Below are 57,671 nucleotides of genomic sequence, written 5' to 3'. Positions count from 1 at the left end.
GTAGTAAGTGCTGTGAAAAATGAATTAAAGCATACTAAGCTATTTTATGGTGGGGGAATTACATCAGCCAAGCAGGCAGAGGAAATGGCCCAGTTCGCAGATACGGTTGTAGTTGGAAATATTATTTATGATGATTTAAAAGTGGCACTTGCGACTGTTAAGGCTGTTAAAAATACGTTATAATTTTAGAACAAATGTTTGTAAGGCGGTGCGAAATGGAACAGTTAACAAAAAATTTACTAGCAGGGATGAATCCTGAACAAGAAAGAGCGGTCAAAACCACTGAGGGACCACTACTGATCATGGCTGGTGCTGGATCAGGAAAAACCCGAGTATTAACACATCGTATTGCTTACTTAATCATAGAAAAGGAAGTATATCCATCCAAAGTTTTAGCCATTACATTTACTAATAAAGCTGCTCGTGAAATGCGAGAGCGTATTGACGGTATTCTAGGCAATGGAACTGGTGATAGTATGTGGGTATCAACTTTCCACTCCATGTGTGTAAGAATTTTACGTCGCAATATCGATCAACTAGGCATATCTCGTAATTTTTCCATTCTAGATTCTACGGATCAACTTTCGGTGATTAAAAATGTAATGAAGGATGAGAATATCGATCCGAAGCGGTTTGAGCCACGAGCGATTTTAAATGCTATTAGTGCAGCCAAAAACGAGTGCATTACAGCAGATGATTACGCGAGTCAAATGAATGATAAAAACCCTTATGAACAAACCGTTGCACGTGTTTATAAAGGCTATGAAAAAAGATTACGTCGCAACCAATCCCTCGATTTTGATGATTTAATTATGACAACCATTACGTTGTTCAAGCGCGTACCAGAAGTGCTGGAATACTATCAAAATAAATTTCAATATATTCATGTAGATGAATATCAGGATACTAACAAATCCCAATACTTACTTGTGCAATTATTAGCTGAAAAATTTAAAAATATTTGTGTTGTAGGGGATTCTGATCAATCAATATATCGCTGGCGTGGAGCAGATATTGGTAATATCCTCTCCTTTGAAAAGGATTATCCGAATGCTAAGGTGATTATGCTTGAACAAAATTATCGTTCAACTAAACGCATCCTACAAGCAGCAAATGACGTCATTCAAAATAATACAACACGTTATCCAAAAGAACTGCGCACAGAAAATGCAGAGGGTGAAAAAATTGCGCTATACAAAGCTTATAATGAGCAGGAAGAAGCACAATTTGTTGTACAAACCATCCAACAGTTGATGGAAAAGGAAAATCGTACATTTGATGATTTTGCCATATTATATCGTACGAATGCTCAGTCTCGTGTGATGGAGGAAGTACTAGTTAAATCCAATATGGTTTATCAAATTGTTGGCGGAACAAAGTTCTATGATCGAAAAGAAATTAAAGACTTACTTGCTTATTTGCGCCTAATTGCTAATAATGACGATGATTTATCACTTGCACGTATTATTAATGAACCAAAGCGTAGTATTGGTGCCACATCTTTTGAGAAAATGGCCCGCTATGCTATCGAGCAGGATCGCTCCATTTTTGATGCTATGAATGATCTCATTTTCATGGGTCTGTCTGGGAAAGCGGCAAACTCAGCAGAACAATTTTATGCAATGATTAAAGGTTTTACAGAAATGCAAGAATATTTATCGGTCACTGAACTAGTTGAGCAAGTCATTGATAAATCTGGCTACCGCACAATGCTACAAAATGAAAAGACGATAGAAGCTGAAAGTCGTTTAGAGAATATTGAAGAATTTTTATCTGTCACAAAATCATTTGAAGAGCGCAGTGATGATAAAAGTCTTATAGCATTTTTAACGGATTTGGCATTAATAGCTGATATCGATGCTCTTGATAAAGAGGATGCATCCAAGGGAAATATTATTTTAATGACGATGCATGCTGCTAAGGGCTTGGAATTTCCTATTGTTTTTATTATCGGTATGGAGGAAAACATCTTCCCGCATTCACGCTCTCTTGATGATCAAGATGAAATGGAAGAAGAACGTCGCCTTATGTATGTTGGTGTGACGCGTGCAGAGGAACGACTATATTTAACATGTGCACAAAGCCGAACGATTTTTGGTCGTTCAAGCTTTAATAATGCTTCAAGATTTTTAGGTGAGATTTCTGAAGATATTACCGAGTCTATTTCTAAAGCTGGTGCTAAAACGAATGTACCGTTTGCTACTAGCAATCGTTCAACAGGTGGTTATCAAAAACGTACACTTGGGTCCGTTCAACAAACTCAGCCTGCCACAGCTCGCTTACAATCAACAGGCGGAGATCAGTATGGCTGGAAGGCTGGAGATAAAGCCGTCCATAAAAAGTGGGGCACAGGTATGGTTGTAAGTGTAAAAGGCGAAGGTGATAGTACTGAGCTTGATATTGCTTTTCCACAACCAATTGGTATTAAGCGATTACTGGCACAATTTGCACCGATTGAAAAAGCGTAAGCGGAGGAACGTAAATGAACGAAATAGAACAGCGAATAGCGGAGTTAAATAAATTATTACATGAATATGGTTATGCCTATTATGTACTAGATAAACCGGTCGTTGCTGACAGTGTTTATGATCAATTATTGCATGAATTGATTGCCTTAGAAGAGGCCAATCCATCACTTGTTTTTCCCGATTCACCTACTCAGCGTGTTGGAGGAACAGTTGTAGAAGGCTTTAAAAAGGTGACACATGATTACCCGATGCTAAGTCTATCAAACGCTTTTAACGAAGCAGATTTACAAGAATTTGATCGTAAGGTTCGACAGGCTATTGGGGATCATTTCTCTTATGTATGTGAGCTGAAAATAGATGGTCTTGCCATTTCGTTAAAATATGAAAATGGCGTGTTTGTCCAAGGAGCAACAAGAGGAGATGGTGTTGTAGGGGAAGAAATTACAGCCAATTTAAAGACCATTCATGCCATACCTCTCCGTTTAAAAGAACCGATTACAATAGAAGTACGCGGTGAAGCGTACATGCCAAAAAAATCATTTGAAAAATTAAATGCCCAACGTGCTGACAATGGTGAAGAACTATTTGCTAATCCACGTAATGCTGCTGCAGGCTCTTTACGGCAGTTAGACCCTAAAATTGCAGCAAGTCGCCAACTATCGACTTTCATCTATGCCATTGGTGGTGATGGTGAGGTTTATGGTATCGACGGACATGCAGAAATGCTTGATTATTTAGAGGATCTAGGTTTCCCTTCCAATAAAGAGCGTCAGCGTTGCTCTACAATCGAAGAAGTAATGGCCTTTATTGAGCATTGGACAGAACACCGACCACATTTAGCCTATGAAATTGATGGGATCGTTATAAAAGTCGACCGCTATGCTCAACAGGATGAGCTAGGCTATACGGCAAAAAGTCCACGCTGGGCTATTGCTTATAAATTCCCAGCAGAGGAAGTTGTCACGACACTACTAGATATTGATTTAACAGTAGGGCGTACAGGGGTTGTCACACCAACAGCTATTTTAACGCCAGTTCAAGTTGCAGGGACAACAGTGCAACGAGCTTCATTACACAATGAAGACCTTATTCGAGAGAAAGATATACGCCTCGGGGATACGGTCATTATTCGAAAAGCTGGTGATATTATTCCACAAGTGGTCGGTGTGCTAATCGAGCAGCGTCCTGAAAACTCTGTACCGTTTGAGATGCCCCAAAATTGTCCGGTATGTGATAGTGAATTGATTCGTATTGAGGGTGAAGTTGCTTTACGCTGTGTAAATCCTGCATGCTTTGCTCAAATTGCAGAAAGCATTAAATATTTTGTATCTCGTAATGCTATGAATATTGATGGTCTTGGAGATAAAGTAGTTGAGCAGTTATTACGTGCAGACTTAATACATGATGTTTCTGATTTATATCATTTAACAATAGAGCAATTGGTTGAACTAGAACGGATGGGTGAAAAATCTGCCACCAATTTAGTCAATGCGATTCAAGCTTCGAAGGAAAATTCCATGGAGCGTTTATTGATTGGTCTAGGAATTCGTCATGTTGGTGAAAAGGCTGCAAAAATCGTATCAGAGCAATTTGGTTCCATGGAAGCGGTCATGGCAGCAACAGAGGAACAACTTGTGGCTATTTATGAGATTGGTGATAAAATGGCATCTTCATTAGTTGAATATTTTTCAAATGATGACGCACGTGCAGTCATTGAACGTCTTGCTGAGGTAGGCGTGAATATGACCTTTAAAGGAAAAAAAGTAGAAGTAGTGGTAGGCGATAATCCTTTTGCAGGAAAAACAATTGTTTTAACTGGTAAACTTGAGCAATTGACACGTAACGAAGCAAAGGCGAAAATAGAAGAGTTAGGTGGGACTGTCACAGGCAGTGTCAGCAAAAAAACGGACCTTGTTATCGCAGGCGAGGATGCAGGCTCTAAGCTAGCAAAGGCTGAGCAATTAGGTATTGAAGTTTGGAATGAAGAAAACTTAATTGAACAACTTAACCTTATCTAATAAAAACACTGATGACATACCCTCAAGAAAGGTATGAATTACGCTAATGAATATTATCAGTGATTCGTCGAACCAAATTGATTATGAGTAAAGGAGCACTAAATAAAATGAAGTCTTTTCGACTCATTCCAGCACTTGTAGCAGCTGCAATGTTAGTCGGCTGTGTACCTTCTAATGAAGGGGGAACAGAGCTTACGCAGGAAACACAACAAGATGAAAAAACTGAAACAACTATTATCCCCAGCATACAAATTGATGAATCTTATTATAAGACACTTATTCCTTATAAAGAGAGTGCCAGTAGAGGTCTAGTTGTATCTAATATTTATACGAAATATGATATGAAGGAAGTAGAAGCAGGTTTAATGCGTCTCTCTCACCATGAGTTTGACACTGAAAACTATTACTTTCAAGAGGGTCAATATTTAGCTGAAAGTACAGTCAGCTCTTGGCTGGCTCGAAGCTCTCAGACAGAAGATGGATTAAATCCACCGATAACTGATACAATGACACCCGAAGAGCGAGCAAAAAAGGCACCTATTTACTTATCTCATATTGTTGAGCAAAATTACTTAACAAAAACTAAAGATAATAAAGTAAAATTAGGTGGAATTTCAATAGGACTTGCGCTTAATTCTATTTATTATTATCAAAAAGAACAGTATGGCGAATATTACGAGGAACCAATATCAGAGTCTGAGCTTGTTGAACAAGGCAAAAAAATGGCTGCTGAGATCGTTTCACGTTTACGTACAGGTGATGAGCTAAAGGATATTCCAATTGTAGTTGGCTTGTTTAAGCAACAAGCCCGCAATCAGATTATTCCCGGCGCCTATTTCAGCTATGGTGTAGCAAAAGCTGGACAGAACAACATTGCTGATTGGGAAGGGATAGATGAAAATTATGTATTATTCCCAACAGATGATTCGCAGGATGTTTATCGAGACGTGAGTAAAAACTTCAAAATCTTTAAGCAAGATGTTGATAAATATTTCTCAAATTATACAAGTGTTATTGGTACAGGTTTCTATCGCAATAAAGAAATCCAAAAACTGACGATCGAAATTCCTATTCAATTTTTCGGTAAAGCAGAAATCATTGGATTTACACAATATTTGACAGGTATTCTAATCAATCGATTTAATAATATTCATGTTGAGGTGAGTATTACTTCTGTCAATGGTCCGGAGGCATTAATCAATAAAAAGGCCAATGATACGGATCCTTATGTACATGTCTATGAATAATATAGTCAGCCTTTGTGCTGACTATTTTTTTATGTAGATAGAGATACTTAAAGGAAAACAACTGGTATAGATTAACAACACTTCGTTATAGTAGTGAAAGTTTCTATATTTTTGGTGAAAGTTGTGATTTTTAATAGGAAAAATGTTATGATTATTGGCATGGTTAAAACTTTATCCAACCCTATTGTTATCAATAAAAACAATAAATGGAGCAAGTATTCGGAGGTGTAAAAAATGGCTAAATTAACAAAAGAAGAAGTAAAGCACGTGGCAAATTTAGCACGTCTTGCAATTACTGAAGAGGAAGCTGAGAAGTTTGCTGAACAGCTTGGTAAAATTACTGACTTTGCAGAGCAATTAAACGAACTAGATACAGCGAATGTTGAACCTACAACGCATGTTTTACCATTAGTCAATGTAATGCGAGAAGATGTTGCAGTAAAAGGTCTAGACCGTGAAGTAATGATGTTAAACGTAAAAGAACAAGAAGATGGTCAAGTAAAAGTACCAGCTATCATGTAATACTAAAACATAGGAGGATTCCTCATGACGTTATTTGAACGTTCAGCTAAGGAGTTACAAGCGGAAATTAAAGCAGGTAACTTATCTATCGCTGACTTAACGAAAGAAGCATACGAGCGCATTGCAAAGCTTGATGGCGATGTACAAGCATTCCTTGCTTCAAACGAAGAAAAAGCAACTGTACAAGCTGCTGAAATGGATAAGGTACCATTTGAAGAGCGTGGACCGCTATTTGGTCTTCCGATCGGTGTGAAAGACAATATCGTAACAGAAGGCTTAGAAACAACTTGTGCCTCAAAAATTTTGGAAGGCTTTATGCCAATTTATGATGCAACTGTTGTCAACAAGCTACGTGAAGCTGGTATGATTACAGTCGGAAAACTAAACATGGACGAGTTTGCAATGGGTTCATCTAATGAAAACTCATACTACAAAACAACAAAAAATCCATGGAATTTAAATCATGTGCCAGGAGGATCTTCAGGTGCATCTGCAGCTTCAGTAGCAGCAGGAGAAGTTCCATTCTCTCTTGGTTCCGATACAGGTGGTTCAATCCGTCAACCAGCAGCTTACTGTGGAGTTGTAGGGATGAAACCTACATATGGTCGTGTGTCTCGTTTTGGTCTAGTGGCATTCGCCTCTTCTTTAGATCAAATTGGACCAATTACACGCAATGTTGAAGATAATGCGTTATTACTTGAGGCTATTGCGGGCTTAGATCCAAATGATTCTACTTCGGCTGACGTAGAGGTGCCAAACTATGCTGCAGCTCTTACTGGTGATATTAAAGGCTTACGTATCGCTGTACCAAAGGAATTCCTTGGTGAGGGTGTTGGCGAAGCAGCACGTCAATCAGTGCTTGAGGCATTAGAGGTATTAAAAGGCTTAGGTGCGACTGTAGAAGAAGTATCACTTCCTCATTCGAAATATGCGCTTGCAGCGTACTACATCCTTTCTTCATCTGAAGCGTCTTCTAACTTATCTCGTTTCGATGGTATCCGTTATGGTTTCCGTGCAGACAACGTGACAAATTTAATGGACCTTTATAAAGAAACACGTGCACAAGGTTTTGGGGATGAAGTAAAACGTCGTATCATGCTTGGAACTTATTCATTAAGCGCAGGTACGTATGATGCGTATTACAAAAAAGCACAACAAGCACGTACACTGATCAAAGCAGACTATGACAAAGTATTTGAAGACTTCGATGTCATCATTGGACCTACATCACCAACACCAGCTTTCAAAATTGGTGAAAATGTGGATGATCCGATGACAATGTATGCAAATGATATTTTAACAATTCCGATGAACCTAGCGGGTGTACCTGCTATTTCCATTCCATGTGGTTTGGACAACGGACTACCACTTGGTTTACAAATAATTGGTAAATACTTCGATGAAGCTACTATTTACCGTGTAGCTCATGCTTTTGAACAAGCAACGGAGTTCCATAAACAAGTTCCTCAAATGTGGGAGGGAAAATAACATGAACTTTGAAACAGTCATTGGTTTAGAAGTACACGTTGAGTTAAAAACAAACTCAAAAATCTTCTCACCAGCACCTGCTCACTTTGGTGCTGAACCAAATACAAATACAACAGTAATCGATTTAGGCTATCCTGGTGTCCTACCAGTTCTTAATAAAAATGTGGTAGATTTCGCTATGCGTGCAGCTCTTGCATTAAATATGGAAATCGAACAAGAAACAAAATTTGACCGTAAAAACTACTTCTACCCTGATAATCCGAAAGCTTATCAAATTTCACAATTTGATAAGCCAATCGGTAAAAACGGCTGGATTGATATTGAAGTAGATGGCTATACAAAGCGTATCGGTATTACTCGTCTTCATATGGAAGAAGATGCGGGTAAACTTTCACATGCTGGAGATCACTCACTAGTGGACTTTAACCGTCAAGGTACTCCGCTTGTTGAAATCGTATCTGAGCCAGATATTCGTACGCCAAATGAAGCGTATGCTTACTTAGAAAAATTAAAATCAATTATCCAATATACAGATGTGTCTGACTGTAAAATGGAAGAAGGATCACTTCGTTGTGATGCCAACATCTCTATTCGTCCTTATGGTCAAGAAGAGTTTGGTACAAAAACAGAGCTTAAAAACCTGAACTCCTTCAACTATGTTCGTCGTGGTTTAGAGCATGAGGAATTACGTCAAGCAGATGTATTATTATCAGGTGGGGTTATTGACCAAGAAACTCGTCGTTTCGATGAAAAAACGGGTAAAACTATTCTAATGCGTGTGAAGGAAGGAACAGATGATTACCGTTACTTCCCAGAGCCAGACTTAGTTCGTCTTTCTATTGATGACGCATGGCTAGAGCGAGTAAAATCAGAAATTCCTGAGCTTCCAGATGCTCGTAAAAAACGTTATGTTGAAGAGCTAGGATTAACACCGTATGATGCAGGAGTTCTTGTTATTTCTAAGGAAATTTCTGACTTCTTCGAGTCCATGATCGTCAACGGTGCAGATGCAAAACTTTCTGCTAACTGGTTGATGGGGGATGTTTCTGCTTATTTAAACGCAGAACAAAAAGACTTAAAGGATACGGCATTAACACCTGAAAACCTTGCTGAAATGGTGAAATTAATCACAAATGGTACTATTTCTTCTAAGATCGGTAAAAAAGTGTTTGCTGAATTAGTTGAAAATGGCGGTTCTGCACAAGAAATTGTAAAAGCTAAAGGCTTAGTTCAAATTTCTGATGAAGGTGCTTTACTAGCCATTGTTACAGAAGTTTTAGATAACAATGCACAGTCTATCGAAGATTTCAAAAATGGTAAGGATCGTGCTATTGGCTTCTTAGTTGGTCAAATTATGAAAGCTACTAAAGGTCAAGCGAATCCACCAATGGTCAATAAATTATTGCAACAAGAAATTGCCAAACGATAATTAATCGTTGTAACATAGTAGCCGAGAGAGCTTAATCGCTTTCTTGGCTATTATTTTTCATAAATGTAACAAAATTGAAATTTGTAACACTTAATAGTTGTTTAAAAGGAGTATTCATAGCAAAATATAGAATAGATAATTATAAGGGGGACGAGAACCAATGAAAACAGAACAACAATATTTTAATGAAGCTATTTCGATTCAACAATATATGGACAATATGACGACTCTTAAAGAAGAGAGCTTCCGCATTTATGACGACTTTGCAGTGCCAACAAACGATGGCTTTATTGAATTATTAAAAGACAAGCAACCAAAAATTTTAACGATTACGGAAGATTGGTGCGGAGATGCTATGTTAAACAATCCAATCGTTCGTCGTGTTGCTGAAGCAGCTGGATTGGACATGCGTACAGTGTTCCGTGATGCTGATACAGATCTAATTGATCGTTATTTAACAAATGGAGGCCGTGCTATTCCAATTTACTTGCTATTAGATAGCACTGGTGAGGTGATTGGAAAATGGGGTCCACGTGCACCTGAATTACAAGAGCTTGTTGTAACGAAGCGCGCAAGCTTACCAGATAAAGAAGATCCAACATTTGAAGAGGCTCAAAAGGCCCTTTATGCGGAGATTCGTGAGGAAAATATAACGAACCAAGTATATTGGACGTATGTCTATGAAGACTTTAAAAAACAGGTGACAAACGCGTTACAAAAGTAACAAACGTAATGCAACATTTTAGCGAGTAAATCGTTGAATGAAATAGAATCTTATGAAGCAGGAAGGTATGTTATGAAACGAGCAAGAATCATTTATAATCCTACATCTGGACGCGAAGCGTTTAAGAAGCATCTACCAGAGGTGTTGGAAAAATTAGAAGTAGCAGGCTATGAAACATCCTGTCACGCAACAACCGGTGAAGGCGATGCAACACTTGCAGCAAAAGATGCAGTAGACCGTGGCTTTGATATAATCATCGCAGTTGGTGGAGATGGCACTTTAAATGAAGTTGTTTCAGGTGTAAGTCCATTTGAAAACCGTCCAAAAGTTGGTCTAATTCCAATGGGCACTACAAATGATTTTGCCCGTGCCGTGCATATCCCGCGAAATATTGATGAAGCGGTAGACATTATTATACAAGGCGATACATTGCCAGTGGATGTCGGTCTATTAAATGGCGAACGCTATTTCATCAACATTGCTGCTGGCGGACGGATTACGGAGCTAACATATGAAGTACCAAGTAAAATGAAAACAATGCTTGGGCAGTTAGCCTACTATTTAAAAGCAGTGGAAATGATTCCATCCATCAAAGCCTCCCATATGCGTATAGAATATGATGGGGAAGTGTTTGACGGGGATGCCATGATGTTCTTATGTGGTTTAACCAACTCTGTAGGAGGCTTTGAAAAACTTGCACCAGATGCAAGTATCAATGATGGATTCTTTACATTATTAGTGTTAAAGAAGGTTAGCCTACCTGAGTTTATTCAACTAGCGGCTATGGCATTAAGAGGCGAACATTTAAATGATGACCGTGTCATTTACAAAAAAGCGAGTGTTGTCAAAGTCACTACTGAAAACGAAGTACATCTTAATCTAGATGGTGAATATGGCGGAGACGCTCCAGCTACCTTTGAAAATTTAAAGCGTCATATCGAAATTTTTGTCCCTCTTGCTGATATTCGCGAAGAGGACCGTATATAATATATGAAAAGCTCATCTTCGTTTTAGCGAGGATGAGCTTTTTTGTATAAAGGAATCAGCATACTCTTGAAGAACACCAAAACGACTAAAAAGATAATAGACTAAAGCAAATAGCCCGCAGCGAAAAATTAAATATGTAGTAAGTCCAACCTTTAGAATTAGGGATTGTGAATGAATTAAGAAAAATGTTTGGCAAATGTGCGTATATTACATGAACAAATTTTGAAACCTTATTAATAGGCTGAAATTTCGGTCCATTATAAAGGTTTTTTTCGTTGTAATAGTGGAAAATGGGGTATGGATAAAGGAAAGGAAGTGTTGCTTTTGTATAAGTCACAGGAGAAGAAGCTTATTTGGCTAAGCTTTGGTGTTGCAATCATTATGCTACTTTCCATTCTTGGAAGAATATTTGGGAGCTAGGGGGCAATGAGATGATAAACGAATCAGCAGTCTATTGGAGTCGTGCATTAACTGAGTTAACTTTATCGTTCCACATCATTTATGCAACGATAGGAGTTGGTGTCCCGTTAATGATTATGATTGCTCAATGGACTGGGTATAAAAAGAATGATGAGCATTATATTTTAATGGCAAGACGTTGGGCACGTGGCTTCGTCATTACGGTTGCAGTGGGTGTTGTGACTGGAACTGCAATTGGCTTACAACTATCATTATTATGGCCCAACTTTATGCAACTAGCTGGTCAAACCATTGCATTACCACTTTTTTTGGAAACGTTTGCATTTTTCTTTGAAGCTATATTTTTGGGCATTTATTTATATACTTGGGACCGCTTCGATAGTCAGAAAAAGCATATGCTATTGTTAATTCCAGTTGCAGTAGGTGCATCGATGTCGGCTGTATTTATTACAATCGTGAATGCCTTTATGAATGCCCCGAGAGGTTTCGATATTGTCGACGGGAACCTTGTTAATATTCAACCCTTCTTAGCGATGTTTAACCCTGCTATGCCTACAAAGGTGGCGCATGTACTAGTAACAGCGTATATGACATCTGCATTTGTTCTAGCCGCTATAGCAGGATACCGAATGCTTAAAGGATCGAAACATGTATACCATAAAAAAGCATTACTGTTACTGATGAAAATTGGTTTAATTTTCTCCATTGCAGCAGCTGTGATTGGAGATTTCTCAGGAAAATACTTAGCGGAATATCAACCAGAAAAATTAGCTGCAGCGGAATGGCATTTTGAAACGGAAGGAAAGGCTTCTCTTGTTTTATTTGGCGTGCTAGATGGAGAAGAAGTGAAATATGCCATCAAAATTCCGTATGCTTTAAGCATTCTTGCACATTTTAATCCTAATGCAGAGGTAATTGGATTAGATCAATTCGAGGAAGAGGATCTACCACCACTCTATATTCATTATCTTTTTGATATTATGGTCTCCATAGGTATGTTTATGGTGCTAGTTTCATTACTGTATGTTGTAGGGAAAGCACGGGGCTGGCAGTTTATTCATTCACGCTGGTATCGATGGATCATTGTGGCGGGGGGGCCACTTTCTATCATTGCTATTGAAGCGGGCTGGTGGCTTGCTGAGGTTGGACGTCAACCATGGATTCTTTATGGCTTGATGCGAACTCCAGAAGGGGCCACAACGAGTGATCATGTGGATTTAATGCTGTTGTTGTTTGCAGGTGTATATGCAGTTTTAGCGGTAGGAAGCATTGTCGTCTTGGTGCGAATGTTTAAAAAGAATCCCATTGAGCGTGAGATTGAAGATCGCCACTCTGAAAAAGGCGGTGACATCCTATGACATTAGAGATTCTTGGTATTTCAGTATTGTGGATTTTCCTATTTGGCTATGTCATTGTCGCATCGATTGATTTCGGTGCAGGTTTCTTTAACGCCTATAGCCTACTGATTGGGAAGAATCATATTTTAACGAATATTATTAAACGATATTTATCGCCTGTTTGGGAAGTAACCAATGTCTTTTTGGTATTCTTCTTTGTAGGGATCGTAGGATTTTTCCCGCAAACTGCTTTTTACTATGGAACCATTTTACTTATACCAGTCAGCATTTCCCTTGTACTATTAGCCATTCGGGGTTCCTATTATGCCTTTGAATCGTATGGTACAAGAGGACATATTGGTTACACGCTGACCTATGGTGTAGCAGGTTTATTAATTCCTGCATCGTTGTCTGTTGTCTTTGCTATTGCTGGTGGAGGGTATGTGGATCTCGTTAACGGGCAGCCTGTTTTAAACTATTGGACTTTATATACGAGTCCATTTGCTTGGAGCATTGTGGTACTGAGTATTGCCGCTGTACTTTACATTTCCGCAGTATTCTTAACTTGGTATGCTCATAAAGCGAATGACATTGAAGCTACGAAGCTAATGAGAAAATATGCACTTTTATGGGCAGCTCCTTTGATGATCAGCGCATTAGGCATTATGTATGAGATGAAGTCCATTAATCCTGAAAGTTATAGTCACATGGTGAATTTATGGTGGATGTTTGCAATATCAGCCATATTATTTATAATTACAGTGTTCCTCATTGCAATGCGTAAAAAATATGGGCTTGCAGTTGCACTTCTGATTGCACAATTTGCGGTAGCATTTTTCGCTTATGGTATTGCGCAATACCCATATTTACTGTATCCATATTTAACGATTTATGATGGCTTCACAAGTACACAAATGGCAATTGCTTTAATCATTGCCTTTATTTTAGGACTGTGTCTCCTACTTCCATCACTTTATTTATTGATGAAATTATTCTTATTCAATAAAAACTATGTGACCGGAAAAGAAGACAATCACGCATAGGAGGAAATTAGTATATGCAAAGTTTTTTAATTTTTTATGCGCCTTTTATTGTCGTCATTCTTGGAATCTTGTGTGCATTTTGGTGGGCACCAAGGGATTATCATATAACAAAAGAGCAAGGAAAGAGTCGCGAATAGCGGCTCTTTTTTCAAGTTAGTTAGAAGAACCGCATAACGGGCAGGTCTTGTTCTTTTTTCATTCGCCAACACATGCTACAATAAGGAGATTGAAATGGAGGATGTACGAATGTCAGCACCCGTGAAAAAGAATGAACGACTTTCAGTTTATATAGAAGACTTAACACATGATGGCAATGGTGTCGCTAAGGTGGATGGCTATCCATTATTTATACAAGGCGCACTTCCGAACGAAACAGCCGAAATCCATGTGATGAAAACTTTAAAAAATTATGGCTTTGCAAAAGTTGTAGATATTATTAAGCCATCACCCGATCGAGTAAAAGCTCCATGCGATTACTTTACACAATGCGGTGGCTGTCAATTACAGCATTTATCCTATGAGGGCCAGCTCAAATGGAAAGAAAATATGGTGCGCAATGTGATGCAACGCATTGGTAAAATTGATGCACCTGTTCTGCCTGTAAAAGGAATGAAAGAGCCTTGGCATTATCGAAATAAGGCGCAAATTCCTTTCTCTGAAAATGAAGCAGGACAAGCTATTGCTGGTTTCTATAAAACAAAGACGCATAGCATTGTGGATATGGAGCGTTGCTTGATCCAAACAGGAGAAGCAGATGCAATTTTAGCAGGCTTGAAAAAAGAATTAGTAGCGATAGGCATGCGCCCATACAATGAACTTTCCCACGAGGGCATGTTGCGCCATGTTGTCATTCGTAAAGCACGGGCAACAGGTGAGGTCATGGTTGTCCTCGTGACGAAAAAGAAAAAATTACAACAAAAAGAAGCAGCCATTGCAGTAATTCAAAAGCTTGTTCCGAACGTCACTTCAATTATGCAAAATGTGAATCATGAGAAAACGAATGTGATTTTTGGTGATGACACACTGAACCTTTGGGGCAAGGACGTCATTATTGATACAATTGGCGACGTACGCTTTGAAATTTCCGCTCGCTCCTTCTATCAGGTCAACCCAGAGCAAACTGAAGTACTTTATAAACAAGCACTTGATTATGCTAACTTGCAAGGGGATGAACGAGTGATTGATGCTTATTGTGGAATTGGAACAATCTCCTTGTTCCTTGCACAAAAGGCAAAGGCAGTCATGGGGGTTGAAATTGTCCCACAAGCGATAGAAGATGCCAAACGTAACGCGGTCCTAAATGGTTTTACAAATACTTATTTTGAGGCCGGCCCAGCTGAGGAAGTTATACCAAGATGGTATAAGGAAGGAAAGGAAGCAGACGTACTGGTAGTTGATCCACCACGTAAAGGCTGTGATGAAGCACTTTTAAAAACCATTTTAGAGCAACGACCAAAACGAGTGGTCTATGTCTCCTGCAACCCAGCCACACTAGCACGCGACCTTCGTATTTTGGAGGATGGCGGCTACCAAACACAAAAGATTCAACCAGTAGATATGTTCCCGCATTCCACGCATTGTGAAGCGGTTGCGTGGCTAGAGTTGGTATAATAGAAAAGCAGTTGATATAGAAAAACTCTATACCATCTGCTTTTTATAATGTTTCATACAGTTGTTTTTGAGTTAAAGTGAGTTATACAGATAGTGAGAGGATTTGGAATTACATGATAGATAATTTTTGGCGTGATTTGCCGCGTCCATTTTTTGTACTGGCTCCGATGGAAGATGTCACAGATGTTGTTTTCCGTCAAGTAGTCAGTAAAGCCGGAAGACCGGACGTATTTTTCACAGAGTTTACAAATTCGGATAGCTATTGTCATCCAGAGGGACAGAAAAGTGTGCGTGGGCGTTTGATTTTTACGGAAGATGAGCAGCCGATGGTGGCACATATTTGGGGGGATAATCCTGAGTATTTCCGTCAAATGAGTATTGGCATGGCAGAGCTAGGTTTTAAAGGTATCGATATTAATATGGGCTGTCCTGTGCCAAATGTGGCATCGAGAGGGAAAGGTAGTGGCCTTATTCTACGTCCAGATGTGGCGGCAGAATTGATTCAAGCTGCAAAGGCGAGTGGACTGCCTGTCAGTGTGAAAACACGACTTGGCTATAAGGATGTAGAGGAATGGGAGGAATGGTTAACGCATATTTTCAAACAAGATATTGCGAACCTGTCGATTCATTTACGAACAAGAAAGGAAATGAGCCAAGTTGATGCACATTGGGAGCTCATTCCAGAAATCAAAAAATTACGCGATCGTATCGCACCTAATACGCTACTTACGATCAATGGAGACATCCCTGACCGACAAACGGGGCTAGAGCTTGCCGAAAAATATGGGATTGATGGCGTAATGATTGGACGAGGTATTTTTAAAAATCCCTTTGCTTTTGAAAAAGAACCAAAGGAGCATAGCAGTAAAGAGTATCTCGACCTTTTAAGACTTCAGCTGAATCTTCAAGATCAATATGAGGAAGTACTCCCACGCTCCATCACAGGGCTTCATCGCTTTTTCAAAATATATGTCAAGGGATTCCGAGGTGCCGGTGAGTTAAGAAGCCAATTGATGAACACGAAATCAACAGATGAAGTGCGTGCATTGCTTGATCGCTTTGAAGCAAATCATATTGAGTAACAAAGAATCCTACTTCATTAGGGTGAGGTAAGCAGTATCCTGTCACTAAACAGAAACTTGCCTTTTTGGAATGTGCATATTACAATAAAAAGTAAGTTAATAGCAGGTTTGAGTAACTGAGAGACCATTGAAAACATATGTGCCTAGCGTACATATGCTTTTGATGGTCTTTTTTTATCGTTAAAATGATGAGGGAGGAAATAAATTATGAGTACAGCTTCTGCGTTACAACGACAACAAACAATAGAGGAACTTCAAGATAGGGAGTACGATTTATTAGTAATTGGTGGCGGTATTACAGGTTGTGGTATTGCACTGGATGCTATTGCTCGCGGTCTTTCTGTAGCATTAGTGGAAATGCAGGATTTTGCAGCAGGAACTTCTAGCCGTTCCACAAAATTGGTACATGGCGGTTTACGATATTTAAAGCAATTTGAAATAAAAGAGGTAGCAGAGTTAGGGAAGGAACGTGCCATTGTTTATGAAAATGGTCCACATGTGACAACACCTGTTTGGATGTTATTACCTTTTCATAAGGGAGGGACATTTGGAAAATACTCTACAAATCTCGGCTTGCGTGTCTATGATTTTTTAGCGGGCGTCAAACGTGCAGAACGCCGTTATATGTTAAGTACAGGTCAAACCATTGAGAAGGAGCCATTAGTGAAAACAAAGGGATTACTTGGCGGTGGTATGTATGTAGAGTATCGTACTGATGATGCTCGTTTAACCATTGAAGTAGCAAAGGCAGCCATTGATAGAGGGGCAACATTATTGAATTATATAAAAGCCGAAAACTTTTTATATAATGAACAGCAAAAAATAAGTGGTATTGTTGCGACGGATTTATTAACAAATCATGCAATCGAAATTCGTGCAAAGGCTGTCGTTAATGCTGCTGGTCCATGGGTGGACGATGTGCGCACAATTGAAGGGAAGCAAGCAGGGAAGCATTTAATTTTATCGAAAGGTGTGCATATTGTTTTTGATGAATCCAAATTCCCATTAAAACAAGCTGTTTATTTTGATACACCCGATGGTCGCATGGTATTTGCAATCCCTCGACAAGGAAAAACATATGTAGGGACAACAGATACATTTTATGAGGGTGATGCTCGCAATATGGATATTTATCAAGAGGATCGCGATTATATAATGAACGCTATTCGTTATATGTTCCCAAATGTGAAGGTGACCGATGCGGATATTGAATCAAGTTGGGCAGGCGTTCGTCCATTGATTCATGAAGACGGAAAAAATCCATCTGAAATTTCTCGTAAGGATGAAGTGTGGATTTCGCCATCGGGGCTTGTAACAATTGCAGGTGGAAAATTAACCGGCTATCGTAAAATGGCTGAAACGGTATTAAATACGATTGCACAAGAGCTAGAGCAACAGTTTGGTATTAAATCTTCTCCATGTACAACAAAAAATATTCCGATTTCTGGTGGCTATATTGGCGGCTCAAGTAAATTTTATGCCTTCTTATATGACCATACAAGAGTAGGCAAGAAAATAGGCTTATCTGAGGAAGAGGCCAAATTTTTAACACAGCATTATGGTAGCAATGTAGAAATTGTTTTTAATTATGTAAAGGAAGGACACCCTATTTTACCATCATGGCTATATGCGCAATTGATGTATGGTATTCATCATGAAATGGTCGTTCATCCAAATGATTTTATGGTTCGCCGGACAGGGTATATGTTCTTTCAAATGGCAATTGTTCAACAATATGAAGAGGCAATTCTGGATGAAATGGCTAAGCAACTCAACTGGACAGCACAGCAACGGACACAATATGAAGAAGATGTAAAGAAAGAAATAAAACGAGCGACAACTGCGCTATAATGATGTAGTTACTCTCAACATAATATAAGGGTGAGCGTTCACATTGTATTATAAGGGAAGGAGAGAATGGAATGCATTTTGATAATCAACAGGTGATTCCTGCTGCGCGTACCGTCAAGCAATTTGACGAGATAATAGCAAGTCCATTCGATTATATCGTGCTATTGGAGGTACACATTAGCTTATTGATGTCTTTAAAGCGTGAGGCACATCGACATGGGAAGAAATTAATTATTCATGCGGATTTAATTCATGGTTTAAAAACAGATAATTTTGCAGCGGACTTTTTATGTAATGATATTCGTCCAGCTGGCATTATTTCAACGCGTTCCAATATGCTAATGAAAGCCAAAGCGCGTGGAATTATGGCTATTCAACGTGTGTTTTTAATTGATACGATTGCTCTTGAAAAAAGTTATTCGATGATTGAAACAGCGCAGCCTGATTATATTGAGCTATTACCTGGCATTATTCCGTCGATGATTCAGGAAATCCATGAACGTACTCAAATCCCTGTTATTACAGGTGGCTTAGTACGTACAGTGGACAATATTGAAGAAGCATTAGCTGGTGGTGCTATCGCTGTTACAACATCTAATAGGCAATTATGGGAAAATTTCAAAAAATAGTTGACTCTGTATGTTTTTTTCTCTAAAATGGACATAAGTTCATACGCACGTGGTTAGGAAAAGGAACCCACATTTGTTCATCTACATGTATTAATGTAGTTTGATTGGATGTGGGTTCCTTTTTGTTTTCTATGGGCTATTATCACAAAGGGGGATTAAACTATGTCTACGTTTACAGCTGAGCTGGTCGGCACAATGATTCTTATTTTATTTGGTGGCGGCGTAGTAGCAGGTGCCGTGCTAAACAAATCAAAAGGCTTTGGTGGTGGATGGATCGTCATTACCTTTGCATGGGGGCTTGGGGTTGCAATGGCAGCTTATGCAGTAGGTGGAATCAGTGGTGCTCACCTAAATCCAGCATTAACAATTGCCCTTGCCACGATTGGAAACTTTCCTTGGGCAGATGTGCCAGCCTATATTGCTGCACAAATGATTGGTGCATTTTTAGGGGCTACACTTGTTTACTTTATGTATTTACCACATTGGCAGGCAACAGCAGATGCCGATGTAAAATTAGCGCCATTTTCCACAATGCCAGCTATTAAGCATCCTTTATCAAATCTATTATCAGAAATGATAGGAACATTTATTTTAGTTTTAGGAATTTTAGCTTTAGGTACAAATACTATTACAGATGGTTTAAATCCATTTTTAGTTGGTATGTTAATTATTGTAATTGGGATGGCTTTAGGGGGTCCAACAGGTTATGCCATAAACCCAGCTCGTGATTTAGGTCCACGTATTGCGCATTTTATTTTACCGATTGCAGGCAAAGGAGATTCTGGCTGGAGCTATGCATGGGTACCAGTTGTAGGTCCAATTATTGGAGGTACATTTGGTGCATTGTTTTTCCAACAAATATTTGAAGGGAAAAATAGTATTGCGTTTTGGATTGTTGCAGTAATTGTGATTGCTATTTTCATAGGAGCACAATTAACGGTTAAGAATGTTCAAGTAGAAGACTAAATTATTTGGAGGGATTTCTATGTCAGAAAAAAAATATATTTTAGCGTTAGACCAAGGAACTACAAGCTCAAGAGCTATTCTTTTTGATGAAACGGGTAAAATCGTACACACAGCACAACAAGAATTCCAACAACATTTTCCACATGCAGGCTGGGTAGAGCATCATGCAGAGGAAATTTGGTCATCTATTCTATCTTGTATTGCAACAGTGTTATCAGAAAAAGGTGTGAGTTCAAATCAAATTGCAGGGATTGGGATTACCAATCAACGTGAAACAACCGTAGTATGGGATAAACATACTGGCAAGCCTGTATATAACGCAATTGTTTGGCAATCACGTCAAACGAATGATATTTGTGAGCAATTAAAGGAAAGCGGTTACAATGATTTATTCCGTGATAAAACAGGTTTATTAATAGATGCTTACTTCTCAGGTACAAAAGTGAAGTGGATCTTAGATCATGTTGAGGGAGCTCGTGAAAAAGCGGAGGCTGGAGAGTTGCTATTCGGCACAATTGATACTTGGCTAATTTGGAAGCTATCCGGTGGAAAAGTACATGTAACAGACTATTCAAATGCCTCTCGTACATTGATGTATAATATCCATGATTTAAAGTGGGATGAAGAACTATTAGAAATTTTAACAGTTCCCGCCTCTATGCTACCAGAAGTACGTCCTTCTTCTGAGGTTTATGGCTATACAGAGGAGGCATTATTCTTTGGCTCTGCTGTCCCAATTGCGGGAGCTGCAGGCGACCAACAAGCAGCCCTATTTGGTCAGGCATGCTTTGAGGAAGGTATGGTTAAAAACACATATGGCACAGGTTGCTTTATGTTAATGAATACTGGTGAGAAGGCAGTGAAGTCAGATAATGGCTTATTGACCACATTAGCTTGGGGCTTAGATGGCAAAGTAACATATGCTTTAGAGGGCAGTATATTTGTAGCAGGTTCTGCGATTCAATGGTTACGTGACGGTTTACGTATGTTCCGTAATGCAAGTGAATCAGAGCAATATGCAACACGTGTAGAGTCAACTGATGGTGTTTATGTTGTCCCAGCATTTGTTGGCTTAGGAACACCGTACTGGGATTCTGATGTGCGCGGAGCTATCTTTGGCTTAACACGAGGAACTGCGAAGGAGCATTTTATACGTGCTACGCTAGAATCATTAGCGTATCAAACAAAGGATGTATTAGCAGCGATGGAGGCAGATGCTAATATTCCGCTAGCCAAATTACGTGTAGATGGCGGAGCTGTGGCCAATGATTTCTTAATGCAATTCCAGGCAGATTTATTGGATGTTCCTGTTGATCGTCCAATTATTAATGAAACAACCGCTTTAGGCGCAGCGTATTTAGCTGGCTTAGCAGTTGGCTATTGGCATTCGACAGAGGAAATCGGCAAATATTGGAATTTAGATCGTCAATTTACACCTAATATGAATAATGACCATCGTGATAAAATTTATGGAGGATGGAAAAAGGCTGTTGCTGCAGCGCAAGTATTTAAGTAAGCAAATCATTTGAGAGCCTGGGACATAACTAGCTTCAATTAATAGAGAAATCCGAATTCGAATGCATTCAAATTTGGATTTCTCTATTTTTTATGTTGTCTCCAGATAGCTCTTAACTAATGTCCAATGAGTCCTCAATTTTTCAATTATTTGAGCGAGGTCTTCCAATGCTAATTCCTTTTCATTTCCTTTGGCATGAATTCTTTTTCAAACAGCCTATCGTATAGCTGGTTTGACTTTTCAATCAGTCTGTTTTGCCATTTGCATTAACTATTGGTGCTCTAGCTACAGATACTGGTGGCGGGGTTCTTGTTTTTATGCACGGCTTTTTATTTACAAGCCCTACCATTATTCATACTTCTGATAAGTATTTCTTTTTATTTATATTTTTATTTGAGAAAGGTGAAGAAAACGTCCAATTCTTTATAGAGCTGTGTATTTTTGTGGTTAGGAATAGAGGATTTAGAGAGATGTCAGAGAATTGTATATAAGTACCATTATATGTAATGACATGCTTATAGGAGTTGTATGAAAATGGTTGTGACAACGAGACCGTTAAAAATTAAGTATAAAAAGTTAGCTAATCCTTTTCAGGAGTTTATGCAGATCAGTCCTAACAATAATGCCCTTACGAAGGAAGTAGTCTTTCTACGTTATATTGGTATACCTGATTCTGTAGATCTTTATAAAGAAGATATTTTAAAAATGGATGAGTATTTCACAAAGCAAAGCGTATTTTATTTACGACTACATAGGCTTGAGGTCATCAATAATAAGAAAGATGCAGATAGACTGTCAGAGCTTTGGGAGAATTGGCAGGTCGCTGCTGATAGTATGCAATTACTGTATGAGACATCTTTATGCGGTAAATTAGCGAATGATCAACTTGAATGGACAAAAAAGCTTAGCTTTAAAAACATTCTCCATCTTTTTAAAGAACAACAGCCGCATGCGAATGACACTTTACTAAAAAACTTTGCAGTTAAATTTTTATATTGGATGGATTATTATTTACCACAAATTTTTTCTAAGGAAAATCAAGCATCCTCTAAAATTGTTTTTATAGGTGACATTACGCAGCATGAATCATTATTCTTATATTTCTTATCGACACTTGGCTGCGATATATGCTATATGAATCCTAAAGGGGATATCACTAATTTGTATCCTATCATAGCAGCATCATCTAATTTGCAGAGTTGTCCTGATTGCTATGAAAAAGAATTCATAATCCCTAAAATGCTTTCGATGAAAAGCATACCACCACAACAACCGACGATTCTTCCAACCCCTAGTTCTAGCATGGTTACTTCAGAAGAGTGTAGTTATGAACAGTTGGCTTCTTTAGCGACGTCTGTTGTCATGATAAAGACATTTGCCGAGGATGGTAAGTTGTTATGTTTTGGCTCTGGAGTTGTTCTCCATCGCGATGGCTATATTTTGACGAACTTGCATGTAGTAGGTGGTGGGAAATATTATTCTGTGCTATATGAAAATGATTCAAATGAATATACTACGCATCAATTTGTGAAATATCATGATATACATGATTTGGCTATTTTGAAAGTGGACAGAACAGGCCAACCTTTACCTGTTAAAATGGATGGTCATTTAGTCAGAGGACAAAAGATTGTAGCGATTGGCAGTCCTCTCGGTTTATTTAATTCGGTCTCTGATGGAATTGTTGCGGGATTTAGAGATATACAAAAAATGTCTATGGTTCAATTTACAGCTGCTATTTCAAACGGAAGTTCCGGTGGTGCTTTACTGGATATGCAAGGGAGGTTGGTCGGTTTAATTACAGCTGGTTTTAATGATGGTCAGAATCTTAATTTGGCTGTACCGGCTCATGTCATCTATCAATTTGCTCAAAACTTTATTGAGTTACCTAGTTAGTTTCCACTATTCAACCATTGCTTTTTTATGCGTAATCTTATAGAATGTAGAACGGTATAAATGAACGAAATAAATCACCTTTAATACGGTCCAGAGAGGCTGAAAAGGGCTACATGATATTTTTAGGCTTATAATATCTTTGCTTTGGCATGCCCTTTTGTCTTCTCTGACTAAAGGGCTTTTATTTTTGTTCAAATACACCTCTTTTAAAGGAAGTCCCGTGAGGCTTCAAAAGAGAATGGACAAAACAACCATAATCCATTCACTCGAACGCTAAAAGAGAGAGACAACAAAAATCTGGAGGTTAGAAAGAATGGATTATCGAAAAAAAACCGTGGTCGCTTCAGTGGCCGGGTTAACGCTAGAAGGAATGGACATTATGTTTATTTCTTTTGCGATGACAATGATTATTGCAGAATTTAACATTGATCTGGCAACAGGTGGATTAATTTCATCTATCACGAATATTGGTATGCTTTTAGGTGGGATTATTTTTGGTGTGCTTGCAGATAAGTATGGTCGGGTAAAAGTGTTCACATATACCATCATATTGTTTGCAATCGGTACTGCCCTAACAGGAGTAGCAACAAGTATTGAACAAGTTTATGTATATAGATTTATCGCTGGACTAGGCGCTGGTGGGGAGTACGGTATCGGAATGGCGCTTGTCGCCGAGGCTTGGCCAAAGAATAAACAAGGAAGAGCCTCTTCATATGTGAGTGTAGGTGCACAATATGGGGTCATCTTAGCAGCTTTATTAAGCGCCATTATTTTACCGACACTAGGATGGAGAGCACTATTCTTTGTTGGCGTATTACCAGTAATCTTTGCCTTTATCGTACGAAAAAATCTTCATGAATCACCAGAATGGCTGGCGTCACAAAACAACCAAAGTAACAAAGAGAAAAAAGGGAAATTGGCACAGTTATTTGCAACACCTCGTGTCACTATGACGACCTTAACCTTAATATTAATGGCAACTGTTCAAATTGCAGGTTATAATGGCCTGATGATCTGGCTACCATCCATGCTCCAAAAATCGCAAGGCTTATCTGTTTCAAGCTCAGCATTGTGGACAATTAGTACTGCAGTCGGCATGATTATCGGCATGCTTACTTTCGGAAGATTTATGGATCGTTTTGGGGCGAAACGTGCATTTGGTATCTTTTTATTGGCTTCTGCATGTGCCGTATTTCTATACTCCTTTGCGACAGGAGCTGTAGCTATATTAATGGGTGGTGCAATTGTAGGATTCTTCTCTAATGGGATGTTTGCTGGCTACGGTGCATTAATTAGTAGCTTCTATCCAGTGCAAATTCGTAGTACAGCAACAAATACAATTTTTAACTTTGGTCGAGCAATAGGAGGATTTTCACCAATCTTTGTCGGCTATATTTTACAAAGCTATGATATGACAGTCGTTATGATTTACTTAGCAGCGTTATATGGCATTTCCTTTATGGTCATGCTAACGCTAAAAGGCTCGACTGAGGACTTGCAAAAAGCTTAATCCTATCCATTACAAAAGAACGAATTCCACTTCTTCAAAAGGAGAGGGATTCGTTCTTTTCTTGTTAGTTTTTAATTATAATAAACCTTTTGAACGTTTCTCAGCAATTTCCACGAGGCGTTTTGTAATTTCTCCTCCAACGGAACCATTAGCGCGAGAAGATGCTTCTGGCCCAAGCTGAACGCCAAACTCTTGTGCAATTTCATATTTCATTTGATTCACGGCTTCTTGTACACCAGGTACTAGAAGTTTATTTGAGCTACGATTATTATTAGCCATTATTCTCACCTCCTTGCATATAGAATGGTTGCCTACAAACTTTTCATACATTTTAAAAGAAGGAAACGCACACGCTAATTGCTAACAGCAACAACTTGTGGAAATCAAGCTAAAATGAGCAAACTGTCTGTTATAATAAAGCCTGGCTCTTTGCTAAAGAAGGTTGATTAAAAGGAGGAATTTATCAATGACGAATAATGATATTCTCATTCGTTTACGCTACGCGTTAGATATAAAAAATGTAGATATGGTGGAAATATTTAAGCTAGGTGGCATGGTTTATACGAAGGAAGAAATATTAAACATGCTTCTTAAGGTTAATGATGAGGAAGAAGCACCAGAAGAATACATCAAATGTAATAACAAAATGGTAGAAGCTTTTTTGAATGGATTCATTACTTTTAAAAGAGGTCCTCAAAAGCCAAAGGAAGGACAGCCAGAAGGTCCATTACCTGTCTCGGGGAAAGAAAGCCCAAATAATATGCTTTTAAAGAAAGTGAAAATTGCCTTAGCTTTAACAACGGAGGACATGCTTGAAATATTATATGATGGTGGTATTAAAGTAACAAAAGGTGAATTAGGTGCGATCTTAAGAAACCCAAGTCATCGCAATTATAAAGAATGTGGCGATTCATTTGTTCGTAATTTCTTAAGAGGCTTAACATATAAATATAGAGAATAATGTACTAATATAGCGAGAATCAATCATAAAGTACCATTTTTTTCTTTTAAACTAGTTGACAATTTGTGACGGAATTGTGTACAATCAAATTATCACAAAATGTTCACAAAAAAGATGAAAAATGTTCACAAACAAAGGGGTGCTTGTATGATTTATTTTGACATCTTATTAGTAGCTATTGCATGTGTTACAATGCCTTTTATTGTTGCGGTTATGCTAGATATTTTTTATGCAGAACGAAAAAAAGTTCGTTTTTCATTAAAACGTACTTCATTATGGTATGTGGCTATGTTTGCTCTATCCTTTATACCATCTGTATTACTGATTACACAAAACGTATAAATTATTCAAACACTTAGGGGTAAGTGGAAAAATATGCAGCTGTGACATGAATCCATGTTGTAGCTGTATTTATTTTGTCCAATAAATTCGAATAACTAGTAATGAAGTAGTATAAAATATGTATATTTTAAATTGGTAGCATTGACTACTTTTTCCCATTGTGTTAATTTTGGGAGGGGAAAGATAGGCAAATTTACTAAAAAGTAAAGATGCAAAGCTACAGGTCTAAGGGAATAAGTACTTAGATGGCTAGGTTGCAAAAGAGTGCTAGTTGTATCCTTTAAATTCTAGTTTTAGTTCTTTTTATGCCTATTTCTTTCGGAATAGGCTTTTTATTTGCAAAAAAACGTATAAGGAGGAAAAAAGTCATGAATTTATGGAAAAACATCTCATTAAAAAACAAACTTTTATTGACGGTTTCCATTGTTGTGTTATTGCTTATAGCCGTCATCACTACTCAAAGTATTAAAGAATTAAACAATCGAATGACTGTTGATTTGGAACAAGAATTAAAAAGTGTTGGTTTGTTAACAGCGATGAATTTAGATAGTAATGAAGTGAAGGATTTATTGTCTGAAAAAGGAGAAACGAACGCCAAATTTACGAAGGTACAAAAGCAACTCGATATGATTCAAGAACAACAAGGTATTATGAGTTGGAGTTATATTTGGGATGTACAGGATGAGGGTGGGGTCAATCCGATTGGCTATACATCTAATTTGAATGAGGTCTATGAAGCAGGAGAAATTTTTACCGATTTAGCGAATGAGCATGTAGAAACAGCAAAATTAGCTATTCAAAATAATAGTACGGAAGTAACAGATATATTCGAGGATCCTTTTGGTTCCTGGAGAACAGTTTTCAGCCCCATTCACGATGATAATGGGCAATTGATAGCGCTATTAGGAATTGATTACTCTGCGGACTATATCAATACCATTATTAAAGCAAGTGTTATTAAGCAAATTGTCATTGCAATTATCGGAATTTTAATTTTATTAATATTAGTTTACATAATTATAGATCGTTTATTAAAGCCACTTCAAAAGGTGGTAAATGTAGCAAACCAAGTAGCAAATGGGGAGCTAATAAATGTTGATTTAGATATTACTAAAGATGAAATCGGCAATTTATCAGCATCTATTCAAACAATGGTTGCCAATTTACAACATATTATTTTAAACATCAGAAATACTTCGAATCACGTATCTTCAGCAGCGACTCAATTAACGGTCAATGCTGGTGAGACTTATAACAGCTCTACTAATATTGCCAATGATGTAAAGCAAATTACCCAAAATGCAGAAGCTTCTATGACAATGACAGAGGAAACAGCTGCTGCTATGGAGGAGACTGCAACTGGTATCCAACAAATTGCTGACTCGGCTAATACAGCGGCAGAATCTTCTATTTCGGCATCACAAGCATCTGAACGAGGCAATCAAGTTGTGCATCAAGTTATTGCACAAATGGAATTAATCAATGATTCAGTTGAGCAAATTGGCACTACGATTAACGGCTTACATGTTAATACTAAAAAAATTAGTGACATTGTCAGCTTAATTACGGCTATTGCGGACCAAACAAATCTTTTAGCATTGAACGCAGCCATTGAAGCGGCACGAGCAGGGGAACATGGGAAGGGCTTCGCTGTTGTAGCTGATGAGGTGAGAAGACTAGCTGAGCAATCCTCACAGTCAGCAACTGAAATATATAATTTAATTAGTTCGATTCAGTCAGATTCCAATGCCTCTCTTACTGTTATGGAAAAAGGAAAAGAAGATGTAAAAGTAGGTATGACATTTACTAATGAGGTGGGAGAAATCTTTAAGGAAATTCTTTCTTCCTCAGAAGAAGTGGCAAATCAAATACGTGAAATTTCGGCAGCCTCTCAGCAAATCTCTGCCTCCTCGGAGGAAGTGGCTGCATCTGTTAATAACATTAAACAATCTGCAGAATTATCGGCTGATTTTTCTTCTAATGTTTCTAAATCTACACAAGAGCAGTTAACGACAATGCTGGAAGTGAAAGATGCTTCCTCAGCTCTTGGGCAAACAGCAGAAGAGCTTCAAGCACTTGTGACAAAATTCAAATTGGAGAGTGATCAAGATGAACATTGATTTTACAGGCAAAAATGTTTTAATTACTGGCTCTAGTAAAGGGATTGGCAAAGCCATTGCATTAGGCTTTGCCCAACATGGGGCTAATATTTTAATCAATTATATTGGGGATGAGCATGAGGCAGAGGCAGTTCGTATGGAGGCTGAAAAGTTTGGTGTTAAAGCAATGACCTTCCATGCAGATGTTTCTAAATCTCAGGAAGTGCAAGACATGTTTCAATATATGGACAAGCATTTAGGAGAAATAGATATTCTTGTGAATAATGCTGGGTTTGCACAGGCATCCAGCATTACTGATTTGACGGATGAGCAATGGGACAAAATGATTAAGGTTCATTTATATGGATGTTTCTATAATTGCCGTGAAGCTGCTAAAAGAATGAAAGAACGTGATACAGGGAAAATCGTTAATATTTCTTCTGATATAGGGAGCTTAGGCTGTGAAGAATTTACGCATTATTCTGCCGCTAAAGGTGCTATTAATGCTTTTACAAAAGCTTTAGCTAGAGAATTAGCACCATCTATACTTGTTAATGCAGTAGCTCCAAGTGGTACGTTTACGGACATTTTAAAAGAGTTTGGGGACAACTATGTGGAGGAAGAATCGGCAAAATACCCATTAAAACGTTTAGCACAGCCAGAAGAAATCGCCAAAAGTGTGCTATTTCTAGCCTCTCAGCATGCTAATTTCTATACAGGTCAAATATTAACACCTAATGGTGGCGTTGTAATGAACGGATAATGGAAACTAAGGAGTACGAGCATGCTAAATATAATCATCTTTAGCTTATACTTACTATTTATTTATTATATTGGCTATAAAGGGTACAAGCGTGTCAACACAGCAGAGGATTTAATTGTTGCTGGATGGAGTATGCCTCTTTCTGTTGTCACAGGAAGTTTAGTCGCGGCTTTATTAGCTGCTCCATTCTTTTTTGCAGCAGTTGGCTCAGGCTATACGAGTGGTGGCTTTGAAGGTTCAGCAACAATGGGTGGCTTAGGAACTTGTATGATTCTTGGTGCACTCATTTGGACAAAGCCACTACGTCGTTTAAAGGGCTGGACATTAGCAGATTACTATGGCTTGCGCTATGGTAGTAAAAAGCTAGGCGCCTATACAGGTGTTGTAATGGCCATTGCCTTTGGTGTATTTAATGCAGCAGCATTAACAGTCGGTGGTACATATATTATTCAGCAGCTATTACAAATTGACTTCATTCCTGCAGCACTTCTATTTGTATCGTTAACAGCTATCTATTCGGTTATAGGTGGTTTATGGGCAGTCGCTTATACAGAAATTGTACAGGGTGCACTTGCTGTAGCAGGAATTCTAGGAATTACTATCTTTATTTTATTTTACTATCCAGATGTGACCTTTAATCCTGAGTGGTGGAATATTCATACATTGTTTGAGAAAGCGGGAGCCGAGTTTTGGACGCTATATCTTGTCTTAGCACTTGGAGACATTCCAGCAGTTGATCTTGGTCAAAGAGTAGCAGCGGCGAAAAGTCCAAGAGTAGCTCAGCGCAGTATGATCATTGCGGGGACTATAGTTATAGCAATCAGTTGGATTCCAGGAATGTTGGGTGAAGCTTTCAAATCTATTTATCCTAATAGTACTAACCCAGAAACATTAATGCTTACCTTTGCACAAGGTTATTTCCCACCGCTTTTGGCAGCCATTTTTTTAACGGCCATGGCAGCTATGGGGATGTCCACGGTAGCTGCATGCTATGTAGCGACTTCGGGGATTGTCACAAAGAACATTTATTTAGATTTTATTAATCGTAACCCTGATCCTAAAAAGCTGCTAAGATTTTCACGTGCTGTCATTCTATCAAGTGCTTTACTAGGGCTAGTGTTAGCGATTAGCTTTCAAAAGGTTATTGATTTAGCGTATTTAGCATGGGATGTTATTTTTGTAACGATATTCTGGCCAATCGTTTTAGGACCATTTTGGAAACGTGTGAGTACACCTGCTGTATGGGCAAGTATATCCGTTGGCCTAATCTATTACATTGTGACTTCATTGACATTTGTGCCTAGTTTGACCATCCAATCAGAAGGATTCCTTGGTCTATTAAATGAATTATGGCAGGCACCGGTATTTTCCGGCGTTGTTATTACGGGGGTTACTATTGTAGTCGTAAGTCTACTAGTGCCACCATCACAGCATGTACTTGAGATGCACAAAATAGAAAAAGATAAAACGCTAGACGACGTAAGCAGTAAAGAGGAATTAGTCGGTCGCTAATAGAGAACATGAGATCCTTGTACATTCATCGATCTCATGTTTTTTATGTTGGAGAAATAAGTATGAAAAGATAGATTCATGAATAGATTGCTAGTACATTAAACTATTTTTCTAGCGATTATCTTCATAAAGGCGGGATATGAATGAAAATTATTTTCTTCATTTTGTTAGGGATCATCTATCTTTTTCTAGCAAATGCGATTGAATTAGCCATTATTAAGCAGCTCTTTTTTTTAATTGGTTTAGCTTTAGTGAGTATAGGAATTATTCGTTATATAAAAGAGCGTTATGTGGAATCACAAAAGTATGCGCAATTGAAGGAAGCTAGTGAGGAGGAGATGAAGGCGATCCCACACACTCAATGCTTATTATCAGAGGACGCTTTAAAGGGGTTATTGCTAAATGAACATACAAATATGCTCATCTTCGCTCAAAGAGAAGAATTAGAGGAAGAACTTAAAATAATAGAAATTCCGTTTAGTAAAATCTATGAGGTAGCTATGATGGAGGATGAAATGTTCGTCCTCCGAACTAAAAATTACTTAATGAGCGGATCGTTGCTAGGCGAAGAGGAAGATTTTGCAGAAGAAGAGGAAGAAGATGATACTGATACTGTTTCACAACTATCATTAAAGTTTGTAGTCGATCATTTATCAGAGCCTATTTTAGAGTATATATTTATGGATCAGGGGGAACATCCTATAGCGAGAGATGAGGAAGAATATGAAGAAGCAATGGAATTATGTGAGAAATGGTTTCAAAAGATAAGTGTTATTATTAAGCGCCATGAGCTGGAAAGAGTGCCAATTAGACATTGGCAATAATGAAAAGATAAAAAGCTATCTCAAATCTAGAAAAAATGGAGATAGCTTTTAACATCGTTGTTCTAAATTTTAAACTGTTTTAATTGGCCACTTAATTCCTCAGCTAATCCAGCGAGCTGATTAGCGCTTCGAGCTATTTCCTCCATAGTAGCGGCCGTTTCCTCCACAGTCGCTGTCGTTTGTTCAACTCCAGCAGCGGATTCCTGTGAAATAGAGGCCATTTCATCAATAGAAGCATTGATCGATTCTGAACCATCAGCTAGTTGATTTAAATTATCGGAAATAGTAGTAATATTATCAATCATATCCTCTACAGCACTCGATATTTGTTCAAATGTTTCACTTGTTTGATCAAGCTGTGCTGTTCCTCTTTTGACTTCCTCATAGCCTGTCTGTAAGGCGGTAGTGACAGTACCTGTCTCACCTTGAATACGGTTGACGATTGTTGAAATATCAGTCACTGAGAATTGTACTTGTTCGGCAAGCTTGCGGACCTCATCTGCTACAACGGCGAAGCCCTTTCCATGTTCACCTGCTCGTGCCGCTTCAATAGCTGCATTTAAAGCAAGTAAATTGGTTTGGTTGGAAATATCATCTATCACAGAAACCAGTTTGGAGATTTCAGCAGACTGATCATTTAAATTTTCAACCTTTTTCACGGAATCTAACATGATTTCATTAATAGCGGCCATTTGTTGTGTAGATTGAATCATTAAGTTTTTGCCACTAATCGTTAAATCTTGAACCTGGCTAGAATGCTCTTTTAGCTCAGTACCTTCTTGTGTTGTTTCTTGAATACTACGTTTGAATGCTGTCATCGTTTCTGCTAAATCACCTGTTGTAGAGGCTTGCGTTTCTGTGCCAGAAGCTAGCTCCTGCATAGTCACTGTAATTTGTTCAGTACCTGCCTGTACTTCATTGGAAGATTGCGCTAGCTCCTCGCTACTTGCTGCTACAGTTTCAGAAACCGTATAGATGGATTGAATGGTTTGCTTTAATTGAACATTCATCTCGTTTGCTGAAGACATTAACGTTCCAATTTCATCGCGTGTTTTTACAGTTAATGGGTCAAGCTGTAAATTACCATCTGCTAGTTCCTTCATACGATTTGCTACTACCTTAATGGGCTTGGAAATCGTACTAGCTGTAACAATGGCGATTAGAATACCAATAATCGTTAAGATAGAGCTGAAAATAATACCGATCGTACGATTGGTAGAGCTCGTTGTTACAACATCATTACCAACAGCTGTAATAGCTTCTTCACGGTCATTAGCTAGCTGTTCATAGCCATTACGTACGTTCGACACGAGATTTTGTGTATCCATTAAATTTTCTAAAGCTAGTTCCTTATTGCCCTTTTGATAGACATCGAATACTTCTGTCTTCACAATTTGGCTCCAATCACGTGCAAGTTTTACAGTTTTAGTGCGTTCCTCGGATGTATCATATTTGTCTAGAAGCGCATTATTATCCTCAGCTATTTGACGATACTCATTAAACGTTTCCTTATATTTTTCATCACCGGTTAACACATAGTTTAAGGCTGCTGACAATCGGACACTCATAGAGAGTGCTAAATTGTTACTTGCATTGAGTACTACTAAATCTTCCTTTACTAAAGCCTTTGCTTGTTTCTCCATAGCTGTATTGGAAGTGTAAGTGTAAGCTGTAAAGCTAACGACTAAAACTAACAAAAGTATAAATGCACTTAAAATTTTTGCTTTAAGTGTTTTAAACTGATAAATGCCTTTCATTTCCCCATCCCTTTACCTAACTCCATATAGAGTATTTTGAATAACAACTTTTATTTTATAACTATTTAGATAGATTAATAAGCCATTTGGTAAAAATAATTAAAAATAGTTTTTTAGTTCAACAGTATAATTATTTTTCTTTTACGAATAGTAAAATATGTATAGCTGACGGATGGTTGATTAAAATAATTATGCGAAATTTCCTAATGGCAAAGAAAAAACACCTGAAGCAAAATGCCTCAAGTGCCTTGAATCATATATTTATTGTTTTTTACTTTTTGCCAGTCGCTCCCACTGTAGTAAAGAAGGATAAGGATCAAATGCCCATTCAGTTCTTCCATTAAATTTGTAGATGCCATAATGGAGATGAGGTGGGAATTTTCCAGATGTACCTTCTTTGCCGTAACCAGAGCTTCCGACATAGCCGAGCACAGTGCCAGGTTCCACAATTGTGCCTACTTCAATATCCTTATGATAACTTCCAAGGTGGGCATAATAGTGATAAGAGTTATGATTATCACGAATGCCGATACGCCAGCCGCCAAATTGGTTCCAACCTTTTACTTCGACCACCCCATAGGAGGTAGATAATACAGGTGTTCCATAATTGGCAAAAATATCGGTTCCCTCATGTATACGACGTCCACCCCAACCTCTATTGGCCCCCCATGTTCCTCGATAGCTGTAAGTAGAGCGGATATTAAGTGGGAAAGTATGGGCATCAAGCTCGATGGTTTTATAATGTCTGTATAAAGTAGAAATGGTAAATATTTGATTCACTGCTTCTTCGCTGCCGTAGTACTCCCATAAGGCTAATTTAAAATCCTCATCAGTTGTTCCATATTTAGCTAAGTAACTGGCCATTGAGAAGATGACATCCTCATCGTCCTTAGGGCTAGCAATGCCATCATTATTACCGTCTAGACCCATTCCTCCAAAATAGCTAATGGTTTCGGGTTTGCTGTCTTCCTTTACAGGATTTAATGCGCCAGACCAATACTCATCAGAAAATTGAATGGACAAATAGCCATCTCGCTTAGGGATATCTTTTCGAACGGATTGTAAATTTCTCTCATATTGATCAATAGCAGCTAAAAAATGCCAAGGAATGAGCAATTCATCAAATTGTACATAATAAGACATACGCTGCTGCATAATTTCTTCTTCCGTCGCCTCCTCCTTTGCAAACGAGGCATTCGGGTAGAGTGTAATTCCTAAAAGTATGAAAGTTAAAAGAAATGTAAAATGACGACGCAATGATGGACCTCCTTTCTAAAGTTTAGAATAACCGAAATTTTTATCTTCATTCCAGAAAGCTTTTTCCTTACGATTTAGACAATGTTTTCCCGGTTTTTTTGGTAATAAAAAAATCAATAATAAGAAGAAACTTCACGAAAGAAAAAGTAATCGGTATCATCATGTCATTTGCTTCATACTATGTTATAAATCAAGCCCTGAATGGAGGGAAGGCTATTAACATTTTAGATAAAGTGAAAAGCTATCGCGAAGAAGAAAATAGGCTGAAGTGGGAAGGCACATTTGCAGATTATTTAAACATTATTAGGGAAAGACCTGAAGTTGCACAAACAGCCCATTCACGCGTCTACAATATGATAAAAAGTGCTGGTGTAGAGGAACGCGATGGGCAAAAAATGTACAAATTTTTCGGACATGAAATTTTTGGGCTTGAAACAGCAATTGAAAGACTGGTGGAGGAATATTTCCATCCAGCAGCACGCAGGTTAGATGTTAGAAAGCGTATTTTATTATTAATGGGACCAGTTAGTGGTGGTAAATCAACAATTGTTACTTTATTGAAACGCGGGTTAGAGCAATATTCTCGAACAGACGAGGGTGCGGTCTACGCAATTAAGGGATGTCCAATGCATGAGGACCCATTGCACTTAATTCCACATCATTTGCGTAATGAATTCTTTGAGGAGTATGGCATAAGAATTGAAGGAAGTTTATCGCCTTTAAATACGATGCGTCTTGAAAAGGAATACGATGGACGTATTGAAAATGTAATGATTGAACGAATTTCTTTTTCAGAAGATAAACGAGTAGGGATAGGAACATTTACACCTTCTGATCCGAAATCGCAGGATATTGCCGATTTAACAGGAAGTATTGATTTCTCCACAATCGGTGAATTTGGTTCTGAATCAGATCCCCGTGCATATCGCTTTGATGGGGAGCTCAATAAAGCCAATCGAGGAATGATGGAGTTCCAAGAGATGCTGAAGCTGGATGAAAAATTCTTGTGGAATTTATTATCTTTAACACAAGAGGGTAATTTCAAAGCGGGAAGATTTGCATTAATTAGTGCGGATGAGTTAATTGTAGCTCATACAAACGAAACCGAATATCGATCCTTTATTTCTAATAAAAAGAATGAGGCATTACATTCCCGTATTATTGTTATGCCTATTCCGTATAACCTAAAGATGAGTCAGGAAGAGCATATTTATGAAAAGATGATTAAAGAGAGTGATATGTCCCATGTTCATATTGCGCCGCATGCTTTAAAGGCCGCAGCAATCTTTTCGGTTCTTACAAGATTGGAAGTTCCGAAAAAACAAGGTGTGGATCTGATTAAGAAAATGCGCTTGTACGACGGAGAAAATGTGGAGGGATTTAATTCCGTTGACTTAGAGGAACTGAAAAAAGAGTTTCCTAATGAAGGCATGAACGGTATTGATCCGCGCTATATTATTAATCGTATTTCATCGGCTATTATCCGTAAAGAAGTGCCATCTATTAATGCATTAGATGTTTTACGAGCTTTGAAGGATGGATTGGATCAGCATGCTTCCATTTCTCAAGAGGATCGTGAGAAATACATGAACTATATTGCGGTTGCCCGCAGAGAGTACGATGACATTGCGAAAAATGAAGTACAGAAGGCTTTTGTGTACTCCTATGAAGAATCAGCGAAAACATTAATGAATAATTACCTTGATAATGTAGAGGCATTTTGTAATAAAAATAAATTATTTGATCCGCTTACTGGGGAGGAAATGAACCCAGACGAAAAATTAATGCGTTCGATTGAAGAGCAAATCGGCATTTCAGAAAATGCTAAAAAGGCATTTCGTGAGGAGATTCTCATTCGTATTTCTGCCTATGCACGAAAAGGCAAACGTTTTGACTATAATTCTCACGAAAGATTACGAGAAGCCATTCAAAAGAAATTATTTGCCGATTTAAAAGATGTAGTGAAAATTACAACCTCATCAAAAATGCCGGATGAATCGCAACTCAAGAAGATTAATGAGGTAGTCGCAAGACTTGTTGATGAGCATGGTTATAATACAACTTCTGCTAACGAGTTGCTGCAATATGTAGGAAGCCTGTTGAATCGATAAACAACTTTTATTGTTCCAAGTCAGATAGGAGTGTCCCAATTTGGGCACTCCTTTTACTATCAAAATGAGGGGTTTTTATGGAATGAATTATTGAATTTATAAAAAACGTTCAAGAAAGTACTTCTCAAGCATAGTATAGAAAAAGCGAATTTGATAGATGGGTGAGGATAAAAATGACTGAACACGAAAATAAACGCTTTGTTATCTCTCAGGAAAATTGGTCCCTCCATCGTAAAGGACACCAGGACCAACAAAGACATATGGAAAAAGTGAAAGATGCGATTAAAAACAATTTACCTGATTTAGTTAGTGAAGAAAGTATTGTGATGTCTAATGGCCGCGAGGTTATTAAAATACCTATAAGGTCACTTGATGAATTTAAAATTCGATATAACTATGATAACTCTAAGCATGTAGGGCAAGGACAAGGAGATAGCAATGTTGGTGATGTAGTGGCACGAGATGGCAGTAAAGCCAACCAGACTCAAGGTAAAGGAAAAGAAGCAGGTGACAAGCCTGGCCAAGATTATTATGAAGCAGAAGTCAGTCTTGAGGAAATTCAAAACGTCTTATTCCACGAGCTGGAGCTACCTAATTTGCAGCAGAAGGAAAAGGCAGAAATCGTCACTGAAAAAATAGAGTTCAATGATATTCGCAAAAAAGGGTTAATGGGTAATGTGGATAAAAAGCGCACCATTTTAAATGCATTAAAACGCAATGCGATGCATGGAAAAGCTGAAATTACACCTATTCATAATGATGATTTACGTTTTAAAATATGGGATGAAGTAGTAAAGCCAGAATCAAAAGCAGTAGTGCTTGCCATGATGGATACGAGTGGCTCAATGGGAGCATTTGAAAAGTATTGTGCTCGCAGTTTCTTCTTTTGGATGACAAAGTTTTTACGTTCCAAATATGAAACGGTTGAAATTGAGTTCATTGCCCACCATACAGAGGCAAAGGTAGTTACCGAAGAGGAATTTTTCACAAAGGGAGAAAGTGGAGGAACTATTTGTTCTTCGGCTTACAAAAAAGCACTGGAATTAATTAAGGAAAAATACTCTCCATCACGCTACAATATTTATCCTGTTCATTTTTCAGATGGTGAAAATATTTCAATGGATAATGAAAAGTGCTTGAAACTAGTGGCTGAATTGATGGATGTATCCAGCATGTTCGGGTATGGAGAAGTCAATCAACATAATCGTTTCTCGACACTTATGTATACCTATAAAAAAATTGATGATCCGAAATTTAGACATCATATTTTGAGAAAAAAAGGCGATGTCTATGATGCTTTAAAGAGTTTTTTCAAGAAAAATGAGGAATGATAGGGAAGTTGTATTAGTATCAACGTTCAAGGGAGGGGGCGTAAAATGGACACAAAAGAGCTTCAGCGAGCAATAGATGAAATTACCGAAATTGCCTCAGGCTTTGGCTTAGATTTTTATCCAATGCGCTATGAAATTTGTCCAGCAGATATTATTTATACATTCGGCGCCTACGGAATGCCTACTCGTTTTTCCCATTGGAGCTTTGGTAAGCAATTTCATAAAATGAAGCTTCAATATGATTTAGGGCTTAGTCAAATTTATGAGCTCGTAATAAATTCTAACCCATGCTATGCATTTTTACTTGATACAAATACGTTAACGCAAAATAAATTGATTATTGCCCATGTTTTAGCACACTGTGACTTCTTTAAAAATAATGTGCGTTTCTCCAACACAAGAAGAGATATGGTAGAGAGCATGACAGCTACGGCTGAACGAATTGCCGGCTATGAAAGAGAATACGGTAAGGATGAGGTTGAGCAGTTTTTAGATGCCGTTTTAGCGATTCAGGAACATATTGATCCATCTATTTTAAGACCGAAGTTATCTTGGAGTGAGGAAGATGAGCAAGAGGAAGAAAAGGCTCCAATAAAATCGCCATATGATGATTTATGGAGCTTAGAAGAAAAAGATAAAGTGTATAAGCCAATTAGACGGAGATTAAAGCAGTTTCCACCAAAACCAGAAAAGGATCTTTTATTATTTCTAGAGGAACATAGCCGCGAGCTGGAAGATTGGCAACGAGATATATTAACAATGATGCGTGAAGAGATGCTTTATTTTTGGCCACAATTAGAAACGAAAATAATGAATGAGGGTTGGGCATCTTTTTGGCATCAACGAATTATGCGGGAGTTGAACCTAACAACTCCAGAAACCATCGAATATGCCAAGTTAAATGCAGGAGTTGTGCAGCCCTCTAAAACATCCATTAATCCATATTACCTTGGCATTAAAATTTTTGAGGATATAGAAAATCGCTATAACAACCCGACTGATGAGATGAAGCGGTTAGGTGTACAGCCGAACACAGGACGGGAAAAAATATTTGAAGTAAGAGAGGTTGAGTCAGATATTTCCTTTATTCGTAATTATTTATCAAAAGACTTAGCGAAGCGTGAGGATTTATATTTATTTCAAAAGAAAGGAAATGAATATCGGATTACTGACAAAGATCATGAGATAGTTCGAGACCAGCTTGTTTCAATGCGGGTTAACGGTGGATTCCCATATATTTTAGTAAAAAATGGTGATTATTTACGGAATGGGGAGCTCTATTTAATGCATGGCTATGAAGGCATGGAGCTAGATCCTCACTATTTAGAAAATGTACTACCGTATATATATCAGTTGTGGGGTCGTCCCGTGCATTTAGAGACATATGTGGATAGTAAACCGATGTTGTATTCCTATGATGGTACTAAAAACTATAAACGAAATGTTTAACAAAAAACTTCTATCTGTTGAGTGTGACAATGAACAGATAGAAGTTTTATTTCTATTTTTCCGTTAATAAATCATTGTCCTCTTCATGGCTTTCACTATGATTAGAGGAGGAATGAATATCGCTATCAGTGACTAAGCTGTCTCGTACCTTTATACCTTGCTGTTCACCAGCCTCGTTGTTATCACTCCCAGCTATACCGCTACGGCGATTCCCATCTGCAAACTGAGAATTTACATTACGTGTGTGACTGCCATGACTAGCATTTTGCCCACCTTGATTGGCATTTGTCCCCACATCCTCATTGATTTGTCCTCCGCCTTCAGCATGTTGCTCAAAATGGAAGTCTGTATTTCCTATATTGAATGTAAAATTGAATGTAATATGGTTTCTAGCATGTTTTTCAGTAGAATCGTTTTCAGGTTCCTCAGGTTCATTAAATTTTCTAGAATTGAAATTTTGCATCGTTTGTCCTCCTTTCGACTATTCATACTCATACTAATAAGATATTACAGTTTTTAAAGTCCATTTGTATGTGTAACCATATTCACTAGAGAGAAGCACTCGTTTTTTGCTATCTATCCTATAAATTTGTTAAAATGAATGGGATTTGAATACAAGGGAACTGGAACGGTGAAGGAAAGTTGAAAACATTTAAAAAGGTTTATATAGAAATAACGAGTGTTTGTAATTTAGCATGTAGTTTTTGTCCGCCTACTGAACGTGCAAAGGGACTCATAAAAGTAGAGCAATTTAATAAAATATTGGACGAAATCCGACCACATACAAAATATATTTATTTGCATGTAAAGGGAGAACCTCTTTTACATCCACGGATTGATCAGCTGTTGGATGCGGCTCATGCGAAAGGATTTAAGGTTAATATTACAACGAATGGTACGTTAATTAAGAAAAACCGTGAAAAAATATTAGGGAAACCAGCATTACGTCAAATAAACTTTTCTCTACATAGCTTTGATGGACATGAAGGTTCGGAAAACAGAGAAAAATATTTAGGCGATATTTTAGACTTTGTACGGGAGTCTAGAGAATACAAAACGATTATTTCCTACCGCTTATGGAATTTACAACAAGATCACGTTTCGGATGTTGCAGCACGTCGCAACCGCGAAACATTAGAAATACTAGAAAATGAGTATAATCTTGATTATCGCATCGAGGAAAAAGTAGAGCCTGGTAAGGGTGTGAAAATCGGCTCGAATATTTATTTGAATCAGGATCATGAATTTAGATGGCCAAGCTTGCTGGAGCCAGAAGATGAAGGCAAAGGCTTTTGTCACGCTCTTCGTAGTCAGGCTGCGATTCTTGTAGATGGTACCGTTGTACCTTGCTGCTTAGATGGCGAAGGGGTTATTAATTTAGGTAATGTTCATGAAAAATCGTTCTCAGAAATAGTGGATGGGGAACGTGCCAATAATATAATCGATGGCTTTTCAAGAAGAGAGGCTGTTGAAGAGCTTTGTAGAAAATGTGGCTATCGTCAAAAGTTTGGTATGTAATCATTTATATAGGTGAAGAAACAGCTCCAATGTCATTGACCATTGGGGCTGTTTTTCTTTGACTGTGAATCAATCGTATTTAAAAAATCCTTTGTAATACGAACTACATATTTAACCTCGTCTAAATTGCGTTCTCTTAATAATGATCGATGAATGTCTAGCATGAGGTTCTTTTCCTCAATATCAGTAACGCCAGATAATTTTTGAAAATTAAAAAGCTCCTCAGGAGGAATATCTAGTGCCTTCATAAGTATTTCTAATGTACTTAAGGTTATATTAGATTGTCCGTGTTCAATATTGGAGACTCTTCCTTTACTGAAACCCAATTTCCCTGTTCTTTCGGCCACTTCTTCCTGGCTTAGCCCCTTCGATAATCTAATAATACGGAGTTGTTCACCTACTAGCTTTAAAAAATCTGACATATGATTCACCTCTATGTTAAAAGCTAGTGAAAAATAGTGGAAATGACTATACTATTATAGTGGTATAATAGAGAAAAAGTTACATTAAAATGGTACAATTTTAGAGTAGCCACTTTCCTTAGTCAAATGGCCTAATTGAAGCTTTTAGAAGTAGATCGAAAGTGAATGTTTATAGAGTAGTTTACAAAGTAGAACATAAGATTGGAGGATGAAAGCAAGGTGAAGTATTTGTTAGAAGAGGTAGCAAAAATTAAAATGGGTAAAATGTTCACGAGTGAAAAACGCTTTACTAGGGAAGGCATTCCTTATATAACCGAAGAAGCGCTAAAGAAATTATCGCTTGAAGATGATACTAGTCGTTTGCCAAAGGTTGATAGTACATTGAAAGAACAATACTCTTTTTCATTGGTACCAGCTCAAAGTATCCTTCTAAATAAAACGAATTTAAAGGAGACGAGTATATATCAATGTAAAACAGATGTATGTATTAGCCATGAAATCATTGCAATCATACCGAATGAATCGATACTAAGCAGTGACTATTTATTTCATTTTATTAAATGGTATCAACATAATAATAAAAAATGTGATGACTATCGTTTAATGATTGAGTTACCTTCTATAGTCATTCAGCATCAAGTAGTTCAAGTATTAAATGCTGTTCAACAATTATTAACGAATAAGGATTATTTAGTTACTGCAGTTAAGAATCTACCAAAGCATTTTGATAATACTTCTAGACAAGCGAAGCATCATTCTAACAGCTTATATCAAGGATTTGAGCAGTTGCATTATCTTTATATAGCTATGCTAAATCATATTTTTAATGGTGATTATTTGCATGATTTTCCAGAATATCATGCGTGTCAGAGGTTATGTAGCCATTAATATAAAGCAGTCGGTGCGTAGTGGATTTATTAATCCTTGCACCGACTAATTATATTTCAATAATGATGGGTAAAATCATAGGTTTTCGTTTTGTTTGTGTAAATAAATACTGACCCACAGCTTTTTTTATTTCTCGTCTTAAGACATGTATTTGTCTACTTTCTTGCTGCAACTCGTTGATTATTTCTTTGGTCAGCACATTCACTTTATTCAATAGCTCTTCGAAATCCTTTGCAAACACAAAGCCACGAGAAATAGTATCAGGCTCTGAAATAATAGCACCGTCTGCTTTGCTAAGGGTTAAAACAATAACCAACATTCCATCCTCAGAAAGCTGCTTGCGATCACGCAGGACAATACCTTCTACTTCACCTATGCCGATTCCATCCACATACGTATCCCCAGATGGAACTTTGCGTGTTTGTCTCGCTGTCGCATTTTCAATATCCACAACATCTCCGTTTTTCATAATAAACGTATGGCCCTTTTGAACGCCAACAGACTCAGCTAATAAACGGTGCTGATGCAACATACGGAATTCGCCATGAATAGGAATAAAAAATTGTGGTTTCATAAACGTCAGCATAAGTTTTAAATCTTCTTGATAGCCATGTCCTGAAACATGCATTCCCGTATGATTGGAAGAACCATATATGACTTTTGCGCCAAGCTGAAACAAATGATCAACAATGCGAGAAACTCCTTTTTCATTGCCTGGAATAGGAGACGCTGCGAGAATAACCATATCATCAGGTAAAACCTTTACTTCCCGATGGTTACCATTTGCTAAACGTGCGAGTGCTGCTAATGGCTCTCCTTGACTGCCAGTACATAGAACGACTACCTCCTCTGGGGGAAGGTATTTAACTTCACGCGCATCTATTAACAGATCATCTGGAACAAATAAATAACCTCTTTCAATAGCGACATCTACAACATTTACCATACTACGACCTAATAAAGCTAGCTTTCGATTAGCGGCAATGGTTGCATGCACAATTTGTTGAATACGATTAACATTTGAGGCAAAGGTTGAGATGATAATTTTACGCTCGGCATGGAAAAAGGCCTCCTCAATATGATGACCAACAAGTTGCTCAGAGGGCGTTAAGCCTGGTCGTTCGGCATTTGTACTTTCTGATATTAGAACGAGCACTCCTTTTGATCCAATTTCTGCCATTTTATGAATGTCTGCGAATTGGTTATTCACAGGTGTTAAGTCGAATTTGAAATCGCCAGTATGCACTACATTTCCTTCAGGAGTGGCAAGGACGATTCCTAAGCAATCGGGTATGCTATGGTTAGTTCTAAAGAAGCTTACATCAATTTCTCCCAAATGGAGTGCTGAGTCAGCCTGAATTTCAATTAAGTCAGTTTCTCTGAGCAGCTTATGTTCTTTTAATTTTAATTCGATCAGCCCTAAAGTGAAGCGGGTAGCATAAACAGGAACGTTTAATTTTTTTAAGAGATATGGAATACCACCAATGTGATCTTCATGTCCATGCGTCACAATTAAAGCTTTAACTTTTTCTTTATTTTCAAGCAAATAGGTGATATCAGGGATGATCAAATCAATACCGAGCAAGGTTTCATCTGGAAATTTTGCTCCGCAATCAATAAGAATCATATCATCTGCATATTGAACTACATACATATTCTTGCCAATTTCATTAATACCACCTAAGGCAAAAATGGATAATAACTGTTTCTTTGTGGACAAAGTACTCCCTCCTAAAGTTGTAACTCCATCTAATAATTACTTTAGCCATTGGTAGTATAGCTTTTAGTGTTTCATCCTATACGAAATGGATCATGATGATCTGAAGACTACTATTTGTATTTCATGAGGAATAAAATAGAGGGGACTAAAAAAATTGGCACGATAGCGTCAAGCTTCTTTCATAGTGAAGAAAAACAAAGGAGGTTTAACTCTGTCTAATTTTGTGCAACATGCAATTTTCGAGCATAGGTTTTGGCTAGAAATCATGCAAAATCATGCGCAATTTATTCATGGCGCATTATATCCATCTGAACAGGATGACATTCAAAGGGCAAATAGTTTTATCCAACAATTCTCTCAGCTGCTTACCTATTTGTCATCTATTGATGGTACAAATGCAGTCTCTTTCTCCATAACCGTGGATGACAATGTCGAGCAGTTTAAACAATTTAAACTACATCTACTGAGACATCAATTGTCAGGAGATATTGGGATTCATTTAACACCAACATTTGTCAATCATATGGTTAATGAACTAGAAGAATATCAAAATGTGCTCAATTATTTAAAAAAAGGCGAAGTACCACCAATATTTCATGAGCTTCACCATCATTTAATTTGGCTATTAGATGCTTCAGGACATGCAGGTATTATTCAGGATGATTTAGATGGTGTTGAAAAAAGATTGAAGCAAAAGAGTAATGAGTTTGCCAAACACTTTGAACAATTTTATTTAAAGGCAGTAGAATTAACAGGTTATTTACGAACGAATATGCATTCCTTTCCTGCTTTAAGCCGGTTTAATAAGGATGTTGAGTTGGAAATGATTTTATTCAAAACATTTTTAAAAGAGTTAGAAGAGATGGAATTGAGTGCAGAGGTTTTAGGTACATTTACAGCGCCTATGGCGGATCATATGTGGCGTGAAGAGCAATACTATTTAATGAAGCTTGCACAGTCAAGAGGAGAAAAATAGAAGAAGGCGAGGAGGCTATCACATTGGATAGCCTTATTATTATGGATGAATCACTACTTCAGTCCCAATAGGAACAATACTAGCTAATTCTTCAACATCTTGATTTTGCATTCGGATACAGCCATGAGAAACAGCATGCCCAATGGAGCTAGGATCATTCGTGCCATGAATCCCGTAGTGTTCCTTCGATAAACTCATCCACATAGTTCCAAATGGGCCGCCAGGATTTGGATCTTTGTTAATAATAATAAAACTACCAACAGGTGTTTCGTGTAGCATACGTCCAACTGCTATTGGGTATTGTTTTTGAAGGATATTATTTCTGTAGAGGCGTAGCCAACGATTTTCTGTAGAAATTTCAATACGGTATGGGATTGTCTCAGGATCAGGAAAGCCAGGTATTATAATTTGTTGACCGACGTAAAGAGTGTCTGGTTGAATGCCTGGATTGGCCTCAATAATGGAAGACAATGAGGTACGATAATCGCGGGAAATTTGAGTTAACGTTTCGCCGGGTTTAACGGTATGAATCAACGTCCATCCTCCTTTATACAGGTTATGATTATACTATATGCTACTTATGAATGATGTTATGGATTGTTCAGGACTTTGGATAGAATAAGCAGTAACACCGTATTGTTAAGGAGCATATATCATGAGGGAATTTAAAATTACGTATTTTTTTGATGAAATACATTATGTCAGAAGGTTTATCTTTATCGAGTCACAGCAAGAAGCAGAGAATTTGGTAAAGAGTGAACGGGATCAATATATCTCCTTTACAGATAGCAGAGGCATTTATCATGAATTGCATACCAGGCATGTACGTGTCATTCAAATTTCTGAGTACCATCGCATCGATAAAAGTGCTAAAAGGAAAGACACATAATCTGTTCATCATTACACACATTAAAGAAGAAAGGAGTGTGGCATGATGGACAAAGAACAAATACCACATGAAAAGAAAATATTTATGAATTTAAGTAGTAAAGACAAACCTGACATGGTTGAATCAGATACAATTAGTCTTTTCGATTTGCATGAGGATATGCAAACTGTTGATGCCATCCCTATTGAGGAACTCAATAAGAGAGTGGGAAGAGAAGGCGATGAATTGATTGAATTACAGCCGGATGAATTATAGGGGGTAGCAAACAATGAATAGAGAAAGTGGAGAAGCTCCATTCACAGTTTCGGGCACAGATATTCATGAAGTGAAGCAGAAAAATGCCGAGGCAGGATTATCCTACAATGAGGTAAAAGCATTATTGGCTAAACAGGGTGGACATGGGACGGCTATATATAGTGACACCAATATAGATGAAGTGAAACAAGAAATTCACAAGCATCAATAGTGACTGGGGAGGAGTAAGGTCTTGAGTGCTCTTCCTTTTTTCCTTTACAATGATGGAAAAAGAATGGGGGGCCAAGACTATGTCGGAAAAGAGATGCCCAAGATGTGGGAAAGAAAATCATTGTGGAGTCGCCAAAGGGGAAAAAGAATGTTGGTGTATGACACAGAACTTTCCAGAACAATTGTTAAATATGACCATAACGAATACATGTATTTGTCAAGCATGCCTAGATACATATAAAGAAGAGTCCGTAGAACTTATAACTATCATGACGTTCCTGTAAAAATTGCGCAATTGGTACAATTGTCTATCGCACAACAACCTAGCGGGCATACATTACTCTGAAAGGAGTGTGTCTAATGGCTAGACCTATTGAACTTAGTAATGTCACACAGATATATTTAGAGGAATATCAACGCATCCTTAAAAAGATGATGCAGGGCATGACCTATGTAACCATTACTTGTAGTATTTCAGAAAATTTTATAAAGCAAATCATCCCATATCAAATAGCAGCAATTCAAATGTCAGAAAATGTTTTACGCTTCACGACAAATATTCCTGTACAAAATCTTGCATTAGAAATCATCCGAACACATACAGAAATGCTTGAAAGTCTTGAAGCACTACAAAATAGATGCTGTGTTGTACAAAATTCAGAGTATGAATTATACGAGTATATGTGTGCTTATAAAGAAATTACAGAAGCTATGTTTAATGCAATGTGTGCACCACCAGTTTCCAATAGCATTAACATCAACTACTTAAGGGAAATGATTGTCCATCATCAGGGCGGAATACGATTAGCGCAAAATGTGCTAAGATTTTGTATTTGCCAAGAATTAATCCCAATTCTAAAATGCATGATTCAAACGCTTTGTGAGCAACTAGAGGCTATGGAAAAGTTACTGGATAGTTTACAAAATTGCGATTGCGAGTGCTAGTAGTAACTAAATGTTTATATAGGAAGAAGGCGCTAAGATCAATCATGGTTTTAGCGCTTTTTCTGCGTGGAAATAGTGTTTATCAAAGAAAAATGTCAATAAAGTGGACAAGTAAATAAGATAGTGTAAAGATTTTTTTGAGAATCTATTTTTGACTTTCTGTTGTTGGTAAAATATAAATGTTTTATTAGATGAAGGTAATGAAGGAAATTCAATTATTCGTTTATAAATAGTAGTTTCTACATGCATGTACTTTAGACAAACGGGAGTGGTTATTGTGTTCAAAAGGAAGAAGATTAATCAAAATTATGATTATTTCTCAGCCGCTAAAAATTCTGACATTGAGGCGAATGAGCGCTTTAAAGAAAAATTGGATTTTCTAGCTCTATCAAGAATTAGGAGAGAATCTGTTGGGTTCTTACGTAAAATTTATGAAAACAATCGACAGCATATACTCGACAACTTTTATGATCGTTTGCTGGAAATATCAGAATTTAACCAAGTAATTCATACACATTCAACAGTCGAACGTTTAAAAGGGTTATTCGATTCACACTTTATAAGTCTGTTTGACGATGAATTAGATTTAGATTATGTATTTAAGCGACGTAAAATAGCATATATACATGCACGAATAGGCGTATTACCGAACTGGATGATTTCTGCCTATACATTAATTAATCAGTTAATTATTCCACTAATTGTAAAAGAATTATCACGTGATCAAGAGAAGATGCTGGATGTCCTATTGTCGTATGATAGCCTAGTAACAATCGATCAGCAAATTATTTTAGAAACCTATATAGAAATACAAGCCGGTTCCGTAGTGAATGGATTAGGTGAAATCATTACTTATAACACACAGTTGGATACAGTGAAGGAACTCATTGAATTTCAAGAAATACAGCAACAGGAAATCATTGCAGCAGATCAATCGATGCATGAACTAGATGAAAGCATTGAAGATATTGCTACATCTGTAGGCGATATTTCAGAGCAAACAAAGCTTGCTTTAAAAAAATTAAACCAGGATTTAGATTCGTTACACCAAGTATCAACGATCTTACAAACAACAGATGAAGGACATAAATCCATGCAGGAGGATATTAAACGTCTCGTTGAACGTGTAAATAGTGTAGCGAAGCTGATGGAATTGATTCAAAGAATTGCAGATCAAACGAACTTATTAGCTTTAAATGCATCGATTGAAGCAGCCCGCGCGGGGGAAGCAGGAAAGGGCTTTGCTGTCGTCGCAGAAGAGGTTCGGAAGCTTGCCGATGATACAAGTACATCTGTCAAATCCATACATACAGATATACAGGAGCTACTGCATATTACTAACAATATTAGCTCTTTAACGACTCAATTTTCACAAGACTTACATCAAGGTGTTACAGATACACTACATATCACTCAAACACTTGCAGAGTTAAATAAAAATTTACAGCAGCAAGGGGCTCGCTTTGAGGAAATAGCTACAACAACAAAGGTACAAGCTCAATCCGCTACAACGATATCTGAACGCAACCATACAATTACAGAAAGTATGCAAAAAAGTAAAGTCATCGTTTTTGATATGGGCTCTGCTATTTATAAATTAAGTAAAATGATCGATGGATACCGTTCATCAACGATTTCTAAAAACTTTATTATTAGCCAAGAGGACATCATTGAATTAGCCATTACCGATCATTTATTATGGCGCTGGAAAATTTATAATTTACTGCTAGGCTTTGAAACGATGACAGAGCAAGATGTAGGCTCGCCAAAAGAATCGCGTCTTGGTGAATGGTATTATGGCACTGGCAAAAAGCTATTAGGTGATGAACGTGTGTATGTAGAATTAGAACAGCCATTTATTCATGTCCATGAAATTGCTAAAAAAGCAGTGCGTGAATATAATGTAGGACATAAAAATGAGGCAGAAAAATACTTGAAGGAAATTTCGGAAGAATCCTTTGTAGTCATTGACAAACTCAAAGCGTTAAAGGAAATTCTATTGGACGGAAAAAAACAATACATTCATTAAAAACGGGGAGCAAGCTAAGAGCAGATTAGCTTGCTCTTTTTATGTTTAAGACACTGTTCCTTCATCAACAGAAGGTACACACATAAAGGTTATGGTCCGCTTTTCACTATCATACAGACACCATTCACGGTGATCTACAACGGAGCCAACATTTACACCGTATTGTTTATTTTGTAATACAATAGGTTGTCCGTAGCGAATACGAATCGGTAATTTTTTCTGCTGGTGATAAAGACCTGATTCATGACTATGACCAAAGAAGAACAATGGCTTTTGAAAGGGTGGGAATGTTGGCTGCCAGCTTACACTCCATTTAAATTGATGCCCATGCATAAGTGTGGCGCCATCAATCTCCATTGTTTCAGGTAACGCCCTAAAGCGCTCAATGCCCGTCACCTGTGTAATACGTTCTTCTTGATTGCCTCGTATAGAGGGGAAGGTTAACAGTTCCTCAAATTTATTTTCAACGATCGCTGCTCTTTGTAAAGATAACCCAGACATCGTTTGGGCTTTTTTCTTACTAATCGTGCATTCATATAAATCACCTAATCCAATGATTTTTGCTTCCTTTGCTGTCTGCTGAATATGAGTGAGAACAGCTTTCGTATCTTCTATATTAGAATGTAAATCTCCTAAAAGTGCATATAGCATGCAAACCCGGCCTTTCCTATAAATAATCGTATAATTATCATACACCTAATAGAAATTGCTAGAAAAGTAAAACGTCTAAGAATATTTCGTTAGTTTACCTACATATTTTGAATGTATGGAAAAATTGCCAAGGAATTCAATGCTTGATAAAATAAAATCATAATTTTCTGAAATTTTAGCAGTCTAGTAATTTGCCATTGATGTTGACTCTATCTAGCAATAAAAAAACAAATTTTTGGAGGGCTTATAATGACGATGTACATGACGGATATTCTTGAAAAGTATGCTGTGCAACAGCCTAGTGAAATTGCGACCTTATATGATGGGAAAAAGCTAAGTTATCGTGAGTTTTACAAATGTGTCGAAAGATTTGCAGCTTATTTACAGGAGCAAAATTATAAAAAAGACGATGTCATTGCTCTATATACCCTCAATTCAGATTTATTTTTAATTGCTTATTTAGGTGTGCAATTAGCTGGCTACGTAGCTATGCCAATTAATACTAAATTAGCAGCTCCAGAGGTTGAATTTATTTTTAATCATTCACAAGCAAAGGGACTCATTTATGATGAAAGATTAGCTGAAGCGCTAGAGGATGTATCCTATTCATTCCAACATGTTATTGGATTTCAAACGATGAATAATATCTTTAAAAATACTAATTTAGTAAGAGCTGTAGTACAGTTGGAGGCCAATGATACTGCGGTTGTTATGTACACTTCAGGTACAACTGGTAAACCAAAAGGCGTGATGCTAACTCATGAAAATATTGTAGCTACAGCTGATATTTGGTCATCTTCCATGAAAATGTCTAACAAGGACAGGATGTTTATTTGTACACCATTATTTCACTGTGCAGGACTTCATGTCTTTGCTATGCCCATGTTTTATCAAGGCGGGACAGTCGTGATAGAAGAAGCCTTTTCACCAACTAAAACATTAGCGCAGATTGCAATAACAGAGGCAACCATCTTCTTTGGTGTTCCATCTATGTATACGATCATATTAAATACGCCAGGTTTTAAGGAACATAGCTTTAGCCATTTGCGTTTATTATGTTATGGGGCTGCCCCAATGCCCTATGAGCTTGTTAAACAAGTGAAAGAGGCATTTTCAAATGTGAACGTACAAAATTTATATGGTCAAACAGAAAATACACCTGCAGCCACATCTTTATTAGATACAGATGCCTTAACGAAAATAGGCTCCGTTGGGAAGCCATTAGGGCAGACAGAGGTTCGAGTAGTTGATAGTGAAGGTAAGGAGGTTCCCGCTGGTGAAGTAGGCGAGATATGTGTAAGGGGACCACAGGTGATGAAGGGCTATTTACGTAATCCTGAAGAAACAGCTAGAACGATTATAGATGGTTGGCTATATTCAGGAGATTTAGGGCGTTTTGATGAGGAAGGCTATTTATATATTGTTGATCGAAAAAAAGATATGATCATCCGAGGTGGTGAAAATATTTACCCTATTGAAGTGGAGGAAGTATTGTATCAATTGCCTGAAATTTTAGAGGCAGCAGTAGTTGGATTACCGCATGAAGTGTATGGAGAGGTGCCCAAAGCCTTTGTCGTATTTAAGGAAGGTAAGTCACTCGATGAGGAAAATATTCTATCCTATTGTCAATCACAGCTTGCCAAATATAAAGTACCGTATGAAATAGAATGTTTAACTGAACTGCCACGCAATGCTTCTGGTAAAGTTCTAAAGCATACATTACGACCTAAAGTAAGTACGATTTGAGAAAAAAAAGTTTTGACTGTTAATTTTCCTTAAAGTTTCGTTTTCGATGCAAAAAAAATTCTCTGAAACAAGATAAAATAGGAACCTCTTTCAAAGTATCGTATAATAAAGTCTACGACAAATTAAATTAAAAGAATGGAGAAGGGGTGACCCTTCGATTTAGAATAGGAGCGGAATTTGTCTTGTGGACGGGGTATAAACGCCTTTTACTTATCGGCATGTTGATCATAATGTTACTTTCTAGCTGTCAGCCATTTTCACAGCAAGATGCGGAAAATAAAAATCAATTAACAGTATTAACGGTAGAATTTAATAGTGGTGCACCAATTGCTAATCTTTATATCACGGTCACAGATGTACAGACAGGTAATGTTGTAGAAGAAGCTATTGGTTCTGAAGAGGGAGAAGCTATATTTTCGAAGCTAAAAGAGGGACGAGAATATGCTGTTGCGGCAACGACCCTTGAAAATAGTGCGGCAAATGATGGCTATACAACCATCGAAAATTTTACGTATGATACGACAAAACCATATTTTAGATTGCAGACCCATTTTACAAGAGACGAACAAGAGCTAGATGTTCCTGTGGTGATGCAAAACCCTGAGCTTCCACATGGCTGTGAAATAACTTCACTCACAGCCGTGTTAAATTACTTTGGAATAAATGTGTCAAAGCTTGAAATGGCTGATAACTATTTACCAAAGCAAGAAATACGTATTGTAGGCAATCAACGGTTTGGACCAAATCCAAATGAGGCTTTTGCAGGTAATCCTCGTGATAAAGCTCATGGTATGTATGTATTTGCTGCTCCAATTGTTAAGGCAGCGGAGGCAGCTATTGCAGATAAACAAGCTGATTTACGTGTGACAGATATGAGAAATGCCTCACAGGAAGATATTTTGCAGCTTGTTCGTGAGGGAATTCCTGTCGTGACATGGGTGACGCTGGATTTATCGAAGCCTAAAAAAAGGGCAGATAGAGGTTGGATTTATAAAGGAGCGACTACTTCGCAGGACGCTTTTATGAATTTACACGCTGTTGTGTTAACTGGACATTTAGGCGATAAGGTAGTAGTAATGGACCCGTTAAAGGGCTATGTCACTTATAATGTGGACCAGTTCTTTAAAAGCTATCATGAATTAGGTGAACAGGCAGTAGCTGTACATAAATAAACTAGCTATTAGGAAGTATGTTACACTAATAAAAACGTAAAAAGTGAGTTGAGTAGAATGGCCATTGAGCACGCTTTTTTACCGGTTTTACTAGGCGATGAAATGAATGCTTATGGCATGGCCAGAGCATTTTACGAAGCCTATGGTGTGAAGCCACTTGCATTAAATCATACGAATATGGAAAAAATTCAACAAAGTGATTTACTGACCTTCCGTGAAGTGCCGAGACTTCATATAGAAGAACGATTTGTGACAGCACTAAAGGCAATAGCGCAGGAGTTCCCTGAAAAAAAATTACTGCTATTAGCCTGTGATGAATTTTATGTCAAAAAAATCGTAGAACATAAAGATGAATTGACAGAGGACTTTTTAGTTCCTTATGTGGATACTACTCTTGCACATCAGCTGCTAACTCGTGAAAGTATGTATGAGCTGTGTGCACAATTTGGTTTTCAATACCCAGCTATGCATGTATGCACAGTTAATGATTATGAAGAGTACGAAATGACATTTGACTACCCAATTGTCATTAAACCGATGAATATGACAAAGTATGCCACATGTATTTTTCCTGGAAAGAAAAAAGTATATATTGCACATGATAAAGTAGAAAAGGATAGCATATTCCATGCTATTTATAAGGAATCAGCCTATCGAGATGATCTTATGATTCAGCAATATATTCCTGGAGAAGATGCGAATATGTGTGTTGTGAATGCTTATGTAGGACAAGATGGGAAAGCGAAGCTTCTTGCTGTAGGAAATCCGATTCTAGAAGAGCATTCACCAGAGGGGATTGGTCGTTATGTGGCTATTATGACAGCCTATAATCCGACTTTAATGGAAAATGTGAAGACATTTCTAGAAGCCATTCAATTCCATGGATTTGCTACATTTGATATGAAATATGATGAGCGTGATGGACACTATAAATTGTTAAGTATCGAATTACATAATGAGCTTTCCAATTATTATGTGACAGCTAGTGGCTATAACCTTATGCAATATGTTGCAGACGATTATGTTCGAGGAAGTAAACAGCCACTAACATACGTGCAAAATAAACATCTTTGGACAATCGTACCAAATGGTGTCCTTTTCAAATATGTACAAAATGAACAACTTATTATTGAAGCAAAAAGTCTAATTCGACAAGGAATGGCGACAGATTCTATTTTTAATTATAAGGATATGAATGCCAAACGTTGGTTGAATGTAACTGTTGATAATTTAAATTTTTATCGCAAATATAAGAAATATTTTAATAACAAAGGTCTGTCTAACTCATGAAAAAACAAACTTTAGGTATAATAGGTGGAGTTGGTCCACTAGCAACGATGTTTATTGGTGAAATGATTGTAAGACGAACAAAGGCGCAAAAAGATCAGGAGCATTTACATACCATTATTGATAATGATACAAATATTCCTGACCGTACGGCTTTTATTTTAGATAATACGAAAGAAAACCCAGTGCCTGTTATAATTGAGGATGCAAAAAAGTTGGCTTCTGTTGGAGCTGATATGATTGCCATTCCGTGTAATACGGCTCATACTTTTTATGACGAGATCCAGGAAGGCTCCCCGATTCCTGTTTTGCATATGATTCGTGAAACGGCGAAGCGTGCATCCGAATTGGGAGCAGAGCGTGTGGGTATTTTAGCGACAACTGGTACATTGACTTCACGCATGTACCAAGATGCGTTAGAAGAATATGGAATTACACCGGTTGTACCAGATAATGAGATGAGAGCCCATGTGATGACCATTATTTACGATTATGTTAAAGCGGGTAAGAATGTCACACAGGATGATTGGCAACCAATTGAAGATGCCATGCTAGCTCTAAACTGTGATCGTCTCGTATTGGGTTGTACGGAGCTATCTATTGTCAATCGAGATTTAAAATTAAGTAATATATATATCGATTCATTAATCGTTTTAGCGGAGTGTGCTATTTTAGCATGTGGTTATGAGCTAATCGATTAGGAATGTATAGAAAGAATCTGCTTGCTTTACATGGGTAGGCTGTAAGTCTTCAAAAAATTGTGGACGGGCTTACATTTCCATGTGTGGAGTTAGGCAGATTTTTTATGGATGAGAGTTTCATTTGGTGAAACGATTAGACAAAGGTTTGCGTACATATAAAGTAGGAAGCTACCGAGTGTGTTAAACTAGTGTCAAGCAGATAGAAGGTGGGAAATAACATGTCAGTAATCAATTTATTAAAAGAAGAATTACAAGCAAAATGGAACTTTGAAGCAACTATGAAAATTCAAGAGGAAATGATACCAGCGATGCTTGAAGGAAAAGATATCGTAGCAGAATCACCTACTGGTTCTGGTAAAACGTTGGCGTATGTTTTACCATTGCTGAATAAAGTAAACGGGGCGAAAAAGCAAACACAAGGTCTGATCGTAGCTCCATCACAAGAGCTAGCCATGCAAATTGTAGAAGTTATCCGTGAGTGGACGGCAGGTACGGATATTACGGTTCAGCAGCTTATTGGTGGGGCCAATTCCGCTCGTCAAATTGAAAAACTAAAGAAAAAGCCAACGATTGTTGTTGGAACACCTGGTCGTTTAAATGAATTAGCACGTGCAGGTAAATTAAAGCTTAAGGAAATTGAAACAGTTATTTTAGATGAATGTGATCAATTACTAAGTCGTGAATACCGTGTTGTCATTAAATCCTTTATTGAAGGTTCTGCCTTCGGACGACAAGTTGTAGTTGTTTCAGCTACTATTACAGAGGAAATTGAATTAGTGGCAAGTCGCATGATGTTTGAGCCAGTTCGTTTTAAAATTAAGCCAGAGGATATGCTAAAGGTTGGCAAAGTAATCCACTCGTTTGTGAAGGTGGAAGAACGTGATAAAACAGAGTTCCTTCGCCGTTTATCGCATACAGAAGGTCTGAGAGCATTAGCTTTCATCAATAATATTGATCAATTATTAATGAAAGAAACGAAGCTACAGTATCGCTCTGCACCAATCGTTACACTTCATTCTGACATGAAAAAGGAAGAACGTAAAAAGGCTTTAGATGCTTTCCGCAAAGGGGACGCACGTATTTTAATCGCGACAGATATTGCTGCACGTGGTTTAGATATTGCCGGTTTAACACATGTTATTCATGTTGACGTTCCACGAACAATTGAGCAGTATTTACACCGTTCGGGTCGTACAGGTCGTGCAGGTGCAGATGGTGAAGTATTAACATTACTATCTTATCAAGACGAAAAAGCCTATAAAAAATGGACAAGAGAAGTTCCTGGTAAGCCAGTACAGAAAATATGGCATGATGGTAAGCTAATGGAAGGTAATTCTAAAACGATTGGACAAAAGCGAGGGAAATAATATGACATTTGAAGAAAAATTACAGGCATACGCAGAACTTGCAGTAAAAGTTGGAGTAAACATTCAACCAGGTCAATATTTGTTAGTCAACACATCAGTTGATGCTTTAGATTTTGCTCGTTTGGTCGTTAAAGAGGCGTATAAGGCTGGCGCTGGACGTGTCCATGTTAATTTTTCAGATGATGAAATGGATCGTGCCTATTTTGAACATGCCTCTGATGAAGAATTTAACCGTTTCCCTGAATGGGTCGTACGGATGCGTGATGAACTCATTGAACGTAAAGGGGCATTACTATGGATTGAAGCCGCAGATCCTGATAAATTAACAGGAATTTCGGCTGATCGATTAGCTACTCATCAAAAGGTATCAGGAGCGGCATTGAAAAACTATCGAAATGCGGTTATGAAGGATTTAATTGCGTGGTCAATTATTGCAGTTCCTTCGTCAAAGTGGGCGGCAAAGGTATTCCCTCAATTGACAGCAGATGAGCAAGTGCCTGCTTTATGGGACGCTATCTTTAAAACAGTTCATATCGGAGAAGGAAATGCAGTTAACAATTGGCATCAGCATGTAACGAATTTAGAATCTCGTGCAGAACTATTAAATAATAAAAAGTATGCGAAGCTACACTATACTGCACCAGGAACAGATTTAACAATTGCTTTAGCTCCACAGCATAAATGGCTAACTGGTGGCAGTAAAACGCCTGAAGGCAATGTTTTTATTGCTAATATGCCAACAGAAGAAGTGTATACACTTCCAATGAAGCAAGGTGTAGAAGGTTATGTTAGTAATTCAAAGCCTTTAGTATATCAAGGCAATATCATTGATGGCTTTAAATTAACATTTAAAGAAGGAAAAATTATCAAGGCGGAAGCTGAAGTAGGTCAAGATTTATTACAAGAGCTTATTCAAGTAGATGAAGGTTCTAGTTATTTAGGTGAAGTAGCACTTGTTCCGCATGAATCACCCATTTCAGCATCAGAGATTTTATACTTTAATACATTATTCGATGAAAATGCTTCAAACCATTTAGCAATTGGAGAAGCATACCCGACTTGCTTAGAGGGCGGTAGAGACTTAGAAAACGGTCAACTAGAAGCATTAGGTGCAAATATTTCTGTCACACATGAAGACTTTATGATTGGTAATGGTGAAATGGACATTGATGGTATTTTACCAGATGGAACAGTAGAGCCGATATTCCGTAAAGGTAGCTGGGCTTTCTAACTTTAGTTCCAATCGAGAATGGGGGAGAGCAGATGAAGCATTTAGGTAGTTTAATCGGGATGATTATTTTATTAATGACATGCTGGGGCCCATCTGCTTTTGCTCAAACCGAAAGCTATGTAGCAATTGGGGATTCCCTAGCTGCTGGTCAAACCCCTTTTCAACAAATTGATGTTGGATATAGTGATTTAATTGCTATGAGATTACAGGCAATGGATCAATTAAAATTCTATACAAAGGAACTAGCTTTTCCAGGTTTTACAACAGCTAATGTATTAGAAAGAATTAAAACTGAGGAAGCAAGAGATTTATTAGCCAATGCCACTTTAGTTACTGTTTCGGCAGGTGCCAATGATTTATTAAGCCTTGTCCGGCTAAATCCAACGGCTGGAACATTAACTTTTTCTCAACTTCAAGCAGATTACGCCTTAAATATAGTGAGAAAAAATATGGAAGCTATCTTAAATGAATTGGGAGAGCTTGCGCCAAAGGCTCAGGTATATGTTATAGGTTA

General features: G+C 37.7%; 54 protein-coding genes and 1 riboswitch (2 of these 55 cut by a window edge). Of the genes, 46 read left to right on the top strand and 8 right to left on the bottom strand.

From position 1 onward, the window contains the following. The 21 genes from pcrB to AC1Q6O_RS19830 form a co-directional block, all read left to right on the top strand. Window positions 1-183 carry the final stretch of a heptaprenylglyceryl phosphate synthase gene (gene pcrB, locus AC1Q6O_RS19930; protein WP_008173655.1) on the top strand. Its footprint begins 507 nt before the window's first position, so only the last 183 of its 690 coding nucleotides appear in the window; its start codon lies beyond the left edge, outside the window; it ends in the stop codon at window positions 181-183. 32 nt (window positions 184-215) lie between these two features. Next, window positions 216-2,468, top strand: coding sequence for a DNA helicase PcrA (gene pcrA / locus AC1Q6O_RS19925; protein ID WP_171365961.1), 2,253 nt, complete (start codon window positions 216-218; stop codon window positions 2,466-2,468). A 14-nt stretch (window positions 2,469-2,482) separates the two neighbouring features. Next, window positions 2,483-4,486, top strand: a complete 2,004-nt coding sequence (gene ligA / locus AC1Q6O_RS19920; RefSeq protein ID WP_171365962.1) for an NAD-dependent DNA ligase LigA — start codon at window positions 2,483-2,485, stop codon at window positions 4,484-4,486. Between the two features lie 107 nt (window positions 4,487-4,593). Continuing rightward, window positions 4,594-5,733, top strand: coding sequence for a CamS family sex pheromone protein (locus AC1Q6O_RS19915; protein ID WP_089986794.1), 1,140 nt, complete (start codon window positions 4,594-4,596; stop codon window positions 5,731-5,733). 234 nt (window positions 5,734-5,967) lie between these two features. Then, window positions 5,968-6,255, top strand: coding sequence for an Asp-tRNA(Asn)/Glu-tRNA(Gln) amidotransferase subunit GatC (gatC, locus tag AC1Q6O_RS19910; protein WP_008173651.1), 288 nt, complete (start codon window positions 5,968-5,970; stop codon window positions 6,253-6,255). Window positions 6,256-6,279: 24 nt separating this feature from the next. Next, window positions 6,280-7,743 (top strand): Asp-tRNA(Asn)/Glu-tRNA(Gln) amidotransferase subunit GatA, encoded by a 1,464-nt coding sequence (gene gatA, locus AC1Q6O_RS19905; protein WP_090002989.1) that lies wholly within the window; start codon window positions 6,280-6,282, stop codon window positions 7,741-7,743. A 1-nt stretch (window position 7,744) separates the two neighbouring features. Continuing rightward, on the top strand, window positions 7,745-9,172 hold the full coding sequence (gatB, locus tag AC1Q6O_RS19900) for an Asp-tRNA(Asn)/Glu-tRNA(Gln) amidotransferase subunit GatB (RefSeq protein ID WP_008173646.1): 1,428 nt from the start codon (window positions 7,745-7,747) through the stop codon (window positions 9,170-9,172). A gap of 160 nt (window positions 9,173-9,332) precedes the next feature. Beyond that, window positions 9,333-9,896 (top strand): thioredoxin family protein, encoded by a 564-nt coding sequence (locus AC1Q6O_RS19895; protein ID WP_090002987.1) that lies wholly within the window; start codon window positions 9,333-9,335, stop codon window positions 9,894-9,896. 72 nt (window positions 9,897-9,968) lie between these two features. After that, on the top strand, window positions 9,969-10,883 hold the full coding sequence (locus AC1Q6O_RS19890; RefSeq protein WP_036120668.1) for a diacylglycerol kinase: 915 nt from the start codon (window positions 9,969-9,971) through the stop codon (window positions 10,881-10,883). 431 nt (window positions 10,884-11,314) lie between these two features. Next, window positions 11,315-12,661: a cytochrome ubiquinol oxidase subunit I gene (locus AC1Q6O_RS19885; protein ID WP_089986797.1), complete on the top strand. Its 1,347-nt coding sequence runs from the start codon at window positions 11,315-11,317 to the stop codon at window positions 12,659-12,661. Beyond that, entirely contained in the window at window positions 12,658-13,683 is a 1,026-nt protein-coding gene (locus tag AC1Q6O_RS19880) for a cytochrome d ubiquinol oxidase subunit II (RefSeq protein ID WP_090002986.1), read from the top strand. Before AC1Q6O_RS19885 ends, AC1Q6O_RS19880 begins: the two co-directional genes overlap by 4 nt. 14 nt (window positions 13,684-13,697) lie before the next feature. Next, entirely contained in the window at window positions 13,698-13,820 is a 123-nt protein-coding gene (gene cydS, locus AC1Q6O_RS19875) for a cytochrome bd oxidase small subunit CydS family protein (RefSeq protein ID WP_012292033.1), read from the top strand. Between the two features lie 109 nt (window positions 13,821-13,929). Beyond that, complete coding sequence (rlmD, locus tag AC1Q6O_RS19870) at window positions 13,930-15,294, top strand: 23S rRNA (uracil(1939)-C(5))-methyltransferase RlmD (protein ID WP_090002998.1); 1,365 nt, start codon at window positions 13,930-13,932, stop codon at window positions 15,292-15,294. Between the two features lie 113 nt (window positions 15,295-15,407). Beyond that, complete coding sequence (locus AC1Q6O_RS19865; protein ID WP_107922552.1) at window positions 15,408-16,376, top strand: tRNA dihydrouridine synthase; 969 nt, start codon at window positions 15,408-15,410, stop codon at window positions 16,374-16,376. Between the two features lie 207 nt (window positions 16,377-16,583). After that, window positions 16,584-18,227, top strand: a complete 1,644-nt coding sequence (locus AC1Q6O_RS19860) for a glycerol-3-phosphate dehydrogenase/oxidase (RefSeq protein ID WP_492402036.1) — start codon at window positions 16,584-16,586, stop codon at window positions 18,225-18,227. A 71-nt stretch (window positions 18,228-18,298) separates the two neighbouring features. Next, entirely contained in the window at window positions 18,299-18,856 is a 558-nt protein-coding gene (locus tag AC1Q6O_RS19855) for a glycerol-3-phosphate responsive antiterminator (RefSeq protein ID WP_016992235.1), read from the top strand. Window positions 18,857-19,018: 162 nt separating this feature from the next. Continuing rightward, window positions 19,019-19,822, top strand: coding sequence for an MIP/aquaporin family protein (locus tag AC1Q6O_RS19850; protein WP_008173629.1), 804 nt, complete (start codon window positions 19,019-19,021; stop codon window positions 19,820-19,822). Window positions 19,823-19,841: 19 nt separating this feature from the next. After that, complete coding sequence (gene glpK / locus AC1Q6O_RS19845; RefSeq protein ID WP_492402035.1) at window positions 19,842-21,338, top strand: glycerol kinase GlpK; 1,497 nt, start codon at window positions 19,842-19,844, stop codon at window positions 21,336-21,338. Between the two features lie 254 nt (window positions 21,339-21,592). Beyond that, entirely contained in the window at window positions 21,593-21,829 is a 237-nt protein-coding gene (locus AC1Q6O_RS19840) for a glycerol kinase (protein WP_171365968.1), read from the top strand. A gap of 43 nt (window positions 21,830-21,872) precedes the next feature. Further along, entirely contained in the window at window positions 21,873-23,234 is a 1,362-nt protein-coding gene (locus AC1Q6O_RS19835; RefSeq protein WP_043989613.1) for a trypsin-like peptidase domain-containing protein, read from the top strand. Between the two features lie 313 nt (window positions 23,235-23,547). Continuing rightward, window positions 23,548-24,744: an MFS transporter gene (locus tag AC1Q6O_RS19830; RefSeq protein ID WP_008173625.1), complete on the top strand. Its 1,197-nt coding sequence runs from the start codon at window positions 23,548-23,550 to the stop codon at window positions 24,742-24,744. Between the two features lie 75 nt (window positions 24,745-24,819). Here AC1Q6O_RS19830 and AC1Q6O_RS19825 read toward each other — a convergent pair whose 3' ends face one another. Beyond that, window positions 24,820-25,023: an alpha/beta-type small acid-soluble spore protein gene (locus AC1Q6O_RS19825; protein WP_008173624.1), complete on the bottom strand. Its 204-nt coding sequence runs from the start codon at window positions 25,021-25,023 to the stop codon at window positions 24,820-24,822. 187 nt (window positions 25,024-25,210) lie between these two features. Between AC1Q6O_RS19825 and AC1Q6O_RS19820 the strand changes: the two genes are divergently transcribed. From AC1Q6O_RS19820 to AC1Q6O_RS19795, 6 genes are all read left to right on the top strand, one after another. Then, complete coding sequence (locus tag AC1Q6O_RS19820; RefSeq protein ID WP_008173623.1) at window positions 25,211-25,705, top strand: YehS family protein; 495 nt, start codon at window positions 25,211-25,213, stop codon at window positions 25,703-25,705. 147 nt (window positions 25,706-25,852) lie between these two features. Continuing rightward, window positions 25,853-26,047 carry a hypothetical protein gene (locus tag AC1Q6O_RS19815; protein ID WP_043989610.1) on the top strand — a complete coding sequence of 65 codons (195 nt, stop codon included), beginning with the start codon at window positions 25,853-25,855 and terminating at the stop codon, window positions 26,045-26,047. Between the two features lie 176 nt (window positions 26,048-26,223). Further along, window positions 26,224-26,309, top strand: a riboswitch (cyclic di-GMP riboswitch). A 106-nt stretch (window positions 26,310-26,415) separates the two neighbouring features. Beyond that, entirely contained in the window at window positions 26,416-28,167 is a 1,752-nt protein-coding gene (locus tag AC1Q6O_RS19810; protein ID WP_089986802.1) for a methyl-accepting chemotaxis protein, read from the top strand. Next, window positions 28,157-28,909: an SDR family NAD(P)-dependent oxidoreductase gene (locus AC1Q6O_RS19805; RefSeq protein ID WP_239355300.1), complete on the top strand. Its 753-nt coding sequence runs from the start codon at window positions 28,157-28,159 to the stop codon at window positions 28,907-28,909. The genes AC1Q6O_RS19810 and AC1Q6O_RS19805 overlap by 11 nt, the downstream gene beginning before the upstream one ends. Before the next feature lie 21 nt (window positions 28,910-28,930). Continuing rightward, a complete protein-coding gene (locus AC1Q6O_RS19800; RefSeq protein ID WP_090002982.1) occupies window positions 28,931-30,421 on the top strand; it encodes a sodium:solute symporter family protein in 1,491 nt (496 codons plus the stop codon). Between the two features lie 143 nt (window positions 30,422-30,564). Continuing rightward, a complete protein-coding gene (locus tag AC1Q6O_RS19795; RefSeq protein ID WP_492402031.1) occupies window positions 30,565-31,245 on the top strand; it encodes a hypothetical protein in 681 nt (226 codons plus the stop codon). 62 nt (window positions 31,246-31,307) lie between these two features. Here AC1Q6O_RS19795 and AC1Q6O_RS19790 read toward each other — a convergent pair whose 3' ends face one another. Together AC1Q6O_RS19790 and AC1Q6O_RS19785 are read right to left on the bottom strand one after the other, a co-directional pair. Beyond that, window positions 31,308-33,002: a methyl-accepting chemotaxis protein gene (locus AC1Q6O_RS19790; RefSeq protein WP_492402029.1), complete on the bottom strand. Its 1,695-nt coding sequence runs from the start codon at window positions 33,000-33,002 to the stop codon at window positions 31,308-31,310. 261 nt (window positions 33,003-33,263) lie between these two features. Then, the gene (locus AC1Q6O_RS19785; RefSeq protein WP_089986806.1) at window positions 33,264-34,259 is read right to left on the bottom strand and encodes a M23 family metallopeptidase; all 996 of its coding nucleotides are present in this window, start codon (window positions 34,257-34,259) and stop codon (window positions 33,264-33,266) included. 215 nt (window positions 34,260-34,474) lie between these two features. Here AC1Q6O_RS19785 and AC1Q6O_RS19780 point away from each other — a divergent pair, with 215 nt between their 5' ends. From AC1Q6O_RS19780 to AC1Q6O_RS19770, 3 genes are all read left to right on the top strand, one after another. Beyond that, window positions 34,475-36,370 carry a PrkA family serine protein kinase gene (locus tag AC1Q6O_RS19780; RefSeq protein WP_025115792.1) on the top strand — a complete coding sequence of 632 codons (1,896 nt, stop codon included), beginning with the start codon at window positions 34,475-34,477 and terminating at the stop codon, window positions 36,368-36,370. 173 nt (window positions 36,371-36,543) lie between these two features. Next, window positions 36,544-37,701 (top strand): sporulation protein YhbH, encoded by a 1,158-nt coding sequence (gene yhbH, locus AC1Q6O_RS19775; RefSeq protein ID WP_008173606.1) that lies wholly within the window; start codon window positions 36,544-36,546, stop codon window positions 37,699-37,701. A 45-nt stretch (window positions 37,702-37,746) separates the two neighbouring features. Further along, window positions 37,747-39,150, top strand: a complete 1,404-nt coding sequence (locus tag AC1Q6O_RS19770) for a SpoVR family protein (RefSeq protein ID WP_089986808.1) — start codon at window positions 37,747-37,749, stop codon at window positions 39,148-39,150. A gap of 52 nt (window positions 39,151-39,202) precedes the next feature. On the opposite strand, the gene AC1Q6O_RS19765 is transcribed toward AC1Q6O_RS19770, so the two are convergent. Then, window positions 39,203-39,613 carry a hypothetical protein gene (locus AC1Q6O_RS19765; RefSeq protein WP_107922556.1) on the bottom strand — a complete coding sequence of 137 codons (411 nt, stop codon included), beginning with the start codon at window positions 39,611-39,613 and terminating at the stop codon, window positions 39,203-39,205. A 179-nt stretch (window positions 39,614-39,792) separates the two neighbouring features. On the opposite strand from AC1Q6O_RS19765, the gene AC1Q6O_RS19760 reads away from it, so the two are divergent. Next, window positions 39,793-40,668, top strand: a complete 876-nt coding sequence (locus tag AC1Q6O_RS19760) for a radical SAM/SPASM domain-containing protein (RefSeq protein WP_008173601.1) — start codon at window positions 39,793-39,795, stop codon at window positions 40,666-40,668. A gap of 32 nt (window positions 40,669-40,700) precedes the next feature. On the opposite strand, the gene AC1Q6O_RS19755 is transcribed toward AC1Q6O_RS19760, so the two are convergent. Next, window positions 40,701-41,090 (bottom strand): helix-turn-helix domain-containing protein, encoded by a 390-nt coding sequence (locus tag AC1Q6O_RS19755; protein ID WP_008173600.1) that lies wholly within the window; start codon window positions 41,088-41,090, stop codon window positions 40,701-40,703. 219 nt (window positions 41,091-41,309) lie between these two features. Here AC1Q6O_RS19755 and AC1Q6O_RS19750 point away from each other — a divergent pair, with 219 nt between their 5' ends. Continuing rightward, window positions 41,310-41,978, top strand: a complete 669-nt coding sequence (locus AC1Q6O_RS19750) for a restriction endonuclease subunit S (protein ID WP_492402026.1) — start codon at window positions 41,310-41,312, stop codon at window positions 41,976-41,978. A gap of 49 nt (window positions 41,979-42,027) precedes the next feature. Here the strand turns inward: AC1Q6O_RS19750 and AC1Q6O_RS19745 are convergent, their stop codons facing one another. Next, on the bottom strand, window positions 42,028-43,698 hold the full coding sequence (locus tag AC1Q6O_RS19745) for a ribonuclease J (RefSeq protein WP_089986810.1): 1,671 nt from the start codon (window positions 43,696-43,698) through the stop codon (window positions 42,028-42,030). 211 nt (window positions 43,699-43,909) lie between these two features. Here AC1Q6O_RS19745 and AC1Q6O_RS19740 point away from each other — a divergent pair, with 211 nt between their 5' ends. Further along, complete coding sequence (locus AC1Q6O_RS19740) at window positions 43,910-44,674, top strand: DUF2935 domain-containing protein (RefSeq protein WP_090002997.1); 765 nt, start codon at window positions 43,910-43,912, stop codon at window positions 44,672-44,674. Window positions 44,675-44,713: 39 nt separating this feature from the next. Here the strand turns inward: AC1Q6O_RS19740 and AC1Q6O_RS19735 are convergent, their stop codons facing one another. Then, window positions 44,714-45,208, bottom strand: coding sequence for a L,D-transpeptidase family protein (locus tag AC1Q6O_RS19735; protein WP_043989608.1), 495 nt, complete (start codon window positions 45,206-45,208; stop codon window positions 44,714-44,716). Window positions 45,209-45,329: 121 nt separating this feature from the next. Here AC1Q6O_RS19735 and AC1Q6O_RS19730 point away from each other — a divergent pair, with 121 nt between their 5' ends. The 6 genes from AC1Q6O_RS19730 to AC1Q6O_RS19705 all read left to right on the top strand — a co-directional run bounded on the left by AC1Q6O_RS19730 (window position 45,330) and on the right by AC1Q6O_RS19705 (window position 49,002). After that, on the top strand, window positions 45,330-45,563 hold the full coding sequence (locus AC1Q6O_RS19730; protein WP_043989606.1) for a hypothetical protein: 234 nt from the start codon (window positions 45,330-45,332) through the stop codon (window positions 45,561-45,563). Window positions 45,564-45,605: 42 nt separating this feature from the next. Continuing rightward, window positions 45,606-45,818: a YczO family protein gene (locus tag AC1Q6O_RS19725; protein WP_008173594.1), complete on the top strand. Its 213-nt coding sequence runs from the start codon at window positions 45,606-45,608 to the stop codon at window positions 45,816-45,818. A gap of 13 nt (window positions 45,819-45,831) precedes the next feature. After that, window positions 45,832-46,029 carry a hypothetical protein gene (locus AC1Q6O_RS19720; protein ID WP_008173593.1) on the top strand — a complete coding sequence of 66 codons (198 nt, stop codon included), beginning with the start codon at window positions 45,832-45,834 and terminating at the stop codon, window positions 46,027-46,029. Window positions 46,030-46,078: 49 nt separating this feature from the next. Further along, entirely contained in the window at window positions 46,079-46,312 is a 234-nt protein-coding gene (locus AC1Q6O_RS19715; protein ID WP_096365897.1) for a cysteine-rich CWC family protein, read from the top strand. A 76-nt stretch (window positions 46,313-46,388) separates the two neighbouring features. Continuing rightward, the gene (locus AC1Q6O_RS19710) at window positions 46,389-46,973 is read left to right on the top strand and encodes a DUF305 domain-containing protein (RefSeq protein WP_008173590.1); all 585 of its coding nucleotides are present in this window, start codon (window positions 46,389-46,391) and stop codon (window positions 46,971-46,973) included. Window positions 46,974-47,250: 277 nt separating this feature from the next. Then, window positions 47,251-49,002, top strand: coding sequence for a methyl-accepting chemotaxis protein (locus tag AC1Q6O_RS19705; protein ID WP_090002977.1), 1,752 nt, complete (start codon window positions 47,251-47,253; stop codon window positions 49,000-49,002). Between the two features lie 45 nt (window positions 49,003-49,047). Here AC1Q6O_RS19705 and AC1Q6O_RS19700 read toward each other — a convergent pair whose 3' ends face one another. After that, on the bottom strand, window positions 49,048-49,653 hold the full coding sequence (locus tag AC1Q6O_RS19700) for a metallophosphoesterase family protein (protein WP_008173587.1): 606 nt from the start codon (window positions 49,651-49,653) through the stop codon (window positions 49,048-49,050). A 249-nt stretch (window positions 49,654-49,902) separates the two neighbouring features. Between AC1Q6O_RS19700 and AC1Q6O_RS19695 the strand changes: the two genes are divergently transcribed. From AC1Q6O_RS19695 to AC1Q6O_RS19665, 7 genes are all read left to right on the top strand, one after another. Continuing rightward, a complete protein-coding gene (locus AC1Q6O_RS19695) occupies window positions 49,903-51,399 on the top strand; it encodes a class I adenylate-forming enzyme family protein (protein ID WP_171365973.1) in 1,497 nt (498 codons plus the stop codon). 182 nt (window positions 51,400-51,581) lie between these two features. Further along, window positions 51,582-52,571, top strand: a complete 990-nt coding sequence (locus AC1Q6O_RS19690) for a C39 family peptidase (RefSeq protein ID WP_237068874.1) — start codon at window positions 51,582-51,584, stop codon at window positions 52,569-52,571. Window positions 52,572-52,628: 57 nt separating this feature from the next. After that, entirely contained in the window at window positions 52,629-53,861 is a 1,233-nt protein-coding gene (locus AC1Q6O_RS19685; protein ID WP_008173581.1) for a carboxylate--amine ligase, read from the top strand. Further along, a complete protein-coding gene (cuyB, locus tag AC1Q6O_RS19680; protein WP_008173579.1) occupies window positions 53,858-54,559 on the top strand; it encodes a cysteate racemase in 702 nt (233 codons plus the stop codon). Before AC1Q6O_RS19685 ends, cuyB begins: the two co-directional genes overlap by 4 nt. 218 nt (window positions 54,560-54,777) lie before the next feature. Further along, complete coding sequence (locus AC1Q6O_RS19675) at window positions 54,778-55,926, top strand: DEAD/DEAH box helicase (RefSeq protein ID WP_427071316.1); 1,149 nt, start codon at window positions 54,778-54,780, stop codon at window positions 55,924-55,926. Window position 55,927: 1 nt separating this feature from the next. Beyond that, entirely contained in the window at window positions 55,928-57,157 is a 1,230-nt protein-coding gene (locus AC1Q6O_RS19670; RefSeq protein WP_008173575.1) for an aminopeptidase, read from the top strand. A 32-nt stretch (window positions 57,158-57,189) separates the two neighbouring features. Continuing rightward, window positions 57,190-57,671, top strand: the 5' portion of a protein-coding gene (locus AC1Q6O_RS19665) for an SGNH/GDSL hydrolase family protein (protein ID WP_089986815.1). Its footprint extends 430 nt past the window's final position; only the first 482 of its 912 coding nucleotides appear in the window; the start codon lies at window positions 57,190-57,192; the stop codon falls past the right edge of the window.

It is taken from the genome of Lysinibacillus sp. GW823-FHT06C08 (assembly GCF_058795135.1).
This window is presented reverse-complemented; position numbering and strand designations above follow the sequence as displayed.

Excerpts from the sequence above, each read along its gene's own strand:
- AC1Q6O_RS19695 (WP_171365973.1), top strand. The coding sequence starts at position 49,903 with ATGACGATGTACATGACGGATATTCTTGAAAAGTATGCTGTGCAACAG.
- AC1Q6O_RS19730 (WP_043989606.1), top strand. The coding sequence starts at position 45,330 with ATGAGGGAATTTAAAATTACGTATTTTTTTGATGAAATACATTATGTC.
- AC1Q6O_RS19685 (WP_008173581.1), top strand. The coding sequence starts at position 52,629 with ATGGCCATTGAGCACGCTTTTTTACCGGTTTTACTAGGCGATGAAATG.
- cuyB (WP_008173579.1), top strand. The coding sequence starts at position 53,858 with ATGAAAAAACAAACTTTAGGTATAATAGGTGGAGTTGGTCCACTAGCA.
- AC1Q6O_RS19855 (WP_016992235.1), top strand. The coding sequence starts at position 18,299 with ATGCATTTTGATAATCAACAGGTGATTCCTGCTGCGCGTACCGTCAAG.
- AC1Q6O_RS19790 (WP_492402029.1), bottom strand. The coding sequence starts at position 33,002 with ATGAAAGGCATTTATCAGTTTAAAACACTTAAAGCAAAAATTTTAAGT.
- yhbH (WP_008173606.1), top strand. The coding sequence starts at position 36,544 with ATGACTGAACACGAAAATAAACGCTTTGTTATCTCTCAGGAAAATTGG.
- AC1Q6O_RS19700 (WP_008173587.1), bottom strand. The coding sequence starts at position 49,653 with ATGCTATATGCACTTTTAGGAGATTTACATTCTAATATAGAAGATACG.
- AC1Q6O_RS19800 (WP_090002982.1), top strand. The coding sequence starts at position 28,931 with ATGCTAAATATAATCATCTTTAGCTTATACTTACTATTTATTTATTAT.
- AC1Q6O_RS19825 (WP_008173624.1), bottom strand. The coding sequence starts at position 25,023 with ATGGCTAATAATAATCGTAGCTCAAATAAACTTCTAGTACCTGGTGTA.
- AC1Q6O_RS19710 (WP_008173590.1), top strand. The coding sequence starts at position 46,389 with ATGGCTAGACCTATTGAACTTAGTAATGTCACACAGATATATTTAGAG.
- AC1Q6O_RS19865 (WP_107922552.1), top strand. The coding sequence starts at position 15,408 with ATGATAGATAATTTTTGGCGTGATTTGCCGCGTCCATTTTTTGTACTG.
- rlmD (WP_090002998.1), top strand. The coding sequence starts at position 13,930 with ATGTCAGCACCCGTGAAAAAGAATGAACGACTTTCAGTTTATATAGAA.
- gatB (WP_008173646.1), top strand. The coding sequence starts at position 7,745 with ATGAACTTTGAAACAGTCATTGGTTTAGAAGTACACGTTGAGTTAAAA.
- gatC (WP_008173651.1), top strand. The coding sequence starts at position 5,968 with ATGGCTAAATTAACAAAAGAAGAAGTAAAGCACGTGGCAAATTTAGCA.
- AC1Q6O_RS19885 (WP_089986797.1), top strand. The coding sequence starts at position 11,315 with ATGATAAACGAATCAGCAGTCTATTGGAGTCGTGCATTAACTGAGTTA.
- AC1Q6O_RS19810 (WP_089986802.1), top strand. The coding sequence starts at position 26,416 with ATGAATTTATGGAAAAACATCTCATTAAAAAACAAACTTTTATTGACG.
- glpK (WP_492402035.1), top strand. The coding sequence starts at position 19,842 with ATGTCAGAAAAAAAATATATTTTAGCGTTAGACCAAGGAACTACAAGC.
- AC1Q6O_RS19805 (WP_239355300.1), top strand. The coding sequence starts at position 28,157 with ATGAACATTGATTTTACAGGCAAAAATGTTTTAATTACTGGCTCTAGT.
- AC1Q6O_RS19670 (WP_008173575.1), top strand. The coding sequence starts at position 55,928 with ATGACATTTGAAGAAAAATTACAGGCATACGCAGAACTTGCAGTAAAA.
- AC1Q6O_RS19850 (WP_008173629.1), top strand. The coding sequence starts at position 19,019 with ATGTCTACGTTTACAGCTGAGCTGGTCGGCACAATGATTCTTATTTTA.
- AC1Q6O_RS19675 (WP_427071316.1), top strand. The coding sequence starts at position 54,778 with ATGTCAGTAATCAATTTATTAAAAGAAGAATTACAAGCAAAATGGAAC.
- cydS (WP_012292033.1), top strand. The coding sequence starts at position 13,698 with ATGCAAAGTTTTTTAATTTTTTATGCGCCTTTTATTGTCGTCATTCTT.
- AC1Q6O_RS19860 (WP_492402036.1), top strand. The coding sequence starts at position 16,584 with ATGAGTACAGCTTCTGCGTTACAACGACAACAAACAATAGAGGAACTT.
- AC1Q6O_RS19890 (WP_036120668.1), top strand. The coding sequence starts at position 9,969 with ATGAAACGAGCAAGAATCATTTATAATCCTACATCTGGACGCGAAGCG.
- AC1Q6O_RS19770 (WP_089986808.1), top strand. The coding sequence starts at position 37,747 with ATGGACACAAAAGAGCTTCAGCGAGCAATAGATGAAATTACCGAAATT.
- AC1Q6O_RS19795 (WP_492402031.1), top strand. The coding sequence starts at position 30,565 with ATGAAAATTATTTTCTTCATTTTGTTAGGGATCATCTATCTTTTTCTA.
- pcrA (WP_171365961.1), top strand. The coding sequence starts at position 216 with ATGGAACAGTTAACAAAAAATTTACTAGCAGGGATGAATCCTGAACAA.
- AC1Q6O_RS19820 (WP_008173623.1), top strand. The coding sequence starts at position 25,211 with ATGACGAATAATGATATTCTCATTCGTTTACGCTACGCGTTAGATATA.
- ligA (WP_171365962.1), top strand. The coding sequence starts at position 2,483 with ATGAACGAAATAGAACAGCGAATAGCGGAGTTAAATAAATTATTACAT.
- AC1Q6O_RS19755 (WP_008173600.1), bottom strand. The coding sequence starts at position 41,090 with ATGTCAGATTTTTTAAAGCTAGTAGGTGAACAACTCCGTATTATTAGA.
- AC1Q6O_RS19830 (WP_008173625.1), top strand. The coding sequence starts at position 23,548 with ATGGATTATCGAAAAAAAACCGTGGTCGCTTCAGTGGCCGGGTTAACG.
- AC1Q6O_RS19720 (WP_008173593.1), top strand. The coding sequence starts at position 45,832 with ATGAATAGAGAAAGTGGAGAAGCTCCATTCACAGTTTCGGGCACAGAT.
- AC1Q6O_RS19715 (WP_096365897.1), top strand. The coding sequence starts at position 46,079 with ATGATGGAAAAAGAATGGGGGGCCAAGACTATGTCGGAAAAGAGATGC.
- AC1Q6O_RS19835 (WP_043989613.1), top strand. The coding sequence starts at position 21,873 with ATGGTTGTGACAACGAGACCGTTAAAAATTAAGTATAAAAAGTTAGCT.
- AC1Q6O_RS19815 (WP_043989610.1), top strand. The coding sequence starts at position 25,853 with ATGATTTATTTTGACATCTTATTAGTAGCTATTGCATGTGTTACAATG.
- AC1Q6O_RS19765 (WP_107922556.1), bottom strand. The coding sequence starts at position 39,613 with ATGCAAAATTTCAATTCTAGAAAATTTAATGAACCTGAGGAACCTGAA.
- AC1Q6O_RS19880 (WP_090002986.1), top strand. The coding sequence starts at position 12,658 with ATGACATTAGAGATTCTTGGTATTTCAGTATTGTGGATTTTCCTATTT.
- AC1Q6O_RS19915 (WP_089986794.1), top strand. The coding sequence starts at position 4,594 with ATGAAGTCTTTTCGACTCATTCCAGCACTTGTAGCAGCTGCAATGTTA.
- AC1Q6O_RS19725 (WP_008173594.1), top strand. The coding sequence starts at position 45,606 with ATGATGGACAAAGAACAAATACCACATGAAAAGAAAATATTTATGAAT.
- AC1Q6O_RS19895 (WP_090002987.1), top strand. The coding sequence starts at position 9,333 with ATGAAAACAGAACAACAATATTTTAATGAAGCTATTTCGATTCAACAA.
- gatA (WP_090002989.1), top strand. The coding sequence starts at position 6,280 with ATGACGTTATTTGAACGTTCAGCTAAGGAGTTACAAGCGGAAATTAAA.